This is a genomic window from Rhodanobacter sp. OK091 (genome assembly GCF_900142825.1).
In the GTDB taxonomy this organism is placed as follows: domain Bacteria; phylum Pseudomonadota; class Gammaproteobacteria; order Xanthomonadales; family Rhodanobacteraceae; genus Rhodanobacter.
Map to the genome: position 1 here is coordinate 111,836 of NZ_FRCH01000005.1, position 57,395 is coordinate 169,230.

Annotated in this window: 54 protein-coding genes and 1 pseudogene (1 of these 55 cut by a window edge); 13 read left to right on the forward strand and 42 right to left on the reverse strand. The window is 63.0% G+C overall.

Annotation, left to right across the window (positions count from 1 at the left end; all coding sequences use genetic code 11):
• Window positions 1–47: 47 nt before the first annotated feature.
• From BUA26_RS18470 to BUA26_RS18480, 3 genes are all read right to left on the reverse strand, one after another.
• The gene (locus BUA26_RS18470; protein WP_072762358.1) at window positions 48–761 is read right to left on the reverse strand and encodes an HAD family hydrolase; all 714 of its coding nucleotides are present in this window, start codon (window positions 759–761) and stop codon (window positions 48–50) included.
• A 67-nt stretch (window positions 762–828) separates the two neighbouring features.
• A complete protein-coding gene (locus BUA26_RS18475) occupies window positions 829–1,362 on the reverse strand; it encodes a DUF6630 family protein (protein ID WP_072762359.1) in 534 nt (177 codons plus the stop codon).
• 66 nt (window positions 1,363–1,428) lie between these two features.
• Complete coding sequence (locus BUA26_RS18480; protein WP_072762360.1) at window positions 1,429–1,803, reverse strand: YciI family protein; 375 nt, start codon at window positions 1,801–1,803, stop codon at window positions 1,429–1,431.
• An 86-nt stretch (window positions 1,804–1,889) separates the two neighbouring features.
• On the opposite strand from BUA26_RS18480, the gene tsaA reads away from it, so the two are divergent.
• The 3 genes from tsaA to BUA26_RS18495 all read left to right on the forward strand — a co-directional run bounded on the left by tsaA (window position 1,890) and on the right by BUA26_RS18495 (window position 4,702).
• Complete coding sequence (tsaA, locus tag BUA26_RS18485) at window positions 1,890–2,426, forward strand: tRNA (N6-threonylcarbamoyladenosine(37)-N6)-methyltransferase TrmO (RefSeq protein WP_072762361.1); 537 nt, start codon at window positions 1,890–1,892, stop codon at window positions 2,424–2,426.
• 278 nt (window positions 2,427–2,704) lie between these two features.
• A complete protein-coding gene (locus BUA26_RS18490; protein ID WP_072762362.1) occupies window positions 2,705–3,562 on the forward strand; it encodes an META and DUF4377 domain-containing protein in 858 nt (285 codons plus the stop codon).
• 165 nt (window positions 3,563–3,727) lie between these two features.
• Window positions 3,728–4,702, forward strand: coding sequence for a sulfotransferase family protein (locus BUA26_RS18495; protein WP_255368414.1), 975 nt, complete (start codon window positions 3,728–3,730; stop codon window positions 4,700–4,702).
• Window positions 4,703–4,746: 44 nt separating this feature from the next.
• Here the strand turns inward: BUA26_RS18495 and BUA26_RS18500 are convergent, their stop codons facing one another.
• On the reverse strand, window positions 4,747–5,847 hold the full coding sequence (locus BUA26_RS18500) for an acyltransferase family protein (RefSeq protein ID WP_072762431.1): 1,101 nt from the start codon (window positions 5,845–5,847) through the stop codon (window positions 4,747–4,749).
• Window positions 5,848–6,050: 203 nt separating this feature from the next.
• Between BUA26_RS18500 and BUA26_RS18505 the strand changes: the two genes are divergently transcribed.
• Window positions 6,051–7,487: an Hsp70 family protein gene (locus BUA26_RS18505; protein WP_072762364.1), complete on the forward strand. Its 1,437-nt coding sequence runs from the start codon at window positions 6,051–6,053 to the stop codon at window positions 7,485–7,487.
• A 122-nt stretch (window positions 7,488–7,609) separates the two neighbouring features.
• Here BUA26_RS18505 and BUA26_RS18510 read toward each other — a convergent pair whose 3' ends face one another.
• A complete protein-coding gene (locus BUA26_RS18510) occupies window positions 7,610–8,047 on the reverse strand; it encodes a DUF2846 domain-containing protein (protein ID WP_072762365.1) in 438 nt (145 codons plus the stop codon).
• A gap of 285 nt (window positions 8,048–8,332) precedes the next feature.
• Window positions 8,333–8,554: a TonB-dependent receptor gene (locus BUA26_RS18515; RefSeq protein ID WP_072762366.1), complete on the reverse strand. Its 222-nt coding sequence runs from the start codon at window positions 8,552–8,554 to the stop codon at window positions 8,333–8,335.
• A gap of 383 nt (window positions 8,555–8,937) precedes the next feature.
• Here BUA26_RS18515 and BUA26_RS18520 point away from each other — a divergent pair, with 383 nt between their 5' ends.
• Window positions 8,938–9,855, forward strand: coding sequence for a hypothetical protein (locus BUA26_RS18520; RefSeq protein ID WP_178368629.1), 918 nt, complete (start codon window positions 8,938–8,940; stop codon window positions 9,853–9,855).
• A 128-nt stretch (window positions 9,856–9,983) separates the two neighbouring features.
• Here BUA26_RS18520 and BUA26_RS18525 read toward each other — a convergent pair whose 3' ends face one another.
• Window positions 9,984–10,505: a GNAT family N-acetyltransferase gene (locus tag BUA26_RS18525; RefSeq protein ID WP_072762368.1), complete on the reverse strand. Its 522-nt coding sequence runs from the start codon at window positions 10,503–10,505 to the stop codon at window positions 9,984–9,986.
• Between the two features lie 182 nt (window positions 10,506–10,687).
• Between BUA26_RS18525 and BUA26_RS18530 the strand changes: the two genes are divergently transcribed.
• On the forward strand, window positions 10,688–12,340 hold the full coding sequence (locus BUA26_RS18530) for a trehalase family glycosidase (protein ID WP_072762369.1): 1,653 nt from the start codon (window positions 10,688–10,690) through the stop codon (window positions 12,338–12,340).
• A 184-nt stretch (window positions 12,341–12,524) separates the two neighbouring features.
• On the opposite strand, the gene BUA26_RS18535 is transcribed toward BUA26_RS18530, so the two are convergent.
• The 23 genes from BUA26_RS18535 to BUA26_RS18650 form a co-directional block, all read right to left on the reverse strand.
• A complete protein-coding gene (locus BUA26_RS18535; RefSeq protein WP_143154329.1) occupies window positions 12,525–12,983 on the reverse strand; it encodes a hypothetical protein in 459 nt (152 codons plus the stop codon).
• A 225-nt stretch (window positions 12,984–13,208) separates the two neighbouring features.
• Window positions 13,209–13,727 carry a GNAT family N-acetyltransferase gene (locus BUA26_RS18540; RefSeq protein WP_072762371.1) on the reverse strand — a complete coding sequence of 173 codons (519 nt, stop codon included), beginning with the start codon at window positions 13,725–13,727 and terminating at the stop codon, window positions 13,209–13,211.
• Window positions 13,728–13,789: 62 nt separating this feature from the next.
• A complete protein-coding gene (locus tag BUA26_RS18545; RefSeq protein WP_072762372.1) occupies window positions 13,790–14,716 on the reverse strand; it encodes an AraC family transcriptional regulator in 927 nt (308 codons plus the stop codon).
• 72 nt (window positions 14,717–14,788) lie between these two features.
• Window positions 14,789–15,232, reverse strand: coding sequence for a DUF302 domain-containing protein (locus tag BUA26_RS18550; RefSeq protein ID WP_072762373.1), 444 nt, complete (start codon window positions 15,230–15,232; stop codon window positions 14,789–14,791).
• Entirely contained in the window at window positions 15,229–15,588 is a 360-nt protein-coding gene (locus BUA26_RS18555) for a carboxymuconolactone decarboxylase family protein (RefSeq protein WP_072762374.1), read from the reverse strand. Before BUA26_RS18555 ends, BUA26_RS18550 begins: the two co-directional genes overlap by 4 nt.
• A gap of 243 nt (window positions 15,589–15,831) precedes the next feature.
• Window positions 15,832–16,785, reverse strand: a complete 954-nt coding sequence (locus tag BUA26_RS18560) for a M14 family metallopeptidase (RefSeq protein WP_072762375.1) — start codon at window positions 16,783–16,785, stop codon at window positions 15,832–15,834.
• Between the two features lie 68 nt (window positions 16,786–16,853).
• Window positions 16,854–17,594 (reverse strand): nuclear transport factor 2 family protein, encoded by a 741-nt coding sequence (locus tag BUA26_RS18565; protein WP_072762376.1) that lies wholly within the window; start codon window positions 17,592–17,594, stop codon window positions 16,854–16,856.
• 50 nt (window positions 17,595–17,644) lie between these two features.
• Window positions 17,645–18,091 (reverse strand): nuclear transport factor 2 family protein, encoded by a 447-nt coding sequence (locus BUA26_RS18570; RefSeq protein WP_072762377.1) that lies wholly within the window; start codon window positions 18,089–18,091, stop codon window positions 17,645–17,647.
• 44 nt (window positions 18,092–18,135) lie between these two features.
• On the reverse strand, window positions 18,136–18,435 hold the full coding sequence (locus tag BUA26_RS18575) for a hypothetical protein (RefSeq protein ID WP_072762378.1): 300 nt from the start codon (window positions 18,433–18,435) through the stop codon (window positions 18,136–18,138).
• Window positions 18,436–18,483: 48 nt separating this feature from the next.
• The gene (locus tag BUA26_RS18580; protein WP_178368630.1) at window positions 18,484–19,995 is read right to left on the reverse strand and encodes an alpha/beta fold hydrolase; all 1,512 of its coding nucleotides are present in this window, start codon (window positions 19,993–19,995) and stop codon (window positions 18,484–18,486) included.
• Between the two features lie 181 nt (window positions 19,996–20,176).
• The gene (locus BUA26_RS18590) at window positions 20,177–20,716 is read right to left on the reverse strand and encodes a DinB family protein (protein WP_072762381.1); all 540 of its coding nucleotides are present in this window, start codon (window positions 20,714–20,716) and stop codon (window positions 20,177–20,179) included.
• A 69-nt stretch (window positions 20,717–20,785) separates the two neighbouring features.
• Window positions 20,786–21,229 (reverse strand): SRPBCC family protein, encoded by a 444-nt coding sequence (locus BUA26_RS18595; RefSeq protein ID WP_072762382.1) that lies wholly within the window; start codon window positions 21,227–21,229, stop codon window positions 20,786–20,788.
• Window positions 21,230–21,244: 15 nt separating this feature from the next.
• Window positions 21,245–21,613, reverse strand: a complete 369-nt coding sequence (locus BUA26_RS18600) for a VOC family protein (protein ID WP_218587861.1) — start codon at window positions 21,611–21,613, stop codon at window positions 21,245–21,247.
• Window positions 21,586–22,377: a helix-turn-helix domain-containing protein gene (locus tag BUA26_RS18605; RefSeq protein ID WP_218587859.1), complete on the reverse strand. Its 792-nt coding sequence runs from the start codon at window positions 22,375–22,377 to the stop codon at window positions 21,586–21,588. Before BUA26_RS18605 ends, BUA26_RS18600 begins: the two co-directional genes overlap by 28 nt.
• A gap of 296 nt (window positions 22,378–22,673) precedes the next feature.
• Entirely contained in the window at window positions 22,674–23,180 is a 507-nt protein-coding gene (locus BUA26_RS18610) for a PH domain-containing protein (protein ID WP_178368631.1), read from the reverse strand.
• Between the two features lie 108 nt (window positions 23,181–23,288).
• Entirely contained in the window at window positions 23,289–24,050 is a 762-nt protein-coding gene (locus BUA26_RS18615) for a hypothetical protein (RefSeq protein WP_083573087.1), read from the reverse strand.
• A gap of 500 nt (window positions 24,051–24,550) precedes the next feature.
• Window positions 24,551–25,939: a sugar porter family MFS transporter gene (locus BUA26_RS18620; protein ID WP_072762386.1), complete on the reverse strand. Its 1,389-nt coding sequence runs from the start codon at window positions 25,937–25,939 to the stop codon at window positions 24,551–24,553.
• On the reverse strand, window positions 25,936–26,940 hold the full coding sequence (locus BUA26_RS18625) for an SMP-30/gluconolactonase/LRE family protein (protein WP_072762387.1): 1,005 nt from the start codon (window positions 26,938–26,940) through the stop codon (window positions 25,936–25,938). The genes BUA26_RS18620 and BUA26_RS18625 overlap by 4 nt, the downstream gene beginning before the upstream one ends.
• On the reverse strand, window positions 26,937–27,701 hold the full coding sequence (locus BUA26_RS18630; protein WP_083573088.1) for an SDR family NAD(P)-dependent oxidoreductase: 765 nt from the start codon (window positions 27,699–27,701) through the stop codon (window positions 26,937–26,939). The genes BUA26_RS18625 and BUA26_RS18630 overlap by 4 nt, the downstream gene beginning before the upstream one ends.
• Before the next feature lie 32 nt (window positions 27,702–27,733).
• Window positions 27,734–28,882, reverse strand: coding sequence for a galactonate dehydratase (gene dgoD / locus BUA26_RS18635; RefSeq protein ID WP_072762389.1), 1,149 nt, complete (start codon window positions 28,880–28,882; stop codon window positions 27,734–27,736).
• A gap of 19 nt (window positions 28,883–28,901) precedes the next feature.
• Entirely contained in the window at window positions 28,902–29,528 is a 627-nt protein-coding gene (locus tag BUA26_RS18640; RefSeq protein WP_072762390.1) for a 2-dehydro-3-deoxy-6-phosphogalactonate aldolase, read from the reverse strand.
• The gene (locus BUA26_RS18645; protein ID WP_072762391.1) at window positions 29,529–30,470 is read right to left on the reverse strand and encodes a 2-dehydro-3-deoxygalactonokinase; all 942 of its coding nucleotides are present in this window, start codon (window positions 30,468–30,470) and stop codon (window positions 29,529–29,531) included.
• A 4-nt stretch (window positions 30,471–30,474) separates the two neighbouring features.
• Window positions 30,475–31,275, reverse strand: a complete 801-nt coding sequence (locus tag BUA26_RS18650) for a FadR/GntR family transcriptional regulator (RefSeq protein WP_083573089.1) — start codon at window positions 31,273–31,275, stop codon at window positions 30,475–30,477.
• Between the two features lie 480 nt (window positions 31,276–31,755).
• Between BUA26_RS18650 and BUA26_RS18660 the strand changes: the two genes are divergently transcribed.
• The gene (locus tag BUA26_RS18660; RefSeq protein WP_072762393.1) at window positions 31,756–32,619 is read left to right on the forward strand and encodes an endonuclease/exonuclease/phosphatase family protein; all 864 of its coding nucleotides are present in this window, start codon (window positions 31,756–31,758) and stop codon (window positions 32,617–32,619) included.
• A gap of 137 nt (window positions 32,620–32,756) precedes the next feature.
• Complete coding sequence (locus BUA26_RS18665; protein WP_072762394.1) at window positions 32,757–33,203, forward strand: SRPBCC family protein; 447 nt, start codon at window positions 32,757–32,759, stop codon at window positions 33,201–33,203.
• Window positions 33,204–33,362: 159 nt separating this feature from the next.
• Here the strand turns inward: BUA26_RS18665 and BUA26_RS18670 are convergent, their stop codons facing one another.
• The 6 genes from BUA26_RS18670 to BUA26_RS18700 all read right to left on the reverse strand — a co-directional run bounded on the left by BUA26_RS18670 (window position 33,363) and on the right by BUA26_RS18700 (window position 42,353).
• Window positions 33,363–34,934: an oleate hydratase gene (locus BUA26_RS18670; protein WP_072762395.1), complete on the reverse strand. Its 1,572-nt coding sequence runs from the start codon at window positions 34,932–34,934 to the stop codon at window positions 33,363–33,365.
• Between the two features lie 432 nt (window positions 34,935–35,366).
• Window positions 35,367–35,696: a TfoX/Sxy family protein gene (locus tag BUA26_RS18680; protein ID WP_072762397.1), complete on the reverse strand. Its 330-nt coding sequence runs from the start codon at window positions 35,694–35,696 to the stop codon at window positions 35,367–35,369.
• A 28-nt stretch (window positions 35,697–35,724) separates the two neighbouring features.
• Window positions 35,725–37,089 carry an alkaline phosphatase family protein gene (locus BUA26_RS18685; RefSeq protein WP_072762434.1) on the reverse strand — a complete coding sequence of 455 codons (1,365 nt, stop codon included), beginning with the start codon at window positions 37,087–37,089 and terminating at the stop codon, window positions 35,725–35,727.
• 54 nt (window positions 37,090–37,143) lie between these two features.
• On the reverse strand, window positions 37,144–38,775 hold the full coding sequence (locus BUA26_RS18690; RefSeq protein WP_083573095.1) for a glycoside hydrolase family 30 protein: 1,632 nt from the start codon (window positions 38,773–38,775) through the stop codon (window positions 37,144–37,146).
• A 227-nt stretch (window positions 38,776–39,002) separates the two neighbouring features.
• The gene (locus tag BUA26_RS18695; RefSeq protein WP_072762398.1) at window positions 39,003–39,518 is read right to left on the reverse strand and encodes a DUF3016 domain-containing protein; all 516 of its coding nucleotides are present in this window, start codon (window positions 39,516–39,518) and stop codon (window positions 39,003–39,005) included.
• Between the two features lie 456 nt (window positions 39,519–39,974).
• Complete coding sequence (locus BUA26_RS18700) at window positions 39,975–42,353, reverse strand: glycosyl hydrolase family 95 catalytic domain-containing protein (protein ID WP_072762435.1); 2,379 nt, start codon at window positions 42,351–42,353, stop codon at window positions 39,975–39,977.
• Window positions 42,354–42,686: 333 nt separating this feature from the next.
• Between BUA26_RS18700 and BUA26_RS18705 the strand changes: the two genes are divergently transcribed.
• The 4 genes from BUA26_RS18705 to BUA26_RS18720 all read left to right on the forward strand — a co-directional run bounded on the left by BUA26_RS18705 (window position 42,687) and on the right by BUA26_RS18720 (window position 47,075).
• Window positions 42,687–42,944, forward strand: coding sequence for a hypothetical protein (locus BUA26_RS18705; RefSeq protein WP_143154331.1), 258 nt, complete (start codon window positions 42,687–42,689; stop codon window positions 42,942–42,944).
• A 199-nt stretch (window positions 42,945–43,143) separates the two neighbouring features.
• The gene (locus BUA26_RS18710) at window positions 43,144–45,330 is read left to right on the forward strand and encodes an alpha-galactosidase (RefSeq protein ID WP_255368415.1); all 2,187 of its coding nucleotides are present in this window, start codon (window positions 43,144–43,146) and stop codon (window positions 45,328–45,330) included.
• A 3-nt stretch (window positions 45,331–45,333) separates the two neighbouring features.
• Window positions 45,334–46,302, forward strand: coding sequence for an aldose 1-epimerase (locus BUA26_RS18715; RefSeq protein ID WP_072762401.1), 969 nt, complete (start codon window positions 45,334–45,336; stop codon window positions 46,300–46,302).
• Window positions 46,299–47,075: an SDR family oxidoreductase gene (locus tag BUA26_RS18720; protein WP_072762402.1), complete on the forward strand. Its 777-nt coding sequence runs from the start codon at window positions 46,299–46,301 to the stop codon at window positions 47,073–47,075. Before BUA26_RS18715 ends, BUA26_RS18720 begins: the two co-directional genes overlap by 4 nt.
• Window positions 47,076–47,101: 26 nt before the next feature.
• On the opposite strand, the gene BUA26_RS18725 is transcribed toward BUA26_RS18720, so the two are convergent.
• The gene (locus tag BUA26_RS18725; protein WP_218587860.1) at window positions 47,102–48,541 is read right to left on the reverse strand and encodes a sugar porter family MFS transporter; all 1,440 of its coding nucleotides are present in this window, start codon (window positions 48,539–48,541) and stop codon (window positions 47,102–47,104) included.
• A 585-nt stretch (window positions 48,542–49,126) separates the two neighbouring features.
• Here BUA26_RS18725 and BUA26_RS18730 point away from each other — a divergent pair.
• Window positions 49,127–49,846, forward strand: coding sequence for a FadR/GntR family transcriptional regulator (locus BUA26_RS18730; protein WP_072762403.1), 720 nt, complete (start codon window positions 49,127–49,129; stop codon window positions 49,844–49,846).
• A gap of 236 nt (window positions 49,847–50,082) precedes the next feature.
• Here BUA26_RS18730 and BUA26_RS18735 read toward each other — a convergent pair whose 3' ends face one another.
• The 5 genes and pseudogenes from BUA26_RS18735 to BUA26_RS18755 all read right to left on the reverse strand — a co-directional run.
• Window positions 50,083–51,288 carry an alpha-galactosidase gene (locus tag BUA26_RS18735; protein WP_072762437.1) on the reverse strand — a complete coding sequence of 402 codons (1,206 nt, stop codon included), beginning with the start codon at window positions 51,286–51,288 and terminating at the stop codon, window positions 50,083–50,085.
• A 59-nt stretch (window positions 51,289–51,347) separates the two neighbouring features.
• Complete coding sequence (locus tag BUA26_RS18740) at window positions 51,348–53,207, reverse strand: glycoside hydrolase family 35 protein (RefSeq protein WP_072762404.1); 1,860 nt, start codon at window positions 53,205–53,207, stop codon at window positions 51,348–51,350.
• Window positions 53,207–56,104: a TonB-dependent receptor gene (locus BUA26_RS18745; protein WP_083573091.1), complete on the reverse strand. Its 2,898-nt coding sequence runs from the start codon at window positions 56,102–56,104 to the stop codon at window positions 53,207–53,209. The genes BUA26_RS18740 and BUA26_RS18745 overlap by 1 nt, the downstream gene beginning before the upstream one ends.
• Before the next feature lie 696 nt (window positions 56,105–56,800).
• Window positions 56,801–56,926: pseudogene (locus BUA26_RS20645) on the reverse strand (NrdJb); the annotation flags it as partial.
• 112 nt (window positions 56,927–57,038) lie between these two features.
• Window positions 57,039–57,395, reverse strand: the 3' portion of a protein-coding gene (locus tag BUA26_RS18755; RefSeq protein WP_072762407.1) for a hypothetical protein. It continues 21 nt past the right edge of the window; the window shows 357 of its 378 coding nt (coding positions 22–378); the start codon falls outside the window, past its right edge — the gene reads right to left on this strand; its stop codon occupies window positions 57,039–57,041.

Consider the following 57,395-nt stretch of genomic DNA (forward strand, 5'->3'; position numbering starts at 1 on the left):
TCGGGTGAACCTGCTGATGGCAACTAGGATCGCGTGCTACCCGCGATTCAAGCCGCCAGCTCGCGCAACTGCGCTACCGCCGAGGGAATCGCCGAAGGCGTCTGCACCGTGAGCACATGCGGATCGTTGTCGTCGAGGCCGTTTTCCAGTTCGTGCGCCCAGGTCACGTGATACGGGATATGGATACCCCAACCACCCAGGCGCACCACCGGTTCGATATCCGAGCGCAGCGAATTGCCCACCATCGCGAACTGCGCCGGCTGCAGCTTGAACTCGGCCAGCACACGCCGATAGGTGTCGGCGTTCTTCTCCGAGACGATCTCGATGCGGCGGAACAGGTCGGCCAGACCCGACTGCGCAACCTTCTTTTCCTGGTGGAACAGGTCGCCTTTGGTGATCAGCACTACCGCGTGATGCTGCGCCACCGCCTCGACCGCCTCGCGGATGCCGGGCAGCAGTTCCACCGGGTGCTGCAGCACGTCCTTGCCCAGCTCGATCAGCCGATGGATATCGGCCGCCGTGATGCGGCCGGCGCTGACCGCGATCGCGGTCTCCACCATCGACAGCGCCATGCCTTTCGCGCCATAGCCGAACAGCTTGAGGTTGCGCTGCTCGGTCACCAGCATGCTGTCGTGCACCTGCTGGTCGCCCAGATCCACGTAGCGCCCGACGATCGAGGCGAACTCCTCGTTCGCCTGACGGTAATAGCCCTCGCTATGCCACAGCGTGTCGTCGCCATCGAAACCGATCAATTGCAGCATGGAAACCTGTCCTGCCTGTGTTCTCGTCGCCGACGGCGCCATGCCGCCCCTCGTTCGTTATCGCCGCTCAGCTCACTTCGCTGCCCAGCCGCAGGTTGATGCCCAACGCTGTCGCCAGTTCGCGCAGCGGTTCGCCGTCGCGGGTCAGCGTCATCCAGCCGGCGTAGGTGTCGCCGTCGGTTTCCCATGCCCACAGCGTGTAGCCGAACTCGGCCAGGCGGTCGTAGGCAATCGAGAACAGCTCGGCCGCATCCATGTCGTCGAAGAATTCGTCGTCGTCCGGGTCGCCGTTCCAGTCGACCGACAGATTCCAGCGCGAGGACAATTCGTTGACCGCCTGCACCAGCGAGCGCAGGTCGTGCGCATCGACGATGAAGCCGGAGCGCCAGTCGATCACCCGGCCGATGACCTCGATCGGTTCGACCTCCTCGGCATCGACGTCGGCCATCGCCTCGCGGTAGTCGTTGAACTGCAGCAGCGCCGTTTCCTCGTCGCCGGGATTGATCAGCAGCAGCAGTTGCCAGACCTTCGCCTCGACCGAGTCTTCGTCGACATCGTCGAATTCACGCTCGGCATCGTAATCGTCGTCGGATGAATTCATGGGTGGATCACCGCGGGCAGGAGTTGCATGGTGGCGCGTCCGCCGCCGCGGGGGAAGCGCCAGCCATCACGCACCCACCCGGCGCCGTACCGCGGCCATGTCGCGCACCGGGCGGATTTCGATCGCGCCGGTACGCGACCAGGGAAATTCCGCGGCGATCCGTACCGCCTCGTCCATGCTGTCGGCTTCGATCAGGTTGAAACCGCCCAGGTATTCCTTGGTCTCGGCGAACGGCCCGTCGACGACGGTCATGCGGTCGTTGCGCACGCGTAGCGTCTTCGCCGTGGTCGGCGCTTCCAGTTGCTGTGAATAGTGCAGATGGCCTTGTTCCTGCAATTCATCGGCATGCTTGAAACAGCCGTGCATCAGCGTGTCGAACTCGCCCTCGGGCAGCGCGCCAAGCAGGGCGTCGTCGGTGTAGATCATGACCAGGTATTGCATGGCGTCCTCGACAGGGGAAGATGGATAAGGCCATGGGAAGGCGTACGAAAGATGGATAATGCCGCCATCCCGCCACGCTGACCACCATGCACGATATCTCCCGCGCGTTTTCCTGCCATCCGATCGCCTTCGTACGCTCGCCGTATGCACGGCGCATCGACGCGCCGCATCAACCTACGGTAGTGGAAGGCACCGAAACCGGCGAGGTGGCCGAAGCCATCATCGAATTCGCAGAGGACTTCCCGACGGCGGCGTTTCGCGACCTGGCCGGCTTCGAACGGATCTGGCTGGTGTTCGTGTTCCACCGCAGCGAAGGCTGGAAGCCCGAGGTACGGCCGCCCCGCGGCGGCGGCAAGCGCAGCGTGCTGGCGACCCGCTCGCCGCACCGGCCGAACGCGATCGGCCTGTCCGCGGTCGAACTGGTCGAGGTCGGCGAACGCGCGCTGCGCGTACGCGGGCTGGACCTGCTCGACGGCACTCCGATCCTCGACATCAAGCCGTACGTGCCTTACGCCGATGCATTTCCGACCTCGCGCGCGGGCTGGATCGACGAGATCGACGCGGCGCAGGGGCGGCAATCCGCGCCGGGGCCGCGCCGGCCACGTTCCTCGCCTGCGGGTTGAGAGCAGGCAATCGCCTTGCATACGGCTGAATGGCGGCATCGCCACACGCCATCCCAGTCCGTGAGACGGGCGACCGCTAACTTGGCTCGGGCCAATCGGAACCTTCCGCTGGCGACCCGATGCACTGGCAGTGGTCGGTTCAAACATTTGCCGCGTCCGGCGCAGGCCTGACGCGGCTTTTTTTTGCGGGCAGGCATCGCCACACCCATGCCATCGTCAAGCCATGTTCACGTGCGAGATTGTTGAATCGATCAAGGCGTCCTTAAGGAGAATTCGCCATGAAAGCCCGCCTACTGCTGCTCCCGCTCGCGCTCACCGTCTGCGTGTCCGCATGCGAAGCGGCCCGGCACGAAGCCACGCCGGCTCCTGCCAGCGCCGGTGTGCCGACATCCACCATCACCCTCGCCCGCTATCACTGGCAATTGCACGACGCCGTCGACGGCAACAACCGCCGCCTCGATGCACTGTTCGGCAAACCGCAGCCGCTGCAGCTCGACTTCAGCGCAGACCGGATCAGTGTGAGCAACGCCTGCAACAACATCCACGGCAACTACACCCTCGTCGAGGGCCATCTCGTCACCGCGCCGCTGCTGCATACCATGATGGCCTGCGCCGAGCCGACCCTGATGCAGCGCGAATCCACCATCGAGGCCATGCTGCAAGGGCGGCCCACGCTGATCCTGAGCACGGCTGGCGACACGCCACTGCTCACGCTGGCAGCCGACAACGGCTTGTCGCTGACGTTCTCCGGCAAGCAGACAGCGGAGGCACGTTACGGTGGGCCCGGGGAAACGGTGTACCTGGAAGTGGCGCCCAACACGACGCCCTGCCATCACCCGCTGATCCCGGACAAGTCGTGCCTGCTGGTGCGTGAACGTCACTATGACGCGCAGGGACTTCATAGCGGCCAGCCCGGCCCATGGCAGCCGCTGCAGCAGGACATCGACGGCTATGTGCATCAGCCCGGCATGCGCAACGTGTTGCGCGTGAAGCGCTACACGCTGAAACAGCCGCCCGCCGACGCGCCGCCCACCGCGTACGTGCTCGACATGATCGTCGAAAGCGAGATCGTGAAATCGCCAGACGTGAAGTCGTCAAACCCGACGGACGCGCCGCACCAGCCATCGCATCCATGACCTGCGCTGCGAGGACACCGCCTGCGCATCCGGCGCATTGTCGCTAGCTGTTCTTCATCATAAGGAGCGATCCGACTCGCAGCATTTTGCGACAGGGATCACGCGCTCCGGTTTTTCACAGGTCAACCACCCGGATGGAGCAACGTTTGAATGCGGAGGCCGGGCTTGTCGCTTCCGGCGCAAGTCGGTGGAGACCCGCAAACCGTGCAACGGACTTTTATCGTTGGTTGTCCGCGATCAGGCACGACGCTCGTGCAGGCCATGCTGGCCAGGCATCCGGATGTGTACACGCTGCCCGAGACGGCGTTCTTTGAACTCCTTTACGCCGATCTGCAATGGCGCTGGGGCGATCATCGCGCGCAACCGCGCCGACGCCGATGGCGCCAGCGCCTCGGGTTGATGCGAAAGGAAGTAAGGCCATCGATCGTCCCGCTGCTGCGCTCGTTGGGTGGTAATCGCCCACAGGTCAGGCGCGTACCGTTCCACTCCAACGTCTGTGCCGTCAGGTTCATCGACTTGCTCGACGCGCTTGCGCTGCAGGCCGGCTGTTCGCTGTGGGTGGAGAAGACGCCGAACCATCTTCTGTACATGCCGGAAATCGAAGCTTGCGCATCCGATGCCCGCTTCATCCACGTCATACGCCCGGGCGCGGACGTGCTGGCCTCGCTGATGGATGCCTACCTTCGCTTCGAAGACGACGATGCCTTCGGCGGCGGCGCGGTGCACTGGGTGCGTCGCTGGAATCGCGCCATGCAGATTCATGAAACCTGCCTCGGTCGGGCCAATCACACCTTCGTATTTCTGGAAGACCTGGTCCATGAGCCCGACAGCGAATGGGCCCGGATCTGTCAGTTCCTGGGCCTGCCGCACGATCTCCGGCTTGCGGATACCTGCAGCCAGGCCATCGCGGATCTGGAACACGAACCCTGGAAACGTGGCGCCGTCAGCGGCCTTCCGCGACCATCGAAAAACAAGGCGGACGACTTGTTCACCGCGAAGTTCAAGCTGTGGCTCGACGATCATCTGGAGTCGTACGACAACCTGCGCATGAAATGCCTTCTTTTCCGCAACAGGACGGCCCGCACCGACCATGGTCAGGCTCTCCGCAAACACTCGGCGTCCAGTCCGCGCTTGGCATGAGATATCGACGTCAGGCGCGGCGACAGCTCAACCAGGCCCCGTCATCACGTCGCCGGCACCGAAGTCTGCCTGATGGCGCGACGCTCGCGCAGACGCAGGCAAGGACGCTCAACCAGATAATGCAGCGCCGCGCCCAGCATCAGCACGGCCACCGCGTACGTCATGAAGGCGATCATGCCGTGTCCTTGCAGTTGCGCACCGAATGTCGTCGACACGACATGGAAGGCGATCTTGTGACTGAGATACAGGCTGTAGGAAATGCCCGCGAGCCAGCCGGCACCCGGCAGCCGCCAGCGGCCGAGCAGGCTCTGGCGATCCGCGCCGGCGAACACCAGCAGCCCGAAGCCGAATGACAGCAACGGCCAACCGAGCGCATTGGCAAGCAGGCCGGTGCGATCGCGGAACAGCCATAACGCGAAGCACGACACCCCGATACCGCCGAGTAGCACCATGTTTGAGCGCGCCTGCAATCGCGTCCACGCCTGGGGTCGATACACCCGCAGCGTGGCCAGCATGATGCCCATCAGCAAACCGTCCAGCCGCATCCAGGTCGGGTAGTAGATGTCTTCCAGAAACCAGTTGCGCGGCGGATCCATCGCCACATCGTGCAGCCACACCGTCGTGCGCAAGGCGACGCCGAGCATGACCACCGCCACGCATAGGCTGATGAAGCCCAACGTCGACGACCGCCGCGTGAGCCACCACGCCAGCAGCGGAAAGACCAGATAGAAATGTTCCTCCACGCACAGCGACCACGCATGCGAGAAAGCCTGGTTGTTGGTATCGGTCAGCAGGTTCAGCGTGAAGGTGGCGAACTGCCACCACGGCTGCAGTCCTGGCACTTCGCGCAGTCCCGGGAACCACACATACAGCGCCAGCACCACCGCAAACGCGGGCAGGATGCGCCACGCACGACGCCCATAAAACGCGCCGAACGACAGCGGCTCGCCACGCTTCAGCGGCCGCAACACCTGCGTGCCGATCAGAAATCCGCTGAGCACGAAGAAGATGTCCACGCCCGCCCAGCCATAGCGCGAAAGCCAGGCAAAGTCAGGGCCGAGCCCGCCGACGATGAACGAGTGGAACAGCATCACCCAGACGATGGCGATGGCACGCAGGAGATCGAGGCCGGGAAGGCGATGCATGGACATCCTGTCGCGACGGGTGAAGGGAATGGCCGGCATTGTGCGAGATTTTTCTGGCCTGCAAAGACGTATTCATGGCTTTTCGCGGGCAACTGTTTCGGAAGGTCCGCGCACCCGGTTCGGTGAGTGCGCGATACGTACACCAGACGCCAGCCCCTGTAGCCGTCATAATGCGGGGTTGCCCTACAGCGACAGCGCGACTCATGCACATCGGTATCGATTTCGGCACCAGCTACTCGGCTGCCGCAGCCATCATCGACGGCGAACTGACTTTGGTGCGTTTCGGCGACACCGAGCAGTTCCGCACGGCGGTGTTTTTCCCCGAACGGGTGCCGGACCCCAACGACTTCGCGCTGACTCCCACGCTGGAAGCGCAACTGGAGGCCGAACTTCGCCTGACCAGGACCCGTCAACGCCAGCAGGCCGCGGCGGCCGCCGCGCGCGGGCAGGCGCCGGCGTCGCGCGGCGAAGACGAGCTGCGCCGCGAAGCGCTGCGCGTGGTGCGTCGGCAGTGGATGGAAGAGCAGACCCGGACGGCCACAGCCTCGGTAGCCAGTTTCCAGCACGCGCTGTTCGGGGAGGAAGCGGTAGAAGGCTATCTGGAAAGCGGCGGTGGCAACCTGATCGAATCGCCCAAGTCGATGTTCGGCTATCGGCTGGACCCGCAAGTACGCAAAGTGATCGTGCACATCGCCACGCACATCCTCGAACACATCCGCCTCACCGCAAGCCGCCAGTTCGGCGTGCCGGTGCGCGGTGCGGTAATCGGGCGACCGGTGGAATTTCGCAGCTCGATGGGCGCGCAAGGCTCGGCACAGGCGATCGAGATACTGCGCGAGGCGGCTGCCGTGGCCGGCTTCGACCAAGTGACATTTCTGGAAGAACCGGCCGCCGCCGCGATGCACTACCACCAAAGCTTGCAGCAGCGGCAGTACGCGTTGATCGTCGACATCGGCGGTGGCACCACCGACGTGGCCCACGCCCGACTCGGCGGCGGCGAAGCCGCGCGGATCGCGCGCAGTTGGGGCCTGCCCAGGGGCGGCACCGACCTCGACGTCGGCGTCAGCCTGCACAGCTTCATGCCACAGCTGGGCAAGGATCAGATCAGCATGCCCGCGCATCGATTCGTGGATGCCGCCAGCGTGCACAACCTGCCCAAGCAGCGCGAGTTCCGCCAGCAAAACTATGGCCTCATCGACGAGCCGTACGGCGCGCGACTTCGCGCATTGCAGGAGCCCGGTGCTACCACCCGGCTCAACCAGACGGCCGAACGCAGCAAGATCGCCTTGAGCACGTCTCCGAGCCATCGTGCCGAGCTGGACTTCATCGAGCATGGCCTCGCGGTCGAACTCGACAGCGAAGATTTCCGCGACGCCATCGCCCCGTTTCTCGGCCAGATGGAGCGCACCCTCGCGACCGTGCGCAGCGACCTCGACGAACTCCCCGCCAGCGTCTTCCTCACCGGCGGCACGTCCCGCTCACCGCAGGTGAAGGCACGCGTACAAGCCTGCTTCCCGGAGATTCCGCTGGTGCAGGGCGATCCCTCGCTGGGCGTGGTGTCGGGGTTGGCGGTGGCCGCGAGCGAAGCGGATCGCCAGGCCGCGCCGAACTTTGCACCGAACTCATCCGGGCCAACATGAGCTGGTGCGGAATAAATGCCATTGATCCATGCTGACCCCAAGGGCGGCATCGCTGCCGCCCTTGGTGTATGAGTCAGTAGCCGGCGAGCATCATGTTCCCGCCTGTGGCCATACCGCTGCGCTTACTCGATCAATGTCGATTCCTGCACTCCGGCCCGCCCCTTCTTTTCATCGACGACATGCAACGCCGAACCGGCGGCGAACATACCCATCTTCACCTCTTGCCATACGTAATACAGCTGTCCGGCCACCATATCGATGGTGACCGATGAGTCCTTCTCCGTCTTCGACGTGATGGTGTGCGATCCCGGTGGAAGCTGTTTCACGACATATGTCTTGGACGCGGTATCGCCTACCGACATATTGTCGATCAGCAAAGGCATCTTGATCGCCGAGCCAAAGACTTCGTTGCGGTAGATATAGACCGTTGCCTTGTCCGTAACCGGAGTGAACTGCTTCGCCTGGGTGTCAGCGCTCTTGCTGGCCATGGGCACGCTTGCGCAACCCGACATGACCAGTACGCCCGCCAACACCGTTGCCGCCAATAGTTTTCTAAACATGTTTCCCCCTGTTGAGTATGGATTCCCTTGCCCCGCACACCTTCACTCACACGGAAGGCATGCGACAGGCGCACAGCGTCCATGCGATGGAGATCCCAGCGGGGTACGACTCACCGTCCCAAGCCCCGGACGGTGACGTGATGTTTGCATGACTATCCGCGCAAAAGCGATGGCTCGCAGAGCGAAACATCTTACGGATTGATGGCAATCGGGAATCGACTCCTAGAGCGGATCGGACTCGTACGCCCGCGCTTTAATGACGGCCCTTTGTTGGCGACCAAACCGTCACGCGGCATCCGTCCATGTCGACTCGATATCGACTTTCACCGCCTCATCGACAGCCTCGGCGGGAATACCGAGCATGCCGTGGACGCAGCCGTGACGCATGCCGGCGTAGTCGCCTTTATGGCGAAAAGTCGCTGTCCAGTTGATGCGGCCTGCGCTCGCCGGCTGGTAGTCCGCTTCGTAGGTGAATCCATTGCTGGTCTTGCCGGAGACATTGCTCATGGCGGAAGCCTCTTGGCGTGATCGTTCCCACAGCATAGGCCTTTGTCGGCGCAAATAGCGCCTGCTGGCAAAACTGCGCGACAACCATAAGGGCGACCTCACTTTCCATGAGGCGATAAACCGAGGGTAACTTTTTCCTTATCCCGACGAATGAATGGAAGACCGACGCCATCCCGGTCAGCTGGAAGCACTGCAGGACGACTCCCTAGCGGGTCGTCATTCCGAATCGTTCAATCGAGGATACGCATATGAAAAAATCAGCCTGTGGCATGGGTTTGCTTTCGCTGTTCATCGCCGGCGCCGTGGCTGCGCAGAGCGCTTCGCCATCGAGCGACGGACAAGCGCTGATCGTGACCGCGTCGAATACGACGCACAACCAGCTCATGATCTACAACGCGACAGGGGCTCTGCTCGAACAGTTTGCTACGGGCGGAGCGGGAGGCGTCCGTGGCAACGCTGGCGGCATCGCCCAGAATCATGATCGACTGGCCGTAGTCAATTTCGGCTCGGGCAACGTGTCGATTTTCGACAAGGACTTCGATCACCCAGGCTTGCGCTATGAGAAGCTTGTTCCGGCCGTCGCAAATCCCGTAAGCGTCGCGTTCGGCAACGATCACCTGTACATCCTGACCACGTCCTATATCGAATCGCATCGGATCGATCGTTACGGTGTGGACCCGAGGGCGGATGGCGAGGCCAGGCTGGTCATCGGCGATGGCTCCGCCGCTCAAGTGGGAACGTTGCAGGGTCAGCTGATCATCAGCGAAAAGAGCAATGCGATTGAAACTGTCAACCTCGACGGTAACGGCGCGGTCACCGGCTCGACCACGCTTGTCGCCAACATTCCCGCCAACATCAATGCGCCGTTCGGCCTGGCTACGCGCGGCAACGACGCCTATGTGACGATCGCCCACGCAAACGAGATCAGCCTGGTTCGAAACAACACGGTGCTGGCTGTTACCGGTTCGGGCACCCAATCCGCACCCTGCTGGGTGACGCTGGATGGACCGTTCCTGTTTTCCGCCAATTCACCGAGCAAGTCGGTGTCGCGATATGCCGTTTACGGCGAAAAAATCATTCAGGACGCGGCGGTTGTCGCGAGCTTCCATGGCAGCCCGACCGACATCGCTTACCGCAGCAATCTGGCCGCGGTGATCGACGCCGACGGCAGCGTCTCGCATGTCTCCATTTTCGACGTCGACGAGGATGGCAATTTCAGCCTGAAGGGACTGGCGACCATCAACAACACCGCCACGAACGGCATCGCCATCGTGCGCGGGGACCGCGATGCGCATCGGTGATATTTGATGTTGCGGGAAAGAGTAGAACCCAAAAAAGCCGCTCGTCATCCCAGCTTCACTGATGTAAACCGCATCGCTGGGATGACGAGCAATAGCCAGTTTTTTGAGGCTCCCGTGGGAATGAAGCGTTACCCGGCATCGATCTTTCCCAGCGATGTATGGCCCGCCGCGACATCGAGCGCCTGCAGCGAGACGGTTTTTCTGCCGCTGTCGAGTTGCTGGCGGCCGATTTCGCGGAAGCCCAGCTTGGCGTGGAACCGCTCGGACGCCGGGTTGGGCGGTTCGATATCGAACTCGCAGGTGATCAACGGCACGTCATCGCGCGACGCCCGCGCGTACACGTCGCGATAGAGCCGGCTGCCCGCACCCCGCGCCTGCATGTCGCCAGCCACCACCACGCGATCCACGTACAGAAAGCGCGCATGGCGCTGCGAAAACCATTGGTAGTTCGGACTGTCGTAGTCCGCCCCTTCGCGGAACGCGAGCAGGAACGCAGCGATCCGACCGTCCTGTTCGATCACGCGGTGCAGCGCCGCCTGCGCATGCAACCTCGCGAGACGCTCGCCGTCGAGCGGACTGAGCACGGCCACGAAGGCCTCGTTGAGCGCGAGAATGGCGGCAAAATCGGCGGGTGTGGCGTCTCGAAGCATCAGGCGGCTTTCCTACATCGGACAAGGTGGGAGGAATACGCATTCTGACTCCCTGCTTTGAATTCGGCACCTGGTCGACATCGAGGCCTGCACGGAGGTGGGCGTCTCTGATCGTCGGGGGTAACATCGGTTAGTGTCGTTGCTTCCCCCATTGCCATTGTTCCGAAACGCAGGCCCGTCTCATGAAAACATTCCAGCGATTCGCACTGACCGCGCTTTCATTCCTGCTGGTAGCCACGACATCGGCGAGGACCCAGCCCGACCCGTCGAAGACACGCGCGTATATCGATCACGCCTGGGACACGCTCACGCGATCGATGGACGATTGCTCGTCGCTGAGCGACAGCAAGATAAAAACCCAGCCGGTGCTGTACCTGCCGGCAGATCTGCCGACGCCACCGGACCTGGCCGGGATCGCCAAACATTGCCGCGTCGACGTGCATGTGCTGCCACGCGCCATCGGCGAACTCGGCGATATCTCGCCCACCCAGTTGCCCAAGCAGGGGCTGCTCTATCTGCCGCATCCGTACGTGGTGCCCGGCGGGTTCTTCAACGAGATGTACGGCTGGGACAGTTATTTCATCGTGCTCGGTCTGGTGGCGGATCATCGCGAGACGCTGGCGCGCGGCATGGTCGACAACGCGCTGTTCGAGGTCAAGTATTACGGTGCGGTGCTCAACGCCAACCGCACGTACTACCTCACCCGATCGCAGCCGCCGTTCCTGAGCTCGATGATGCGTGCAGTGCTCGACGATCCGGACAGCTTCCACGACAAGGCCGAGGCGCGCGCATGGCTCAAGCGGGCGTATCCGCTGGCCGTGCGCGACTACTCGACCTGGACGCGCAAGGAGCATCTCGCGGGCGACACGGGCCTTTCGCGCTATTACGATTACGGCGGCACCAGCCCGGTGCTGGAGATGCACGACAGCAGTTATTTTCGCGGTGTGATCAAGTGGCTGATGGCGCATCCGACGAAGGATTCCGGCTATCTGGTCAAGGCCTCGGAGCACCCCGACGATGCGGAAGCCGCACGCCTGAAAACCACCAGTTGCGACGTACGCGCCTCGACGGTATGCGCGGGGGCGTGGACCGGCGGCTACCGCCTCAGCGCCGACTATTACCTGGGCGATCGCGCGATGCGCGAGTCGGGCTTCGACACCTCGTTCCGGGTCGGTCCGTTCGGCGGTTCCACCCATCAGTACGCCACGGTGGACCTGAACAGCCTGATGTACCGCTATGAACGCGACTTGCACGATTTCGCCGTGCAGCTTGGGCTCGATGCGGATGCCAGCCACTGGGCCAGCGCCGCCGAGGCGCGGCACCGGGCGATCGACAAGTACCTGTGGCGCCCCGACCAGGGCATGTACATGGATTACGACTTCGTCACCGGCAAGCCGTCCGACTATCACTTCGTCGCGACGTTCTACCCGCTGTGGGCCGGCCTGGCCTCGCCTCAGCAAGCCGCTTCACTGCGCGGCAAACTTGCCTTGTTCGAGCGAATGGGCGGCCTGCAGACCAGCGACCGCGAGAGCGGTGCGCAATGGGATGCGCCGTTCGGCTGGGCTCCGACCAACTGGCTGGCCATTTCCGGCCTGGATGCCTACGGCTTCCACCAGGAAGCGGGTCGCATCGCGCATGAATTCAACGGCACCATCGACCGCAGTCTCGCTGCCGACGGCACCATCCGCGAAAAATACAACATGGTCAGCGGCAACGCCGACGTCAAGATCAGCGCCGGTTACAAGGACAACGTGATCGGCTTCGGCTGGACCAATGGCGTGTATCTGAAACTGCAGCAATTGCTGGGCGACCCGAAGCCGCGGTCGACGCCATAGCTCGCCATCGAGCGAAACCACCCAGCATTGAGGACCAGCCACCCATCGACGCGCCATGCGTCGATGGGTGGCCGCTGCTTTTCCTGTGAACGGCTTGACCCTGCCGAAAGCACACCGTGCTCTTCGCCGTCATCCTTCAGCAACGCACAGACAGATCCGCGACGGCGAATGGCTATGCTTCGACCTAATTCCCCGCCGTGGTGTGAATCCTTTTCTTCTCGTAGTTGATCATCAGCAGATTGGCCAAGGCGTAATTCTTGGCGCTGAGAGCGGACTGGAGCATGGTTGCGATCTCCGCGTCGCTCTTGCCGGTCAGCGATGAGGCGCGATCGAGACTGTTATCGCTGACCCGATAGGCCGATGCAACCGTCGCAGCATCTTTCGCAGACATGCCGAAGTGCTGCCAAACTTCGGTCAAATGCGCCCGGACCTTGGGCAGATCGGACATCGCCTTGGCCGAGCGTCGGTCGTAGTCGTGCTCCCAATTATTGTCAGAAGCTTCGCTCCGGCTGTAAGCCTGTGCCTGCTGTTGCATCTGCATATCGTGAGACGGTGCTTCATCCGGCTGATGTTGCTGGGCCAGAGAAGTACCGGCATAAGCAAGAGCAAGCAGCGCCAAACAAACTAGTTTTCCACGAAGCATTGTGCACCTCCATTTATCGTGTCTCGCCTTGCTTCCAGGGCGTGTCGAAATCAAACGGCAAGCCCCGTTACCCAGCCACGGCCCTGCACTATTGCTCGCCTGCAGCGGGTCCCCTTCCCACCTTATTACACTCCCACTTTGCCGCGAAGACCAGTCACACAGCAGATCAAGGAGCCGAGTGATCTGATTTGGCAAAGATCCTGTTTCCTGTGAAGCACGCAGCAGTCAGCCGGCCGGATTCAGCCGAAGCACATAGCGCTCCTCGCCATAGAACACACCATCGATCTGCAACGCGTCCGGCTCCACCCCATAGCTTGCGAAACCGATCGACTGGTACAACGCCCGGGCTTCCTTGTTCGTCACGTTGACGCCGAGCCGGATCTGGCGGACGCCGGCGATGGATCGGACGTGCGCCACCGCCGCCATCAGCAGCGCGCGGCCGAATCCGCGACGGCGGAATGCCGGAGCGACATACATGCCGGCCAGCTCCACCCCATGGCGCAGCTTCTCCCGCTGCGGATGGACGACGGCAATGAATCCGGCCAGCTCATCCAGCTCGAAGATGCCCAACATGCGCATGGATCCGTCGGCAGCCGGAGTGATCCGGGCAGCCACCTCATCCATGGATCGGCCAGCTTCGTCCACATGGCTTGCACTGAAAGCCGTCGGGCTTTCCTCCAGCGCCAGTAGCCGGAGCCTTTGATAGGCCGGGGCATCAGCGGGTCCGAGCGACCTGACTTTCATTGGACTGACTCCTGATCAACCGGCATCGCAAATCGCCCTCTCTGGCTTCTTGGGTTTCATTTTCAATGAACCTGATCCCTTTGCTTGCGATAGACAGCAGGACTCACGCCCTTGTGTCGCTCGAAGGCGCGGATGAAGGCCGACTCGGACAGGAAACCTACCATCTCGGCGACCTTGGCGATGCCGTCGCTGTCGCGTCGCAGGCGCACAGCAGCGGTGTCCATGCGCAACTGCACCAGCATATTTGCTGGCGTGGCCTGTGTGGCGCGCTCGAACAGGCGCAGGAAACTGGAGCGCGACATGTGGCAGGCACCAGCCAGGGTCTCCACCGTCAGCGGCTCGTGCAGACGAAGCAGCATGGCGGTGCAGGCAGGACGCAGACGCGGCTCGCGCAGCAAGCCAAGCACACCGTGCAATTCGTCGCTGCGGCTCCACCAATGGCGCAGCGCCAACACAAACAGGGCGGACGACAACTGCCCGACCACGCTGCGCGCGCCGGGTGCGGCATCGTTGACTTCACGTCGCATCAACTCGATCAGCGGAGCCAACGAGGCCAGCGGCAAGCTGGCGTCGCCGGGCAGGTGCAACACACGCGGCAGCGACGCCAACAGAGTAGCGGCGCCGCCACCGAAGTCGATGCGGCCACAGAACATGTCCAAGGCGTGTTCGGCCTCGTCGCCCGCTTGCCACTTCAGCAGCGGATGGGTGCGCAGGCTGGCATTCGGGCGTGGCGCGTTCCACTCGTCCGGGCCGCCCGCCAGGATGTGGGCGTCGCCCGAAGGCAGCACGACGATGTCGCCCGCCGCCAGCTCGCGTGGTGTCTCGCCCGCCACGCGCAGATACGCTACTCCGCGCATGACCACATGGAAGCGTACGGTGCCCGGTGCTTCGGCGACATGCGGTACAGACCGGCGGCCGGACCATTGGCAACGCACATCGAGGTCGCCGCGAGCGGGGTGGCCGTCTAGTAGTTCGCTGAGCGTATCCATGGCGCCGGCATGATCGAATCGGGCGGCCAGCTTAGCGCACGCCCAACCCTGCCAAGCCGGGATGTGACGTGTTCACACTGGCGCTATCGGTGGCGCCACCGATGCCAGCAGGCGCGCGCTCATGGCGGCCAGTTCGTCGGCCAATGCATGCATGCCCGGATAACGATCGAGCTGGGCGCGCACGTCCGCATGACGAACAGTGACGCTGCCGTCAGGCATCTGCAGCACGACCAGCTTCAGGGGGATTTCCACCACCGCTGCGGGATCTGCCGCCAAAAGGCGCACCACATAGCGTGGATGGAAGAACAGCAACTGTCGCGCCGGCGCGATGAGGTAGCCACCACGTCGCAACAACATCTGCGGATCGATTTCCTGGATCAGCCACAGATCCGCCGCCTCGATGCCCTGTTTCAGGCGCGCCAGCGTGCCCTCGAAATCGAGCGCCGAGGTCACCACCGCCTGGAACGGCGGCGATGACGCGGTGGCACTGGACACGGCTTGCAGCATGTCGGTCATGGCGCTTGCACCGACGCCGATGAGCCATAGGCTCCGACGGCGTCCATGACGCGGGCGGAGTACACCATCGCCGCACCGGCATTGAGTGCTACGGCCACGCCCAGTGCCTCGGCGATCTCCTCGCGGCTGGCGCCGTGCTTGAGCGCCTCGGCGACGTGCACGGTGATACAGCCATCGCAGCGAGAGGTCACGGCCACCGCCAGCGCGATCAGTTCGCGGGTCTTCGCATCCAGATGCGCGGTCTTCTGTCCGGCCTTGGACAAGGTCTGGTAGCCAGCCAAGGTATCGGGACTCAGCTTGCCGATCTCACCGATGCGGCCCATCAATTCTTTGCGGTATTCCGGCCAATCCAACATGACAAATCTCCTCGGTCTGCTCCGGACGGATTGCCCGGGTCCATGCAGACATGCTGCGCCGATGAAGACCGCTACGGGATAGCTCATCCGCTCGATCTATTGCCCATTCGTTTCAACCATCGATGGGGTCGTGACTCAGTCGCCGGACATCGCGAGATGTCCGGGCCGGCTCTATCGCCACGTGAGTGCATCTGGACAGCAACAGCACCAGCTCTCTACGCCACATGGGCGTTGTCTTCCCGATCAGACCACCGACCTCGCCCCTGCTTTGATTGCACCGCTCGCCAATGCGAAATCGATCGCCGCACACACCGCCGCCACCTGGGCGGCGTTGCATTGCTCGGCGGTGGCCCGGGGACTGTCGGGATAGACCTCGGTGGTGGTCTTGTAAGGTGCATCGGTGATGCCTGCACAGAGGCCGAGCTGCTTGAGCGCATACTCTATGACGCCCGGGGCGACCACCGGCGAACCGATGATCTCGCCCTGGCCATCGGCCGGGGCGATGTGGGTGACCTTCGCCACCGCCGCGATCACCGCCTGCTGGAACGCGGGTTGCGGATGCTCGCTGTCGTCGACCAGATAGAAACCGTCGGGAACCTCGCCCGGCACATACGCCACGCCGTCGCGGGCGGCCAGCGCCGGACGAAACTCGGACTCGTCGCTATCGGTGGTCTCATGCAGATCCACATGCACCAGCACGCGATCGCGGAACGGCGCGACCAAGCGCATGAGGGCGGCCGATTCCTGCGCGGGGCTGTCGTCGCGGAACGAACGGTTGGGATCGATCGCGTCCGCGTTCCAGCGGTGAATCCGCTCGTAGGCCCAAGGGCTGACGCAAGGGGCAACGATGAGGTTGGCCTTGCCTTCATAGTGCGACGCATGCAGTTCCACGAATTGCAGAGCGCCGTGCACGCCACTGGTTTCATAGCCATGCACGCCACCCGTCACCAGCACGATCGGCAGTTCGTCACGCCAGTCGCGGCTCTTGATCGCGAACAGCGGGTAACTATCGGAACCGTACTTCAGGCGGCCGTACTCCGACACGTCGAAGCGTGCGCGAAGCGTCTCGATCGCGCCGAGCACATCGACTTCATAGCTGCGCTTGACGGTCTGCCGTGCCAGCCATGCAGCCACCTCCGCGTTGCCCCAGCGGGTGCCGGGCGTGCCGATCGGATAAGGTGCTTGAGTCGTCGTCATATCGCTCACTCTGCTGCGCCAATAGGTATGCCGCGCACTTTAGCACCGGCAAGAAACGCAGCCGACGCTCATCCCACTCGCTTGAACCGGATGTCATGCCCCTCGCGGCGGGCGAGGAAGCCGGTAATGCGACCTTGGCCATCGCGTTCGAAGATGCGGCGAATGCGCGGCTGACTGGGCGTGAACAGCACATCGCGCACTTCGACGGCTAGCGATGTCGGCGTGGCGTCGTTGGTGGAGCTGAGCAGCTGCTGTCCCTGGCGGGAGATTTTTACCATCGCATCGGCGCCCGCCGAATAAGTGCCCGCGTACTGGTCGAGCTCCGCCTCGGGCAACTGGATGGCCGGTGGCGCATCGGGTACGGCAAGCGTCTGGCTGGAGATCATGCGCCAGATGCCGGCCTCCTTCAGCCACACCTCGGTCGAGCGGAAGCGTGCGTGCCTGACCTGCTCATGGAAATGGAAGGTGGCGTTGTCGGTGAAGCTGGTGACCGCGACGTCGCCGTGCAATTGCAGGTTCCAGTCGGATTGCACCAGCACGGTGGCATTGGCCGCCGGCTTGGGCGCAGGCGCGGCAGGTGCCGTACCGACGATATCCTTCTTCGTTGCGATATCGCCGCTTTCGTTCATGAAGATCACGCGATCATCAAGCATGCGTGCCAGCGCCGCGTTGTCGCCCGAAGCCGAAGCATCGGAGAACGCCTGCGACAGTTGCTTGAGCTTCGCCGCATCGTTGTCGTCGGCGTGCGCGGGACACGCCGCCACGACCAGTGCGAACAGCAACAGAGCAGGTTTGAGCGTAGCGGGCATGTTGGGCGTTCCTGTACGGGTGGATGATGGATGAGCCGGAGTTGCCAGCGTCAAGGCGTGGGAACGCGCGTGGCTTGGGTGAAAATCACTTGCCATCGGCCATCGCGTTTGCGCCAGATGTCGGCGAAACGCAGCCTCACCTTGAACGGCTTGCCGCCGCTCAGGCCTTGCAGCGTCACCGCGCCGCCGAGGACCGCGCCACCGTTCCACTGGCGGATGGTTTCGTCCTCGACCACGTAGGGCATGAGCTTCCAGCCGGGTGCGGTGTAGTCGTTGATGAAATCGGCCTTGTTTTCGAGTTGCGCGCGGCTGTTCACCAGCACGTAGTCGTCGGCGAGCAGGCGCGCCAGTGCGTTGCCGTCGCCCTTCATCTGCGCGCGATCGAACTCGGCCACCGCCTGCGCGAGGTCAGCCGGAAGCTGCGCATGCGATGGTGGGGCGGCATGCAGCGATGTCGCACCAAATGCGAGGATGGCCATCAGAACCGTACCTTTCATATCGTCTTCCTTGCTCGGTGAGCGTGATCGGTGGGCGGTCGAGACTAATTCGCACCTATGGGGCGGACTATCAAATTCCTGCCCAGGCGCCGCAGCCGGGCCGAACACATCGACTCGCGGGCAACGCTCGGCGCCACCCCGACCCGATGGTCGTCGCCGCCATCGAACGGATGCGAGATCCGGTAGCTGCCGCCGGCGCGATACAGCAAAGCCATGGCTGGCTCGCCGATCACCACCGTACCGTCGACGTGATAGCCGGAACCGCCGCGCGGATGCCGGCAGGCGATGCCGCTGATCCGTATCAGCGGGCTGTCGAACAGCGTGGTGGTGGTAGGCGCGCTCATGCCGGACTCACGATGCCCGCCGCCGGCAACGCCGTCCAGCGCCGGAAGTCACGGAGTCGGCTTCTTGGTTTTCTCGTGGCCCCGACGTTGCCCTTCTTCCTTCGCACCGCCTGACGTTGTGAAAGCCGTTCCATGCATCTTCAGTACGCAATCCAGCGGCAACGATCCGCCTGGATCATGAAGAAAAGCAGTCGCGATCGCGGCCCCGCACGGATTGAAGCCGGCACCATGGCTCTGGCCGGGGAATGTCACCACTCTGGCGTTGGGAATGTGGGGGATCAACCCCCGTCCCCATTCGGGCGGTGTATCGGGATCGAATTCCCCCGCGAACACCAGCACGGGTACATCGCTGGTCACGGCCACGTTCTCCGATGGCGCGGCGGCTGCGACATTCCAGGCCCGGCATACGGCCGGCGAAGCCGTGCGTTCGTCGATACCGCCCAGTCCCCACGCCAGGGAAACCTGTTGTTCGACGCGGCTTGGGTTTTCAAAGGGAGCTTCCTCTGCGCACCACACGGACAGGCGCAAGCCCCAGGTGAACGATGATGGGCCCTGGTCGGCCTTGACCAACCCGGCCAGCTCGGTGGTCCTGCCATCAAGACTGTCTTCGATAACAGCGGGGATGCGGCCGATCGCGGACGGCGCATGCAGTGCGTCGTATAGCGCCGCGACCACCTGGGCACCGCGCACAGTCACCGAGCGTCCGTCCGAACCGCTCACGCCAGGCATCGCCAGAGGATGCCGGTCAGCCCGCGCGACCAATTCGGTGAAATCTGCGGCCAAATGCGGATACATGCTGCCGCACACTGTATCCACAGCGCAGCCGTTGAACACGGCGTCCAGTGCGCGCCTGAAGTTGGCCGTCGCGTGCTCGTCGAAGTTCGCCTCCGGCGGCAGAACCGAATCGAGTATCACGCTGCGTATGCCCTGCGGGTGATCCCGCAGCACGGTGAGAGCCAGCCGCGTGCCATAGGACAGGCCAAACAGATTCCACTGCCGATAGCCCAGTGCCTTGCGGAGATCTTCGACGTCCTGCGCTGTCTCCGCACTGGTATAGCCATCCAAATCGATACCTTTCGCGACCAGATCCGCGCGACAGGCCATGGCCGCCTTTACCCGCGCTGTATCCGCCGCCTTGCCCGACAGGTGCCCGGCCGCGATGACGCCGACTAGCGCGTTGATTTCCGGGCACCCGAGCGATGGCTGCGCCAGCTTGGCGCCACGCGGTTCGAGCAGGACGTAGTCGCGGGTCGCGAGAAAAGGATTGTTCTTGACGGACAAAGGTCGAGCCAGCGCGCTGCCGCCCGGACCACCCGGCAGGAAGACGACAGCATCCGGCGCCGGGGCGCTCGCATGGCTGCGGAAGATCACGACCGGCAGCCGTATCATCCGGCTGCCGGCCCTTTGCCGATTCTCGGGCACGGTCAGTACACCGCACTCGACGCCGTCTTCCGACTGAACGCTTGCCGGACATGGGGCACGGGCAAACAGTCCGCCTTCAGCCTGGGGTGGTGGAAGCGCCGCGAGAGGAACGGCAAGTACCAGCAGCAGGGCTGCCAAGCATACTTTCCGGATCATGAGCCACCCCTTTGACGATGCAACCATGTGCAGAACCGCGCATTTCGGCATCCGCGCGGATGATCAGCGTCGGCCCTGCAGCGCGACACCACTGAAGCCCGTTCTCCGCTCTTGGATGCCGTGGAAGGCGGCGGCGTTTAAGGGCGCAGCAAAAATCACCTCGTCACGCAGGGATTTCAGGAATCAGTGCGGACAGGTCGGTGACGCCCACGTCCACGCCGAGCTGGCTGAACAAGGTGGTGGCCTGGCCGCGGTGATGGGTTTGATGATTGAAGACGTGGCGCAGCACCAGCCCGGACGGCTTGGCGTACGACTCGCCGGCGCTATTCACCCAGCGCAACGGCTGGTCAAACAACGCATCGGTGGCTTCGCCGGTGAAATTCACGATCGCCGTATCCATCGCCTCGCGCCCGCTACGCAGCCGCGCGAAGTTGGGAAACGTGATGCCGCGAACCAGCTCGGGCAGCGGCAGCGTGCGCACGGCATCGAGCGAAGCCAGGTCGGGAAAAGCCGCCGCGAAGCGTTTCATCCAGTGCGTATCGGCGGCCAGGATGTGATCCAGCGTGGCCAGGATCGAGCCGAAGAACGCGCCCCGATCCGCGCGCAACTCCGCCTCATCCAGCTGCGCGGCGGCCGCATAGAGCCGCGCATTCATCCACTGGTTGTAGCGGGCCATCAGTTCGAAATCGAGCTTGAGCGACATGGAATGCCTGGTGCTTTGAGTCCACGCAGAGTACCGCGTTCTCCGTGACCGCTATGCGGCAGCACACTTTTACCCGGGCTCCGACGCCACCGAAGCGGACACCGCTTTCCCCGTCGCCGCGTCGTTTTCCATGGTCGCCTTGATGGTAGCCAGACCTTGCACCATCATCCCTCCGACATGATCGGCCAGTTCGTCGGGAAGCAGGTCGGCGATCCAGACGAAGCGGCATTGGTGCGGCTTTTCGCTGAATACCTGGGCTGCGGCGTTGTAGTGCTGGAACGGTTTGTCGACGATGGCCCAGACCAGGCGATGTTCGATGTCGTCCACATCCACGATCAGTTCCCGCGCCACCTGCCCGTTGCCAAACGTGACGATGCGCGCGCCAGATTCAAGCCGGGTGTCGATGACAAAACCGGGTACCAGCCGCGTATGCAGTGCGCCGACATCGCGCAGCGCCGCCCATACGGTTTCTGCGGGTGCATTGATGAGGACTTCCCTGCGGATGGATGCCATGGGAATCTCCTTCGGTCACTTCAGGCACACGGCTTCGACGTTGTTGCCGTCCGGGTCGAGCAGAAAGGCGGCGTAGTAGTGGTCGCCATAATCGCGGCGCAGGCCAGGTGCGCCATGGTCGCGGCCGCCCGCCTCGAGTCCCGCCTTGTGGAACGCATCGACGGCCGCCCGGTCCGCGGCGTAAAAGGCCAGATGCGTGCCTGCAGGGCTCGCCCCGCTCTGCGCATACAACCATAGTGAAGGCGCATCCTTGGGCCCCAGGCCTGCGCTCGTCTCATCGCGCGAGCAGAGTACGTGGCCCAGCTCCGCCAGGGTGGCCGTGTAGAAACGTACGCTGGCGTCGAGATCGCTGGCCTTCAGTCCGATGTGGTCGTACATGATGATTTTCTCCGGTGCATGGCGTCGGGTGGAACCCAAGCATCGGAGAAGCCGGCGAGCCTTTCTTGGAGAATCTTGCGATCGCCGCGGCCGGCCTGACGGAAACTTCTTGGCGGCATGCCGGCGCATCGATGAAAGGTACGCACGAAGTTGGAGAGGTCGCCAAAGCCAGCATCGAAGGCGATATCGGTGATCGGACGCTCGTCTTCGAGCAGAAGGCGGGCCGCGCGGCGCAGGCGGGAGCGCACCAGGTACTGATGCGGCGTGACACCCAGCACGCTGTTGAACACGCGCAGAAAGTGGAACGGGCTCAGGCCCGCCTCGCGTGCCGCCGACTCGAGATCGATCTGTTGCCGGGCGTGAGCATCGATCCACAAGGCCGCCGCGACGGCGCGCCGGCGATTCTGCGCCGTGGTTCGCAGCGGCGCGTTGCCGCGGCCGGACGCCACATTCATGAAACGGGTCGCGAGCAGCATGCCCACTTCATCCAGCCCGAGGTCGTTGCGGCCTTCGGCGGTGGCCTGCGCCAGCTCGCCCAGCACGATCAGTTCCGGCAGCGGCGCGATGCACCCCATGCGCCATGCCGCCGAATCGCCGCCGAGGGAATCCAGCAGTGCCGGCGTCAGCCGGAAGGACAGGCATTCGTCGCCGCCGTGATGGTGGTCGTGCGTGCAGATATATTCGTCGCCTGCGCGGCCGACCATGACCGAGCCCGCCACCAGTTCGAAAGCTCGCCCGCGCACGCGGCAGCCGAAACTGCCCTTGCGCACGTAGGAAACCGAATAGCGACGGTGAACCTCAGGATATGGCTCGTCGCCGGGCACCGCCGTACACCGATAGTCCAGCGCGAGGATCGAGCCATCTTGCAAGGTGGTTATGACAGGCATTTCGCGGGAGCAAACAGCCATGGATTGGCAAGCATAGAACAAGGACTGGTGGTTGAATCGTCCGCTTCCAAGTCAGCCCGGACCTTTGGCATGCCATTCGCGATTACGGCCGCGCTCTTGGTCCGAGGGTTTCAAGAGCAAGGGCCGTTTACCTCTGCTCCACTTACATATTCACCAACTTACATTTGCTCTATCGGAAGCACACGGCGGCGGGCGCGCTCACGCAGGGAGCAGTCGCGAAGCGTTTCGGCCATCGCCTCGAGTCCGGGGATGCCGTACAGGGACACCGAAGACATGTCCTGGTCGGACGAGTGCAGGTGCACTTCGCATTGGCCCAGCAGGCGCATGCCGAACGGCTTCAACACATCGAAATGGTCGACCCGGAACAGCTCGAGATTGTCCTTCACCTTGGAGAACAGCCCGCCCTCGATCTGCACGCGCTGCGTGGTGACGGTGAACGTGACGCTCAGGCTGCGGATCCAGTACACCAGCAAGGCGATGCCCAGCGTGCAGACTGCCAGTACAAATTGGCCGAAGGTATAGATCGCTTTCGGATGGCCCGAAAACAGTGTCTTCTCCACCGTCGCCTCGTGCGCCGCCACGTAGCTGTCGATGTCTGTGCCGCAGTACCGGCATTTGTGCGCATCCGCCTGGATTTCTTCCGCGCACGCCGGGCATCGCTTCATTGCCTGTTCCATGGTTGCCTCCGTCTGGAATATCGACCGGTCCCTAGACTAGCTGCGTTTCGGGCGCAGCGGATCGAACACGCGGTGAACGATCGCCGGACGCCCTACCTAGCCCGCCAGGCTTTCGAAGGCGCGCACGATATTCATCCACGTGGCCGTGGCCGCAAACGGCACGGTCAGCACTTGCTGCGCGAGCAATACCGCTCCTCCATAAACATACACGGGATGCGGCCGACCGATGATGCGCCAGTCGCGCACCATGGCGACCACCACGAACAAGTCCGCCATCAGTGCCGGCGGTATCGACACGAACGGCGGCGGCGGTCCTGCGGCGCCGGCGTGCGCAAACAAGGTGAGAAAGACGCGGGCGATCGCCGGCGTCATCATGGCGCTCATAAGCAGCGTCATCAGGCGCTTGTGCACTTCGGGGCGGCGCACGTTGGCAATGGACAGGGTAAACACGCTCACCATCAGCGGCCATGCGCACAGCGTCACCGCCGCGAAACGACGCGACGCCTCGCCCATGCCCAGCGCCTCGTCCCGTTTGAGCACCGCCATCTCGCCCACCAGGATCACGCAGGCGATAACGCTGAACAGGGCGATGCCCGCCAGGCCCCACGAGCGATGGTTCATCGTGTGGCCGGTCGCCACCAGCGTCGCCTGCACGAAGTAGAAACACGTCCACGTAAACATCAGCATGCCGTGAATGTGGATGATCGGTGGCGCGTGAAACGTTCGCGCGATCACCGGCGCCCAGTACGTCGGCAGGAAGCCGCCGAAAGCCACCAGCACAAACGCGCCGGCCATCCAGACGTAGAAATGCCGACCTGCAACCACATCCGCCGCGATGGCGGAATCCCGTGCATTCATGGGAATCACCCCGTCAGTCAATGCCGTAAGCGTGCTGCCGCGCGCAGCGGCACACGTCCCCGATCGCAAGCGGCCCGACCCGCGATCTTCGACACCCCCTTCCGGCCCCCGACAGCGACAGCAAACCTTCGTGGGCAAGCGTCGCCAAGACGAAGACCGGCGACCGGCCGGCCCTCTCCAACAAGCCAGAGTGTCCTCCTGCCTCGGCCGGCGCGAAAGTGCCCGTTCGCCCCCCGAACGGCTGGCACTCCGAAGCCTCACCAAGAGGCGGCATGAAGCTGGATCCCAAATGCCGGATCAGCCTGGCGGTACCGTCATCGGCATGCCCGCTTTCACCGGAAGGCCGCGCCACGTCGCACGTCTTCCGCAGGGCGATCTGTCGTCGTCGCTGTAGGAGCGCGCTGGCGGGCGATTTTGAATCTCTCCTAGCCGACGATCAGAGCAGGAGCATCGCCCGCTAGCGAGCTCCTACCTAAAGGCGGGTGTTCGCATCCAGATCTTTACTGCCCGATCTCACGCAGCGGTTTGCCCGACATCAGGTTGCGTTCGATCTGCTCCAGCGTGACGTTCTTCGTTTCGGGGATCAGCCAGAAGGTGATTACCAGGAACAACACGTTGAGCCCCGCATAGAGCCAGAACGTCGCCGCGTTGCCGATGCCGTTGAGCAGGCTCAGGAAGGTCACGCCGACGATCATGTTGGCGATCCAGTTGGTGAAGGTCGAACAGCCGATGCCGAAGTCGCGGCCCTTCAGCGGCTGCACTTCCGAGCACAGCGTCCAGATCAGCGGGCCGGCCGACATCGCGAAACCGACGATGAAGGTCAGCAGCATCACTACGGTGAACATCTGCTCGACATGCGTCCTGATGCCCAGATGCATCATCGTGCCGACCACACCCAGGCCCAGCGCCATCACGGTGAAACCGATATACAGAATCGGCTTGCGGCCGAGTCTGTCGACCAGCCCGATAGCGATGAAGGTGGCCAGTACGTTGGTCAGGCCCACGATCGCGGTGAACCACATCTGCGATTCAGTGTTGTAGCCCATCCCTTCGAAGATGCGCGGCGCGTAGTACATCACCACGTTCATGCCGGTGAATTGCTGCATCACCTGCAGCAGCACGCCCAGTCCTACCGAGCGGCGGAAGTTGCTGTTCTGCTGGAACAGGTGCCAACCGCGCTGCGGCGTCTTCAGCTGCTCCTCGATGTCGGCCACTTCGTGCGCCACGTGCACGGCATCGCCGCGCAGACGGGTCAATACATCGATCGCTTCGGCCTTGCGTCCGCGCATCATCAGCCAACGAGGGCTGTCCGGCAGCAGCAACACGCCCAGCAGGAACAGCGCGCCGGGAATCGCGATGATGCCCAGCATCCAGCGCCAGTTGCCGCTGTAGCTGAAGGCGGTGTCGGACAGGAACGCGACCAGGATGCCGACGGTGATCATCAGCTGGTAGGTGGAGATCATCGCGCCACGAATGCGCTCGGGCGCCACCTCGGCCAGATACAGCGGCGCGGTGAAGGTGGCCACGCCGATGGCCAGGCCAAGCACGAAGCGCGCGCCGATCAGGGTCGCCGGCGACCACGCCCAGCCGCTCAGCAACGAACCAGCCACGAACAATGTCGCGGCGAGTATCAACGAGCGTTTGCGGCCCAGCGCGGCGGACATCCAGCCGGCTGCCAGCGCACCGGCGGCGGCGCCCAGCATCATCATGCTGACGATCCATTCGATAGTCCGGTCATCGACCCGGAACTCGGCCTGGATGAAATGCGTGGCGCCGGAAATGACGCCGATGTCGAGGCCGAACATCAGTCCCGCCAGCGCCGCCAGCACACACGTGAAGATGGTCGCCGCCATCGGATGGGCTTTGATCGGTTCCGCAATGGTGTTCATGGATGGCTCCGAGTGGAAGTTGCACCGCGTCGCGGTGCCGGGGATTGCGATTCTTTGTGAGGATCGTCGGGTGAGTCGTCGTGGCGTTCGCACGCAGCCACGCTGCGGGGCACGCCGGCAAACCGCGGTTCCGGCAGGCCTTGCACCGGCGACGGAACGCGGAACAGATGGCCGGCCTGCGGGTCTTCGCGCTGAGCCTGCGCGGACAGACCATCGCGGGCGCTGGTGATGTACAGCGTGTCCAGCGCGGTACCGCCGAGTGCGGGCCGGGTCGGCTGCCGTGCAGGCACGGTCACCACCAGGTCCTGGACTCCGTCCGGCGTGTAGCGCACGACGCGGCCCATGCCCCATTGCGCGTTCCACAAGCCGCCGGCGGCATCCACCGTGGATCCGTCCGGCTCGCCGTCCATAGCGCGTAGATCCAGCCAGTCCTCGGCGAGGCCGACACTGCCGTCGACGGCATAGGTGCAGCGCTGGATGACCCGCCTGGGCGAGTCGCAGAAATACATCGTGCGTCCGTCGGGGCTGAACGCCAGGCTGTTGGAAATCGCCACGTGGCCGAGATCGAGCCGATGCAGCGAGAGATCCGCATCGAAGCGGTAGAAACTGCCGACGGGTTTTTTCGGGCCGCCATCGTGCGGCTCGTGCAAGGTACCGAACACAAACCGACCTTCGCGATCGCAGACACCATCGTTCAGACGTGTGGGCAGCTCCGCCTCGACCTCGCACAACGGCTCCAGCGCACCGCTGGGCAGGTGCAGAAAGGCGAGGCGGCTGGCCAGGCCCAGCAGCAGCCAATCGTCGCGCTCGCACAGCGCGAACGAGGCCAACCGCTCGGGCATCGGCCAGGTTTCGGTGCTGCCGGTCGCGGGGTGATGGCGCCACAACATGGACGCCTGGATATCGGTCCAGTACAGCGCCTGCGCACGCGGACACCACAGGATGCCTTCACCCAGCAGATTGCCCGCATCGAGTGCGCTGCTGGCGACGAGGCCGCTCACACCCAACCGCCGTCGACGATGAAGTCCTGGCCGGTGCACATGCTGCTGTCGTCGGCCGCGAGAAACAGCGCGGCGCGGGCCAGGTCGGGCGCCATCAGATGATCGGGCAGGCACTGCCGGCGGGCGATCTCCGCTTCGCCTTCCGCATCGAGCCACAGCTCGCGCTGCTTGTCGGTGATCACCCAGCCCGGCACCAGACAGTTGATGCGGATGCGGTCGCGACCGAGCGAACGCGCCAGACCGTTGACCAGTCCGCGCACGCCAGCCTTGGCCATGGCATACATCGGGTAACCGTCGTTCTTGATCATCCAGCCGGTCGAGCCCAGGCAGATCACCGAACCGCCGCCCAGCGCGCGCATGTCCTCGACCACCGCCTGGGTGGCGAAATACTGATGGCGCAGATTGACCGCGATACTGCGCTCGAAATCCGCCGCGGTGGTACCGCCCAGCGCATGGCGCACGTCGTTGGCCGCATTGTTGATCAGCACCCCGATCGGGCCGAGACGCGTGCGGGCTTCGGCTATCGCCGCATCCAACGCGTCAAGATCCGTGACATCGCAGCGCAAATACAACGGCGCGTGCGCCACGTCGCCCAGACCGCGCTGCAAGGCATCGGCGCCGGTATTGTCGATGTCGAGGAACGCCACCCGCGCGCCCTGCTGCGCAAAGGCCGCGACGAACGCGGCGCCGATGCCGGTGGCGCCACCGGTGATGAGTACCGTGCGATCGACGAGGCTGGGGTAACAGGCAAAAGCGGACATGGCGTGTGTTCCGGGATCGGTGTGTCGGGCGCTTACCATTCGGCGACACTGCCGTCGGCGTGGCGCCAGATCGGATTGCGCCAGCGATGACCGACTTTCGCGCGCTCGGCAACGTATTCCTCGTTGACGCTGATGCCCAGGCCGGGCCCGTTCGGAATGCTGACGAAGCCGTCGTCGTAGGCAAACACGCTACGGTCGCTGACATAGTCGAGCAGATCGTTGCTGGCGTTGTAGTGGATACCCAGGCTCTGCTCCTGGATGAAGGCGTTGTGGCATACGCCATCGAGTTGCAGGTTCGCCGCCAACGCGATCGGGCCCAACGGGCAATGCAATGCCAGCGCGACATCGTAGGCCTCGGCCATCGCCGCGATCTTGCGCGTTTCGGTGATGCCGCCGGCATGCGACGGATCGGGCTGGATGATGTCGACGCCGCCGATCGCCAGCACGCGTTTGAAGTCGTAGCGCGAATACAGCCGCTCACCCAGCGCGATCGGCGCCGGGGCGATCGCGGCCAGTTCGGGTATCGCCTCGAGATGGTCGGACAGCACCGGCTCCTCGATGAACATCAATTTGAACGGCGCCAGTTCGCGCATCAGCACCTTGGCCATCGGCTTGTGCACGCGGCCGTGGAAATCCAGCCCCAGGCCGATATGGGGCCCCACCGCGTCGCGCACGGCCTGCACGTTTTCCAGCACGCGCTCGACCTTGTCGTAGGTGTCGACAAACTGCAGTTCCTCGGTGGCGTTCATCTTCACCGCGGTGAAGCCGCGTGCGACCGCATCGACCGCGGCCTTGGCGGTATCGGACGGACGGTCGCCGCCGATCCACGAGTAGACGCGAATGCGCGAACGCACCGGGCCGCCCAGCAACACGTGGATCGGCTGGCCGAGATCCTTGCCCTTGATGTCCCACAGCGCCTGATCGATTCCGGCGATGGCGCTCATCAGCACCGGGCCGCCGCGGTAGAAGCCGCCGCGATACATCAGGCTCCACAGGTCTTCGACGTGGCGCGGGTCCTTGCCGACCAGGTAGTCGCCCAGTTCGTCGACGGCGGCCGCCACGGTATGCGCGCGCCCCTCGACCACCGGCTCGCCCCAACCGCTGATGCCTTCGTCGGTGTCGATGCGCACGAACAGCCAGCGCGGCGGAACCAGATAAGTGGTGAGACTGGTGATCTTCATGCGCGTTGCGTATCCCTGGTTATGGCTGATTGCATGACGTCCATGCGCTGGCGAAGGCGCGAGCCGCGTCGGCGACATCGGCGACGCTGCGCCCCGGTGCGTACAAGGCCGACCCGATGCCGAAGCCGGAAGCGCCGGCGCGGCGATAGCCGTCCATATTTTCCGGGCTGATTCCACCCACCGGCAGCAGTGCCAGCTCCGGCGGCAGGATCGCTCGCCAGGCTCGCAGCACGGACGGCGTGACGAGTTCCGCGGGAAACGCCTTCAGCGCATGGGCGCCGGCGCGCAGCGCGGCGAAGGCTTCGGTCGGCGTGGATACGCCGGGCACGCAGAACAGACCGGCACGGCACGCTGCCGCGATCACGGCGGTATCGGCATGCGGCATCACGATCAGCCGGCCGCCGGCCGCGGCGACCTCGGCCACCGCGTCGGCATGCAGGACGGTACCCGCGCCGATCAGGCAGCGATCGCCGAGGGCATCTGCCAGCAGGCGGATGCTTTCCAACGGCTGCGGCGAGTTCAGCGGCACTTCGAGCATGCGGAAGCCCGCGTCCGCGATGGCGCTGCCGACGGCCACCGCTTCCTGCGGGCGCAGTCCGCGCAGGATGGCAATCAGGGGCAGCGGTTCCAGCCACTGGCTAAACATTCAATATCCTCCGCGGGCAAAAGTGGACTGACCGACCAGCGCCGCCACGTGGGCGATGCGCCATAGACCGTGCGCCGATGCGTCGGCGACCGTATCGGGTTCGGCGAGCTGGAACACCGACGCCGCGCGCCGGTAACGCGCGCACAGCAATTCATCGCCGATCAGCAGCGGCGGTGTCTGTGCATTGATCCAGCCCAGCGCCAGGGCTGCACGCCATTCCTCGCCAATCAGCAGGCCGGAGAGATAGTCCGGCACGGCGGCCAGCGCCAGGCGGCCTTCGAGCACCAGCGCACGCGCGGAGAACAGCCGCGTCAACATGCCGGCGGTACCGCTGTTGCGGGCCTCGCGCACGCCGGCATCGAACGCATCGGTGCCGTCTGGCGAAGTACCCGCCTCGGCGATACCGGCGCCGAGAATCGAATGTTCGCGCAGTACCGCATAGAGCTCGCCCGTCATCATGGTGGCCAGACGCACGATGCGTCCGTCGCGCACTTCGATCCACTTGCTGTGCGTGCCGGGCAACAGCAAGCGCGCGTGACCGTGCAGTTCGGGACGCAACGCCAGTGCGCCGATCGCCTGGGTTTCCTCGCCGCGCATCATGTCGACGGCGGCGCCGTCGCGTACCCCGGGAACAATGCCGACCTCGCGGCCGTCCGCGCTGCGCACGCTGACGATGCCGGCGACCAGCGCGTCGACGTCGGCAGGTGTGTCGACGTAGGGCACTTCGCGCCAGCCCTGGCGGCTGCCGACCATGCCGGCCGCAAGCACCGGCACACGCGGCCAGCCGTCGCAGATCGATGCCAGCGCGGCGTCGAAACCACCTTGCGGAAGATGACGGATGCCCCAGGGCCGGCTGCGCGTCTCGTGCACGGCGCCATCGCTGTCGAACAGCATCGCGCGCAATCGCGAGGTTCCCCAGTCAAGACCGATCAACCAGTGCATGACGTCAAACCTTCGCGCCGCGGCGGCGCTTTTCAATGTTCGCGCGCGAATCGTCCACCATGCGCAGCATGGCCCGGCGCGCCGCGTCTGGCTGGCGCCGGCGGATCGCCTCCAGCACCTTCTGGTGATGCGGCAGGGAATATTTGAAATCCTTGGCGGTGCGTGCCGACAGCACGAAGAACGTACCCAGGGCAGTCTCGATCACCGAGAACAGCGAGGCCATCAATTCGTTGTTGGTGGCATTGAGCACCGCTTCGTGGAAGGCGAGATCCGCCTGGGCCCAGTCGTCCAGGTCCTTCGCCGCCGCCATGGCCGCATAGGCGGCATCCAACCGTTCGAGCTGCTCTACGCTGCAGCGCACGGCCGCCGCCGCGGCTGCGGCCGGCTCGATCACTTCGCGCATCTCCACCAGCTTGCGCACGAAATCCTCGGTGGGCATCAACGCGCAGCGCCACGCCAGCACATCCGCATCCAGTTGGTGCCAGAAACGCGGATCACGCACACGCGTGCCGACCTTCGGTCGCGACTCCACCAGACCCTTGGCCGAAAGCACCTTCATCGCTTCGCGCAAGGCGGTGCGGCTCACCTGCATCTGGTCGGCCAGGGCTTCCTCGCGCGGAAGCAGCTCGCCGGGGCGCAATTCGCCGCCGACGATGCGCTGGCCGAGCTCGTGCAACACATGACCGTGCAGATTGCGCGGCGGCGAGGAGCCGGGCACGCGGCGGCGCGGCGGCGCCGCACGGACGCCGGTCGCGGCTGCCTTCGGTGCCGGCGGGGTGAGATCCTTCGTTGGTTTATTTGTCATACAAGTGGTTTATATCAGACCATGGAGACAGCGTCATTGTTCGATGGATTCCCCAAGCGCCGTGCGGCATCGGCGAGTGATGGCCCGTGAGCCCCCAAAGACGAGGCTTAACCGCCATTCTGGCCACCCCAAGTTGCTGCAATGCGTCAACGCCTTTCGTTCCGTCACTGGTGCCGTGGCTGCGATGGCCGTCGTCGTTAGTTTGATGATTTTTATATTGTACTACAATATGACTGCATTCGATCACATCTCGTCTCGATGGCAGCTGAACACGAAGGTGGTCTCATAAAACGAGTGCACCTACCTCCGCGCCGCTGCGGATCGACCTCGCAGGTGGCGCACACGCGCTCGACATCGACTATCTCCAGGTGGCTGCTGGAACTACGCACGTGAACGATCCGGTCATCGCGCCTTGATGCAACCGTCATCCAGCTGGGGCATCCTGATGCGCCATGTGATCCCTTCCACTGGAGCAAACCCATGCGCCCTTCCCGCTTGTTGCTGAGCGCCATCGCGATCGCCCTTCTCGGCCTGTCCGGCGCCACGCTGGCGACGCAAGTATTGCGCGTGATGACCTTCAACGTGCGCTATCCCAACCCGGACGATGGCGCGAATCGCTGGGAGCTGCGCCGCGACCTGATGGTGCGCACCATTCGCGAACAACATCCGGACGTGCTCGGCACCCAGGAGCTGTACAAGCTGCAAGGCGATTACCTGGTCAGCAAGCTGCCGCAGTACACCTGGTTCGGACTCGGCCGCTACGGCGACGATCGCGACGAGCACATGGGCGTGTTCTACCGCACCGATCGGCTGCGGCTGGTGGAATCGGGCAACTTCTGGCTGTCCGACACGCCGGATAAACCGGGCAGCATTACCTGGGGGCACCCGCTGCCGCGCATGGTCACCTGGGCGTTGTTCGAAGAGAAGGACAGCGGCCGCCGCTTCTATTACTACAACACCCACTTCCCCTATCGCGAGCAGGACGAGCCGGCGCGCACCCGCGCCGCGCAGGAAATCGTCGGGCGTCTCAAGACCTTGCCGGGCAACCTTCCGTTCGTGCTCACCGGTGACTTCAACACCACACCCGACAGCCAGGCCCATGCGCTGCTCACACAGACGCTGCAGGATGCGCGGATCAGCGCCGGCACGCGCAGCGGTCCCGAGGCCACCTTCCACGACTTCACCGGCAAGCCGGACCATCGCATCGACTGGATTCTCTACCGCGGCTTCCATGCCACCGCCGTGCACACCCTCACCACCGGCCAGGATGGCCGCTATCCATCGGATCACTTTCCGGTAAGTACCGAGCTCACCTGGGACGCCGCGTCCTCACCAGCCAAGTGAGCCGTGGCCGTTTGTTGAACGTTCCGATGCAGATGCGCAGAGAAACAATGATCCGTTGAGACTTATGGCCGGTCGATTTTCGCCCCACCCGTTCGTCGTCAAGATGAGGGCTAGTCCTCTTCATCGGAAAAACCACCATGGCAACCAACAGCCTCCGTCTCCATCGCGTTCTGCGCGCGCCGCCCGAGCGGGTCTACCGCGCCTTTCTCGAGGCCGATGCCATCGCCAAATGGCTGCCGCCGAACGGCTTCACCTGCAAGGTCCATCAGCTGGACGCGCGGGTCGGCGGCAGCTACCGGATGTCGTTCACCAACTTCTCCACCGGCAAAGGCCACAGCTTCGGCGGCACCTACCGGGAGCTCGTGCCGGGCGAACGCATTCGCTACAACGACCGCTTCGACGATCCCAACCTGCCCGGCGAGATGACGACCACCATCACCTTCCGCGCCGTTTCCTGCGGCACCGAAATGGAAGTGGTGCAGGAAGGCCTGCCCGCCGTCATTCCGGTCGAGCAGTGCTACATGGGCTGGCAGGAATCGCTGGTACTGTTGGGCAAGCTCGTGGAGCCGGAAATTCCGGATTGATTCTGCGCGGGACAAAACCTGGCCCTCAAAAACCCACGATTTTGACCGTCATCCCAGCGAAAGCTGGGATGACGAACAAGGGAAAGGTTTTCTAGGCTCCTCAGCAGGAAAAGCTCCGCCGGCTGGCCCGCACGCACGCCGTTTTGCACCGGAAAAACCTCACGCAAACGCCTTGACCAGCGCCTCGAACTGCGTGTGCAGCGATTTGTCGTGCGGGGTGATGGGCGGAACCTCGCGATCGATGCCCATCAGCTGGTAGACCGCGATCTGCGCTGCCCGAATCGAGTACTCCACCGTAAACACGACGTCATCCGCAATTTCCACAAACTGGCTGATGAACGCGAAATTCTTCGAGCCCTCAGGTACCGGCAGCGGTCGATCGCTACGCAGGCGCGGCATGAACATGCTGGTGATGTAAGGCATCCGGCACGGTATGCAGGTTGCCGATGCGACGGTCTCCTGGTCGAAGCGCAGATGCCCGCACAGCTCCTGCAGGATTTCCGCTCCGTTGCACTCGGCCATCGGCTTCGCCACGAAATTGCCGACCCGGTCCGGGAACAGCGAGTAGCCCCAGAACACCTGGGTGTCGGCAGGCTGGTTGGCGAAATGAGGTTGATGCGCCAGCACGATGGACATCAACCAATGCGAGTCCTTGAACGTCACCAGTCCGCCGGTACCTGGCTCGTTGCCGCTGAAGCGGGTCATCTTTTCGAAGAAGTCGGGATCCTTCAGCGTGACGGTGAACGACTCCCAGCACGACTGGGCCATGCAGCTGTTGAAGGCGGCAGGGTTGCCAAATGCCGGCCGACCCCGCGCCAACTTTTCCCATAGCAACCAACCGCCGCTATCCACCTTGGTCAGCCTGGCCGGTGCGCTCGTCATCGAGCCGAGGCTGGACGCATCGGTCATGGAGCCGTTCTGCATGAAAACCAGGTCGCCTTCATTCACGGCAAGTACTTCGGCGTTGCCTTGGCGCACACAATGGATCGCGGTCACCGCGAAATGGCCGTCGCCGGTGGTGTGATCGAGGTCGATCACTTTGCAATCCGTGATCAGCTTGACGCCTTTTTCGCGCAGCCACGCCGTCAGGGGCAAAACCAGGGAGTCGTACTGGTTGTAGATGGTGCGCTTGACGCCACCCAGGGTCTCGATCCGGGAAAACTCGAGCATGAATCGGTGCAGATACCGCTTGAACTCGATGGCGCTGTGCCACGGCTGAAAAGCGAATGTCGTCGCCCACATGTACCAGAATTCGGACTCGAAGAAGCCGGGCGAAAGCCAGTCAGTGATGGCGCTTGTACCCATCTCGCTCTCGTCTGCCTTGCTCAGTTTGAGCAACTCGACGCGGTCCTGCATGGAGAACCCCATCGACGTTACCGGCACCTTCGCACGACGGCTGTCGACCAGTCGCGCCAGCGAATGGGCCTTGTGCATCTCGTTGAAGGCCAGGGTTTCGTCGAACACTGTCTGACCCGGGTGGGTCAACGAGGGAATCGATTTGTAGAGATCCCAGGTGCATTCGTAGTTGTCGGTGGTCAGCATGCGGCCGCCACGCAGCGAATAGGTACCGGGCTGGATTTCCGCCCCGTCCAGGCTTCCTCCCAGAACGGGCATCGCCTCCAGGATCGAGATGTTCTCGCCCGGTACGCCGCCGTCGCGAATCATGAAGGCCGCGGCAGCCAGGGATCCTATGCCGCCGCCTACAAGATAAGCCTTTGGTTTCGTGCTCATGGATCGGGTTCCTCAAAAGTGCGATGGCGCAGTACATGCAGGCGCAGCAGAGTCGGAGGCCATCGCGAAGTTACGGGCTACCGGCGGCCTTCATGGTCTGCTCGCGCATGGGGGCCTCGAATAACTCGTCATTCCTGCGCAAGCAGGAACCCAGTGACTTTCAAGCTTTTGAAGAGCTGGAGACACTGGGTCCCAGCTTGCGCTGGGATGACGGGCGAGAGCGGGTTCTTCGGACGTCCCCACATGCGATGCCCGCCGTACCGCGCTGGGTGCCGGCAGTTTCGCAAGGAGTGAGCACGGCCAACTTGATCGTGGTCAAGCCGGGCAAGTGCCAACGTCGGCTGCGGCAACACGCCGTACCGGTGGTGAGCCCGCCATAGGCCCAAGACTTGTTTCGTTGAACGGTGGCCCGCGCGTGATGCGCAGTCCCGGTTACTTCGCCGGCAGCGAACGGTTGAAGTCGAGCGCGGCATCCACCAGTTTCTGGCGCAGCGCATCGTCGCCGTAGGCCTCCGGCGCCGCCCGCACCCAGCCTTGCATGTGCCGCCCCCGCGACAGCATCGGCACGATGCCCGGGAGATCCAGCGCCCAGCCGTCGTTGCCCTTGCCCAACCGCACCAGCATGCCGTCGTCGCGGGCGGCGCAAAGCAGGTTGCCATTCAAGAGCCACGCCCAACCGCCGAACATGGGCTTCCGGGCAAGCCTCCGTACGGTTTCCAACTGCTCGTTCAGCAGTTCCTCCAGACCTGGGTCGCGAGCCATGCGCGTTCTCCGGAAAAGGCCGAGTTCGTTACGGCTGATTGACCGCCAGAATTCCCGTCAGCGGCTTGCCTTGGATAGTGCCGAGAGAAACGTGCAGAAGACGCGCGATCGTGGGCGCGATGTCGACGTTGGGAAATGCCGGGATTTCACCCTTGGGCTGAATGCCGAAGCCCGCAGCAATAAAGATGCCCTGCATGAGGGGGTTCGAGTTGGGATAGCCGTGCTCTCCGATTTCCACAGTCGGTGTCACGAAGTCTCCCGTGTCGCCCTTGCTGAAGACATAGTCGTCTGCGGCGTAGAGCAGCAGATCGGGCGCTTGATTGCTCTGTGCCGGCGTAGGCCAGCCTTCCTTCGCCGCTTCTTGAGGAGTCAGTGCAGAGCGGATGCCGGGCTGGCCCACGTAGAGCGACTTCAATGCCTTGATCGAAGCATCCGTGGCGCGCTGCTGAAAGACCAGGGCGAACCCTCCGTCGGTCAGGCAGAAGGCGGGGCGCGCCGCAGAGTCTGCCTGCAGCCCCGCTTGCTTGAGCAGCACGTTGGGGTGCAATTGCTGGTGGACGCTTTGCTGACCGTGGTCGGAGACGATGATGAACGTGGTGCGGTCGAACTCACCGGCAGCGCGCACCGCGTCGACAACCTCTTTGACGCGGTCATCGAGAAACGCGATGGTATTGCGCCCCGCGTTGTTGCCGAAGCCCGTCTCGTGCTCGATGCTGTCCAGCGCCAGCAAGTGCAGCAACAGCAGGTCGGGATGATGCTTCTGGATGATGTCGACAGCCGCGCGGGTATACATGCGATCGCGCCACGCCTGGGATGGCACGCCGAAATGCGCGAGTTGATCGTGCGTGATGACGTCCTGCCGCACGAGGTCCTGCTCGATCGCGCCGTCGGGATCGGGGTGCTCGGCAAACTGCCAGTCGATGTTTTGTGAGCCTTCGATGGCGACCCAGTCCACCTGCGCCGTCGTGAGACCCGCCTGGTGCGCGGCATCGTAGACGGTGGGAACGGCGACCAGCTGGGACTTTGGCGCGCCCATGTCGATGCCGGGCAGCGTCGTGCTGCGCTGGTTGACGATGAGCCCGTTGACCAGCACGTGATGCAGGCTCGCGTTGACGCCGGTGACCATGGCCGTATGGTTCGGCCAGGTGACAGTGGGGTTGATCGGCTGCATGGAAACCGCATAGGCGCCGCGCTGCATCAGCGCATGCAGCGTCGGCGCCGGTAGCTGCGGCTCATGCAGGCTGGCCGCGCCGAAGGCGTCCAGACTGATGACGATGATCTTCGGACGCTGCGCCGCAGGCGCTGCCTGCGCGCGAGATGGAAGCGAGACCCCGCTCGCAAAGAGCATCGCCGTGGCCACGATGGTTCGAAACAAAGAGGAGGCTGAGCACATCATGCGATTCCGTCGGTGGAGAAAAAGCGCCTTTCACAACATTGCATCACTCGATCACTTTGCGTCATCCACTGTCCCGCTCGTGGCAGGTGTGCCGGGCGTCTTTTTGAGCAGCCATGAATTGATCAGCGGCGATTTGAGCAGCAGCGATTTGATCAGGGATGAGCTCGCCGTATCCACGGGTTTGCCTACCTGCTCCGGGTCCCATACGAAAGTCGCCACACTCTGCGGTGGCATCGTGTACTGGAAGCGGGTTTCCCCCTGCATCACCGAGACGCTGCGGGCCTCCGCTTTGCTGTTCACCATCACCAGCACGACCGATCCGTCGGAAGCATTCTGGAACGCCACATTGGCGAGTCCCTTGTCGGGATCGCCGGAGCCCACCCGGAAAGCGCCGGGCAGGACGAAACGACTGAAGTGGGCGAACGCGTAGTACTCATCGTTACGGCTCACCTCGCCCGTGTGCGAGTCGATCGTGACCACACCCTTGCAGGCGTCGCACCCACCGAAGTGCGGACCGTGTTGCTCGTCGAGCGCCAGGTTCCAGTACACCACGCCGCGTGCCCAATGCCTGATCCCGGCGAGCAGCAGGTCTCGCGCAAACCACAGCAGTTCACCGTTCTTGGTGGCCTCCCAGTCGCCTCCGGAACACTCGGTGATGTAGGCGTCCTTCTTGGGAAACGCACGATGCACTTCGCTTTGCGCAGACGCGATGCCTCGATAGCAGTGCCAGGCAATGCCATCGACATAACGCGAAGCATCGGGATCGGCCAACACGCTCAGGGGTTGCTCAGGCTCGTCCCAGTTGTGGTCCCATCCGAGAATAAGCGTCTTTGGCTTGCGGTTTGCCAACGCCGGGCCGAGATATTGGGTGATGATGCGCGCCCGGGTTGCCGCAGGCAATTCCGTACTCGGGTAAGTCAGCGGTACAAAGCCCGGTTCGTTCTGCAAGGTCAATGCAAAGATGGGGATGCCGTAGCCACGGAAGGTATCGAGGTACTTGACGAGATAGGTCGCGTACGTGCTTTCGAACTGCGGCAGCAACTCGCCGCCGATCAGGTTTGCGCTGGCCTTCATCCACGCCGGCGCGCTCCATGGCGACGCGATGATGCGCAGCTGCGGATTGACAGTCAGCGCCTCGCGCACCGTAGGTATGACGTCGCGCAGATTGGATGCGACATTGAAATGCAGCAACTGCGGATCGGTCTGGCCGAAAGGAACATCATCCAGGGTGTATTGCTGCAGCGAGAAATCCGAGGCGCCGATGGTGAGGCGCGTCATGTTCAGATTGAGGTTGGGCGGTGGGCCGAACAGCTCGTGCAGCAGTGCGCTGCGCTGCCGATAATTCAGCTTGTTCTGCAGCAGCCACGCCGACGAATCCGTCAGCGCTGCGCCGAAGCCCACGATGGATTGATATTTCTTGCCGATGTCGATGACCACGTCGGCGGGCGACGACTCGTGGGCGCTCAGCGCGATGTCAGGCTGCTGCACCAGACGCAGCCGACGATCCGCCGTACTCAGCCACAATTTGACCCCGGCTGTCACCGGAAGCGGCGTCACGGTAACTTCGGCCCGTACCCCGAAATGCTCGCGACGCGGCACGTAAAGAGCAGCCAGTGCGAACAGGGAAAGCAAAACGATGGACGAGACCGCCATCCGGCGAGAAATATATTCGCCCTCATCCATGGCGCGCACGAAGCCCATCGTCCACGTTGCAGTTCACTTGCGACAACTCCACGATGACGAAGCTTCCGGGCGAAGGGATTACCGGACCATTTTGAATCCGAAACTCGGCAGATGTCACTCTACCGGGGCTGCGAAACAGTGAACGGGGTCGGCTTTCCCAAGGTACATGCCGAGCCGCACCCTTTTCTCAAGCCGACTTTCGAAAAAAATGCACACAGATCCTGGTCTCAGAGCTTCCCGGCTCCCTTGCGCAGCCAGGAATCGATCAGGGATTTCTCGTAGCGCAGCGGATCCTGATCCGATCCAAAGCCGTGGCTGAGAAAGGCCGGGTCTCGCAGCTTGCGTTGGCCCTCGCGCAGCACCTTGCCGTCGGCACTGTACAAAGTGAAGTTCAGGTCGATGCGCGGCGGGTACAAGTCCTTGATGACGCGCACGTCGTCGAAGCGAGGCCCGCGCCAGGGCTCGTATTCGCCGGCACGGTCCACATCGGTCACCTCGATGTCCAGCCGCTGGCCCGGCGCCAGCATGCGCGAGGCGCGCTGGACGATGTAGGCCCTGAGCGGCTCCAGGTATTCGTCGGCCTTGATCAGGTGCACCCCGGAACTACGCTTCGCCTCGGTGAAGTGCTGGGGATCCTTGTAGTGCACGTCGACGTTGTCCTGCGGTGCCGCCGCCCACCCCGCGGCGGAAGCAAAGGCCAGGCAGGCAACACACAGCAGGCGGAACAGCGAGGAAGATTTCATGGCAGGCCTCCCGGAACGGACTTCAGTATACGTCCGGGTCGGAAGACGGGTCTGAAAAACCGCCCACCCGATTCACCTTCTCCATCGCCATCAGCTTGGCGCTCACTCCCACGGGGTCCGACAAGCCATTTGTACCCGGCATCCGTTTGATCGACTCCCGTACACAAGGTGTCGGTGCAGCGATGCGCCAGGCGCAGCGCCTCTTTGGCGTTACAAGCCGTCATTGCATGGACGTCGATGTATGGCGAAACCTGACTCCCCGGGAATTGATCGCGCGACACATTTCGCCAAGCGATGTGGATCAAACCGACGAGAAATATCACTGCAATCAACCGCTGGGTTTGAGTTTTTAGTCGATGCTAATTAAAGAGCGAAGGGCGACCCTTGGCCTCCGGCAGCCTCTCAATACCTGCCATCCGATTCGACCCATCTGCCTGATCATAAGCCTGCAATGACTCAGGTGTTGTTGGGGTCGATCGTGACGGACGCGCCTGCATGAAGCGCGATCGGCTTCGTCCATGCACTGCATTTCACGCGCGTCTGTTCGCCGCCGATGCTTCGTACCGTGACCGACGCGATCTTGCCTTGTCGCCAGGAGAAGTCGACCTGAAAGCCGCCGCGCGCGCCCATGCCCGTCACGCTACCCGAGGCCGCCCAGGCCTTGGGGAGTGCCGGTAGCAGCTCGATCAAGCCAGGGCGCGAATACATCAACATTTCCAGCATCGCTGTCGGCGTGCCGTAATTGGCGTCGATCTGGAAGGCGTCGCTGTCGGCGCTTAGGTTGTACACATCGAAGAAATTCTGCGCGGTGCCATTGCTGTGGTTTTTCGATGGCAACAGATTGGTGAGCAACAGCTGATAGGCCTTTTCCGCCTTCTTCAGGCGTGCCCAGCAAATCGCACGCCAGGCGCAAGCCCAGCCATAGCCGCTCGTGCCCCGCGCCTCAAGCAGTTTGGTAACGCCTTCGATCAAGGCGGGCGGGCTGTCGTCGAGGCGAATGCGATCGCCGGGAAAGAAGCCCACCAGCGGCGACAAATGGCGGTGCCTCGTCTCACCGAGATTACCCGGCGTCATCCATTCCTCCAGCCAGCCGCTCTTGGGGCTCACCTGAGGCAGATACAGGCGTGCCTGCAGCTGCGCTATCGATGCGGCGTAGTCCGCGTCCTTGCTCAAAAGCGAACTGGCCTGACGATAGTTTTCGAACAGGTCCCACACCCATTCCTGTGCATAGGTGATGCCCTTGGCATCGAGCGGACCCTGCTCCGGCGACCAGTCGGCGTCATCGATCAGGACACCGCGCGCGACGCCAGTCTGCGGATCCGTCACAGTAATGGTAAGCAGGCGCGACTCCCAAAACTCGCAGGCGCCCTTGAGCAGGGGATAGATGCGCGCGAGGTGGTTGCGATCCTGGGTGTACTGATAGTGCTGCCAAAGATTGTTGCACAGCCATGCATTGCCGGCCGGGTGCCACCGCCAGCCTGCGCCGCCATAGATATTGGTGGAAATACCCATCGTCCAGCCGGCGATCTTGCCCGAACTATTGCGAAACACATTACGCGGATCGTTGAAGTACCGATGCGTCATGGCCGTCCAGGAGGCTACCTGGCTGAGGCAATAGTCGGTCAAGGCATCGAAGCACGAAGGCAGCCCGGCGCGATCCGGCAGCCAGTAATTCATCTGGATATTGACGTCGCTGTGATAGTCGGCCATCCAGGGAGGCGCGTTGTTGTTTATCCAGAGGCCTTGCAGACCGGTCGGCAAGCTGTCGCGCGAACCGGCGATCGTCAGATAACGCCCAAACTGCAGATAAGACGCTTCCAGCTCCGGGTCTGCTGGCGAACCGGTCGCGGCCCGTGCCTGAAGACGCGCCCACGTATCCATCTCGCGCTGCGCCTTCGTCGACGCGCCGAAGTCGACATTCATCGTGTCGAATAAGGAACGATAGTCGAGCACGTGCGTATGCAGCAGCATTGCCGGCGTATGTTTGGCGGCAGCTTCTGCTTTCTTCACCGAAAGCTTTAATGAATCGAGCGAGGCATCCATGAAGCTCATCGCCGGATCCGGGGTGTAGTTGGTGCCTCCGCAGAAGATGATCGTGAGCGCCTCGCAGTTCGCAAAGCGAAGCCCCTTGGCATCCGTCGTCACCGTACCGGACGCCGCCACGGCCTTGATGTTCGCCGCGTACTTGAGGCCGTTGTCCAGGACGCCTTCGAAATGGCTGCTCGCACTCTCGGCTTCATGGCGGGCGGCTTCGCCATGCATACCCTGCAACTCGATAGAGCCGTTATAGACGCCACCGCCGGTTTGAGACAGATGGACGGCAATCATGTCATCGGGGTGGCTGGCAAAGATTTCACACGCATAACCGACGCCATTTTTTTGATACGTCACGCGAATGCATCCCTGTCCCAAGTCCAGCTCGCGACGGTACCCGGTGATGTTCGCGGCCTCATGCCCTTCTATCGACATGTACAGCTTGGCCAGCATCACCAGGCTGCCGAAGTGCCCCGTCGTGTACTCGAACTGACCATCGTCACCTAGCAGCACATCGCCTTTTCCGAGCCACATCGAGGCATCGGTGAGGTAAAGAAAATTTCGCACCGGACTGCCACCGACCAGAGCACCAAGACGCCCGTTGCCGATGGGCAAGCCCTCGCGCAGTACGTTCGACTCCGGCGCCGGCGTGCCGTACCAAAGCGTATGCCTCGATGCCGCCACCGGCAGAGAGCCGACGGGGCGTTGTACGGCGCTGCCTTCGGCAAACCTGGGTAAACCAAGCCATGGCAGCATGGCCGCCGTGGCGCCGGTCATTTTCAAGAACCAGCGCCTGGCCATCAGATCGGTACGCGCCCGATCCAGTCGCACTGGCCGTTCTTCGTTACTCATCGGCATTCTCTTGGGATCTTATCGTCGGCATCTCGAGTAACCATTACTTGCCACTCGGGCAGGTTTGCGTGGCGGTACCAGCGAATGGCCAGGCCGAACCAACACCCATGCAGAGACATTCGTTGAAGAATTCGTCCTTTAGGTGTTTAACCGCCACAGGCGCAGCGCTCGGTGCGCATGCAAGCTGTAGCGCATCTGCCCAACACGAAGGGGCAACACCTTAACCCGTCTATTCATGACGCTCGTTTTTGAGCGCGTCCTGCTTTATTGATTGCCAACGGGGTGTTCGCGCAAAACCTCGCCATCCGTCGTGGCTGCGACGTGGGCATGCCGGTAGTGCGTGTCGGCGACCGTTGGCAGGTGGGCTATGAAATCCACGCACCCAACTTTTCCGCCGAACGGCTTACCGTCACCAAGTTCACCGTAGACGATGCACGCGACACGATCATCGAGCTTTCGCCTGATGGACCATGCCGCCATGGTTGGCATCGTCGCCTCTTGAAGGGAAAATGGATCGAAAGTTTATTTGTCGTACTATAGTATATCCTCTACTTGACTTGCATCACGCATCCTTGTCAAGAGTAGTTGGAGATGTGGGCGTGGCCGCCGCTGAGCATGCTCGGTCGCAACGGTCGCAAAGTGACCGGTGGCAGTTCGGCAAACGACAAAAGGGGTTCCTCGCTTGATGAAATTTTCAAGAACATGCGCCCGCCGTTATATGGCGATCCTTGGCGCGATGATGTTGATGGCATGTGGCGCGATGGTCGATGCACGAGCTGCGGCCAGCGACGGCGCAGCACACATCAATGTATCGGGCCATGTCTTCCGGCTGGATGCGGCCAAGGTGACCTACGCGCTTGGGGTCAACGAAAAAGGACAGCTTCAGTCGATCTATTGGGGACCGCGACTGGCACCGAGCGACCCTTTGCCGGCCCCCGTCGCGCCTCCCGGCCGCGACGCCATCGACGGCGTAGTCAATGTGATCCCACAGGAATATGCCGGTTGGGGCGAAGGCCTCTACTACGAGCCGGATCTCAAGGTGACGTTTCCAGACGGCAATCGCGACCTGGTCCTGCGCTACGTGTCGAACAGCGTGCATGACAACGTGCTGTCCGTCGTCTTGAAGGACATCGAGCGCCCGATCGTCGTCACCTTGCAGTACGAGATCGACCCAGGCACGGGCATCCTGCGGCGCAACGCGGTCATCGAGAACCGGGCGGCGACGCCGGTTATCGTTGAACAGGCGAGCGCGGGTACGTGGATCTTGCCGCGCAGCCGCGATTACACGCTGCGGTACCTTGCAGGCCGCTGGGCGGGCGAGAACGACATCTACGAGCGCCCGGTGCAGCCGGGCAAGACCGTGCTCGAAAGCCGCCGCGGCAGTACCGGCATGCAGAACGAGCCATGGTTCGCCATCCGCCGTAACGACGCAAACGAAACACATGGACAGGTCTGGTTTGGCGCCTTGGCTTGGAGCGGCTCCTGGCAGATGACGATCGAGCAGGACCAGGCCGAGCAGGTACGCGTCACAGGCGGCTTCAATCCGTTTGATTTCGGCTACAAGCTGGCGCCCGGTGCAAGTCTGCAGACACCCAGCTTCTATGCGGGCGTCACCAACGGCGGCATGGGCGAGGCTTCGCGACTGATGCACCGGCTGGAGCTCACTCGCATCCTGCCGCAGGCGCCACACCCGCGTGCGCGGCCCGTGCTCTACAACTCCTGGGAGGCGACGGGCTTCGACGTCAACGAAGCCGGGCAGACCGCGCTCGCGGAGAAGGCGGCAAGCATCGGCGTCGAACGTTTTGTGATGGATGACGGCTGGTTCGGCGCGCGCAACAACGACAAGGCCGGGCTGGGCGATTGGACCGTCAATCCACAGAAATTCCCGCACAGGCTGAAGCCTTTGATCGATCGCGTCCACGCGCTGGGCATGGACTTCGGCATCTGGGTCGAACCGGAGATGGTCAACCCGGACAGCGACCTGTACCGCGCGCATCCAGACTGGGTGCTCAACATGACCGGCCGCCCGCGCAGCCTGGGCCGCAACCAAATGGTGCTCAACCTCGCCCGGCCAGACGTCCGCGCCTACGTGTTCCATGCGCTGGACACATTGCTGAGCGAAAACCAGATCGCCTTCCTCAAGTGGGACTACAACCGCAGCTGGTCCGAACCAGGTTGGCCACAGCTGTCGCCCGACCAGCAGAAGAATGTCTACGTCGACTTCGTGCGCAATGTCTACGGCATTCTCGAAGAACTACGCCACAAGCATCCGAACGTGGAGATTGAATCGTGCTCCAGCGGCGGCGGTCGCGTGGACCTTGGCATCATGCATCTCACCGACGAAGTCTGGCCTTCCGACAACACGGATGCGTTCGACCGTCTGCGCATCCAGGACGGCTTTACCCAGGCGCATACGCCGGGGGTGATGATGGCCTGGGTTACCGACTCGCCCTCCTCCATGGATGGGCGCAGCATGTCGCTGGAATACCGTTTCCTGTCCGCCATGCAGGGCTCGCTCGGTATCGGCGCGAACCTGACGAAATGGACCGCGCAGGACGTGGCCACCGCACAACGCCTGGTCGCCGACTACAAGGTGATCCGCGAGACCGTGCAGCATGGCGACCTGTATCGCCTGGTTTCGCCCGATAACGGCAGCGAGCACTCGGCTACCGAGAGCGTATCGCCCGACAAGGCCCATGCCGTGCTGTTCGCATTCCTGCATTCCAGCGCCGAAGGCTATCCGTACCCCACGGTGCGGCTCCAGGGGCTCGATCCGAATGTGCGCTACCGCATGCGCGTACTCCAGGGAGCGTTGGCCGAGCGTACGCCGACCGTGGCGAGCGGCGCCTACTGGATGAACGCAGGTATCGACGTCGTGATGCGTGGCGATTTTCAAGGTGCCGCCATCGCCTTCGACCGCGAGTAGCGGATGCGCCGGCCGATGATCGAGGAAGAGGGTTGCTGGATCGAGAACACGCATTTGCGCGTGCAGGTGCTACCAATGCAGGGGGGCGGCTTAGGCCGCTTCGACTGGCTTGGACGAGACGTCGCCCTCCCCTTGCTGCGCCCGTACATACCGTCGCCTGCGGATGGCCGCGGGGTCTTCGATCCCAACCGCCTGGCCTGTTATCCCCTCGTGCCATGGAGCAATCGCATTTCGTGCGGAGGATTCGACTTTGCCGGCACCTCGGTGGCCTTGTCGCCCAACTGTCCCGGCGAGCCCTATCCCATCCACGGTAGCGGCTGGCGCCGCTCGTGGACAACGCAGTCGCATACCGCCGATGAAGTTCAGCTGGTGCTGGACGAGCAAGTGCCGGATGCCTACACCTACCGAGCCATGCTCACTTACGCACTGCGTGAGGACTCGCTGGAGATCGAACTGTGCGTGACCAATACGGGCGACGCGGCGCTGCCGTTCGGGCTTGGCTTGCATCCGTTCATCGCACTGCACGACGGCGTTACCTTGCACGCGCCCGCCGCCCGCGTATGGCAGAACGACGGCCTCTCGCCACTGCCATTGGAGAACGTATCAGTGCCCTCCGACTGGGACTTTCGGCAGCCGAAGGCATTGCCGGGCGAAGTGCTGAATCACTGCTTCCTGCCCTGGTCGGGCAAAGCCACAGTGCATTGGCCCCGGCAAAGACTGCGCTTGCACGTATTGGCGGATGTCGACGCCTTCCTGCTCTACACGCCGGACGAGGCGGATTTCTTCTGTTTCGAACCAGTCGACCATCCGATCGACGCCGTGCACTTGCCCGGCGGGCCACTGGCGCACGGCATGACGGCTCTGGCGCCAGGCGAGCGCCTGTGCCGGCATTTTTGCTTCCGCGTGGAGGACGATGATGCAGCTCCCGCCATGCCATCGGGCGCCGCAGCTTTCGGGAGGAGAACCACGTGAACCCACGCCTTGAGAACAGAGCCGCCTTGATCACGGGCGCCGCCAGCGGCATCGGCAGCGCCATCGCCAAGCTTTTCGCGCGCGAAGGTGCATCGCTGGCGCTGCTGGACGTGGACGCTGCCGCGGCCGAAGCGCTGGCGCGTCAGCTCGTAGACTCGGGCCACCCCGCCATCGCCGTGCAAGCAGACGTGTCGGATGCCGACGAGGTGCGGCACGCCGTGGCGCGGTCCCGGGAAGCGCTCGGTCGCATCGACATCCTGATCAACGGCGCCGGCGTCAACGTCTTTCGCGATCCGCTGACGTTGAGCGAAGCGGACTGGCAGTGCAACCTCGGCGTCAACCTGCAAGGTGCCTGGCACTGTGCCCGTGCGGTGCTGCCATCGATGCTCGAAGCAGGCTACGGGCATATCGTGAACATTGCATCCGTGCATGGGCACAAGATCATTCCGGGCAGTTTCCCCTACCCGGTCGCCAAACACGGCCTCATCGGACTCACTCGCGCGCTGGGGCTGGAATACGCTGACCGCGGCATTCGCGTGAACTCGATTTCGCCGGGACTGATCCTGACGCCGGCGACCGAACGCTATTTCCAGTCATGCCCGGACCCCGAAGCCGAGCGCCGCAGGCAGACTGACCTTCTGCCCTGCAAACGCATCGGCGAGCCCGAAGAGGTCGCGTATGCCGCGCTATTCCTGGCCAGCGACGAGGCGCGCTTTATCAACGCGACGGACTTGCTGATCGACGGCGGCCGCAGCCAGCTCTATCACGCTTGACGTTCGGGTTGATCGTAGACAGGCTCTCAGCGCCCATCGGTGCGGCGTTCGAGCCGAGCTTCCAGCACCTCGAGCGGTACGCCGGCAGTCTCCGGAACACGTCGCAGCACGAACAGGAAGCCGGCACCGCAGATCAGGCCGTACAACCAGAAACTGCCTGCCGGCCCAAGATGCGCGTTGAGCCACGGGAACGTATAGGTGAGTACGAAGCACGCGGTCCAGAGACAAAACACACTCATGGCGATCGCTTGTGCGCGGATTCGGTCGGGGAAGATTTCAGACAGCAGCACCCAGGTGACCGGCGCCAACGTCGTGGCGTAGATCGCGATAGCCGCGAGCACGAGCAGCAACACCGGCAGGCCGAGCAAGTGCAGCGCATAAGCGCCACCGATCAGCAGATAGACAGCAAACAGACCACCAGCGCCGATCAGCATGAGCTTGCGCCGCCCCCAGCGATCCACCAGCACCAGTGCCAGCAGCGTGAACAACAGATTGACTGAGCCGGTGGCGACAATCGACCTGAGCCCTTCATTGATGTCGAATCCCGCCGACGCGAAGATGTCCTGCGCATAGTTGAAGATAACGTTTATCCCGCACCATTGTTGGAACACCGCTAGCGTCACGCCGATCACGGCTACCGGGCGTACGCGCCGGTCGAGCAGATCACGCCAGGTCACGCCAGCGCCAGAGGTGGAGTCCTGCACCGTGCGGATGGCTGCCAGCGAAGCGCGCGCATAGGCGTCGCCGCCGATCTTCGCCAGCACCCGCTCCGCTGCATCGTGGCGGCCTCGCCGGCTCAACCATCGTGGCGACTCAGGTATGACCATCGCCAGCACGAAGAACAGCACTGCCGGCACGCCGCCGCTCAAGAACATCCAGCGCCACCCGTATTGCACGTTCCACGATTGCAGCAGCACGTGCGCATCAAGCCCCGGCGGCACCGGCCGGGCGATGCACAGGTTCACCAACTGCGCCAGCAGCACGCCGACGACGATGGTGAACTGGTTGATCGCGACGAAGCGTCCCCGATGTGCTGCAGGGCTGACTTCGGCGATGTACAGCGGCGAGATGCTGGACGCCAGGCCGATACCGAGTCCGCCGATGATGCGGAAAGCCGCAAAGCTGCCGGCACCGTCCGCCCATGCAGTGCCCAGCGCGCAGATCAAGAACACTGCCGCCGAGACGATGAGCACTGCGCGCCGGCCGAAACGGTCGGCAAGCTTGCCCGCCATAGCAGCTCCAGCGATGCAACCAACCAGGGCTGCGCTCATCAGCCAGCCGGACATCGCCGGGTCGTGGATGCCGAAATAGGTTTCGTAGAAAATCTTGGCGCCGCCAATGACGACCCAGTCGTAGCCGAAAAGCAGACCACCGAGCGCTGCGACCAGGCAAATCAGCCATATATAGAGGCCGCTATCGGCATTCACGGCATTGGCGTCGTCAGGCGCGCCATTCGCGATCTGCACAGGCAATTCCTCTGGATATTGTCAGTCTCGATTCGTCGCATGAACTATGCGGCGATAGCGTCTTCACGCCTGCCCCGAGTCCTGGACCATATTTGTCGTACAATTGTGCAGGAAGCGATAGTTGCACGCAACCGGAGCTGCCGCAGCGAAAACCGATCAGCTATCCATGCTCTTCAGCACTCAAATCACAAACTGGACCCGCCGCGATGGCGTACGGGTAATTCCCCTTTTAAAATTGCCGAAAAATCCGAGTAGAGTGGAATTAACTAAGGAGCCTGGGCGCGAGAAAATAACGCGCACGAATATGGTCGCAAATGGATCAGAACCGAACCTCCTGCGCTATTTTCCGAGACACTTTGGCATCGAACGATGCCACGCTGCTGCTCAGCCTCGGTCGCCATCGAGGAGCGCAGCGAGCACGATGTGCCACGGCTGCGCGAATAAACCTGGTGGCCTGATGAAGCCCGCGTCATTGCCGACGAGGCGCCTGCCAAGCAACTATTTTGTATTATAATTTCACTTGGTCAAGCCGAGGATGATTCTCGACTTTGGTTGTCGGTGAATCCATTTCGAGAGTGCCATGCCATGGTGGTGAAACCCATTACCGTGTACAACCTGCACAAACAGGTAGTCCATGAACTCGGGCGGCTGATCGTCGGCGGCGAACTCAAGCCCGGTGAAAACCTGCCGCGCGAAGAATTGCTCGCCGAGCAGATGAGCGTGAGTCGCAGCGCACTGCGCGAGGCGATCAAGGTGCTCTCCGCGAAGGGGTTGATCGAGTCGCGGCAGAAGACCGGTACCCGCGTGCGCGACGCGATCTACTGGAATCAGCTCGATGCCGATGTGCTGGGTTGGCGCTGTGCCTTGATGCCGACCGAGAGTTTCGTCGAAAAGTTGGTGGAGATGCGCGAGATCATCGAGCCGGCCGCTGCCGCCGCTGCCGCACGTCGGCGCACGTCGGCGCAGCTGGCCGCCCTGAAGGAGGCGTATGAGGCCATGGCCGCCGCAACCGACCTCGATGCCTGGGCCGTGGCCGACCTGAGCTTTCACGAACATCTGCTGCGGGCCGCCAACAACGAACTGATGTCTTCGCTGTTCTCGGTGATCGAAACGGCGCTGGGGACGTATTTTCGCCTGTCCGCGCGCAATGCCTCCAACTTCAACGTTGCCCTGCCGCAGCACCTGAAAGTCTACGAGGCGGTTCAGCGCAAGCAGCCGGAAGTGGCGCGGCAAGCGATGGTCAATTTGGTCCACGATTCGCGCAAGAACATCCGCCGTCGCGCTGGCAAACCGGCGCGTTCGTAACTGCGTTCGATCGGCTCGATCGTGTAACGAATCGAACACGCGGAAACGAACCGATCCGCAGCGTCGCCTGCGGCGGCGGAATCGGCTGGCCGCGTCAGCCTCACTCGAAGCCGGCCACGGCTGGTCCACCGCCGACTTCGGGCACGATGCATACACCGAGGATCGCGTTCCCTATCTCCAGCACGGACAACTGCTACCTCGTGTTGCCCGCGCTGGCGGGAACGGCCCTCCGCGCCTCAGCGGCGGCCGATGCGATACATCGCGGTGGCATGCGCCGCCAGCTCGATCTTGATCGAACCGTCGCCCTTGCTCTGGGCGTGCGCCCAGAGATCCCGCACGTTGTAGCTCTGGCCGGCCTTCAGGCCCAGCTCGCTGGCGGTAACGGTGACGTCATGCGCCGCATCGGTTTCATTGAACACGGCCACGGCGCGGCTGCCGTCCTTGAGCGGTTTGACGATGACATGGATGCCGCCTGTGTCGCGTATCTGATGGCCCTGGACGCCGAGTGGGTCCTGATCCACGGCAATGACTTCCTTGTTGAGCAGTATCTGCAATGCATCGGGCTTGATCGTACGCAAGTCCGTACCGATCAGCAGCGGCGCCGCCATGATCGACCACAGGCTGAAATGGCTGCGGTATTCGAGGTCGTTCATGCCGCCATTGCCCACCTCGAGCATGTCCGGATCGTTCCAGTGGCCGAGGCTTGCGTAGCTATCGAGCACCACGTTCTCCTTGAAGATCTTCAGCATCGAGGCGTAGTTGTCGCTGATATCACCGGTGGTACGCCACGAGCCGGCGTCGACCGGCGGCTTGCCGGCCCACAGCCATGGCTTGTTTTCGCCCCATTCGCACATGCTGAAGAAAATCGTCCGGCCGCTGTTGCGCAGTGCCTCGGCCATGGCCGTATAGCGCTTGTGAGCGTCGACTTTCTGGTTGTTGCAGTTGTCGTATTTGAGATAGTCCACGTCCCAGGAAGCGAAAGTCGCAGCATCGTCCTTCTCGTGACCGAGACCACCAGGAAAGCCGCGGTTTTCCTTCAATGGCTCACACGTGGAAACGCCGGCGCTCGAATACAGGCCAAACCTCAGGCCATGCTGATGGATATATTCGGCCAGCGCCTTGATGCCGCCCGGGAAACGCTTGGGATTGGGTTGCAGATGGCCGTCCTTGTCGCGCTGCCAGTTTGCCCAGCAGTCGTCGATATTGACGTAGCGGTAGCCCGCATCGCGCAAACCAAGGCTGATGAACTTGTCGGCGATGCCACGAATCATCGCCTCATCGAACTCATCGCGGCAGTGAGTGGAATTCCAGTTGTTGAAACCCATCTGCGGCAGCGCCGGCGTCGCCGCGCCCGCGCGCACTGGCGTGACGGTCGCCGCAATGGCGGCAGCGAACACGAATGAAACTGCCGCACGCAACAAGCTCGGAATGGAATCTTTCATCGGTGTTCCCCGTAGTTGTTTGAACGAAATCGGATACAGCGATCGCACCATGTCATGCGTCATGGCATCGGTACCGTGGGTGTGCCAAGCATGGGCTGTTTGCGCGTGGCGAGTACCGGCTGGCCTTCAACCAGCAAATCCATCACCACCAGCTGATTGCCGCTGGGCTTCAGCCAGACGCCAGGCACGTACAAGGTGCGTTGCGGGCCAATGCTCCAGGTCCGCCCCAACGGGTGTCCGTTGAGCCAGACGAAACCCTTGCCGAGACCCGCCGTGTCCAGGAAGGTGTCTGCGACGGCATTTCCGGAAACGGCGGCATCGAACGTGCCGCGATAGAAACACGGTGCATGCGTGCATGGGCCGCGGCTGTAGTTCAACGAGCTGCTGTCGGTGAACGGCAACGAATAGATTTGCCAATCCTGCAATGCCTTGCCCTGCAGACTGACGTACCCGATGATCCCCTTGCGTTCGGCCAGCAGCTTCTCACCGAAGTTGATGCGTCCGTCGTTCTGCACCAGCAGATCCAGCGTATCGCCCTTGACGAGCTTGAGCGACAGATGATCCTGCTTCAGCCGGCGATCGAGCGTGCCGACATGCTTACCGTTGACGTAGATCAACGCGTAGTCGTGCAGGCCATCGATGCGCAGTTCGCCGGAGGCGTCGGTCGCCATGCGCTTGCGATAAAGGATATCGCCGTACGCCTGGTCCAAGGCTTCCATGGTCTTGAGTTCATGCGATGCCATGGGTGTCGGCAATACATCCCATAGTGAGACCGCTTCATCCAGCTTGATGCCATCGATCGCCTGGGTGGCCGGCGTTGCCGGTACCGGCGGCAGCGTGGCGCCGGTTTCCTTGGCGATCGCCTGGCGCACTGCATAGTACTTGGGCGTGGGGCGTCCGCTTTCATCCAGAGGACTGTCGTAGTCGTAGCTGGTGACGTCGGGCTGGTAATTGTCGTCATCCCAGTTGGCGCCATTCATCCAGCCGAATGAGGTGCCCCCATGGAACATGTAGAAATTGACCGAATACCCTTGCTGCAGCATCCAGGTCAGTTCGCCCGCCACTTTCTTGGGATCGGCAACGTGATGCGGTGCGCCCCAATGATCGAACCAGCCCACCCAGTATTCGCCGGCCATGTAAGGGCCGGTGGATTGCCACGTATGCAGCTTGGCGAATTTCTCGCGCGCGTGACCGACGCCGAAGTTGATCACCTTGAGCAAGCCAGGCAGCGAGCCTGGCTGCTGGGCGCTGTCGGAGGTGAACAGCAGCGACGCGTCGAAGCCGCTGTCGACAATGTCGCGACGAATCTGTTGCAGGTAGGGGCTGTTGTCCTTGCCGAAGCTGCCGTATTCGTTCTCTACCTGCACCGCGATGATGTTGCCGCCATGCGTCAATTGCAGCGGCGCCAGCTCCTGGCCCAGCCGGTGCAACCAGCGCTGTGCCGGCTGCATGAACTTCGGATCGATGGTGCGCACCTTGGTGTCCGGATCCTTCAGCAGCCAGGCGGGCAGTCCGCCGAGCTCCCATTCGGAACACACGTAGGGACCCGGGCGAAGAATCACGTACAGGCCTTCCTGCTGCGCCTCGCGGATGAATTCAGCGACGTCGTTCTGGCCACTGAAATCGTAGTGGCCAGGTGTAGCCTCGTGCGCGTTCCAGAACACATAGGTGGTGATGGTATTCAGGCCCATCGCCTTGGCCATCTTCAGGCGATCATGCCAGTACTCGCGCGGGACGCGGGTGTAGTGCATCTCGCCGGAAATCACCCGGAACGGTTTGCCATCGAGCATGAAGCGGCCCTGCGCGATGGCGAGACTTCCCCCCGCCGCGGCGGGAGGAGTGGCGGGAGCCGCCGGCGCGTTGCTCGAAAGCAACGCGCCGAACAGCAAGCCCAATAGAGCGTTCCAAGAGGGTTTCATCAGAAGCTGCCTCGCACCCCCACGGTGTAGACCGTGCCATCCGCCTCGGCATACAGGAACCGGTTCCGATAGACCGAGTAGTCGTACAGGTGCTGGTGGGTCAGGTTGGTACCGGAGACGAACACCGACAGGAACCTGTTGACCGAATAGCTCGCGCTCAAGTCCACCTGGCCGTAGGCGCTGCGCGTGGCAGGATTTGCGCCGGAACCGTAGGCGATGCTTTCCAGGTATTTGCCGCGCCAGTTATAGGCCAGTCGTACCTGCACGGGACCCTTTTCGTAGTACCCGCTCAGGTTCGCCGAATCGCCGATGCCCGGCACGGCAAACTTGCCGCCCGCCGATATCTCGCTGGGCCCGAGCGATGTGCTGCTCTTCACGTGGGTGTAGTTCACGGCCATGCCCAGGCCGTCGAAGGGCGCCGGCAGGATGTTCTTGAACTGGTAGTTGAAGGTGAGCTCTTCGCCGTAGATGTTGGACGAATTCAGGTTCACCGGCTGCGTCAGCGACCAGATGAACGGCTGCCCGGTATTGGCGTTGGTCAGGAACGGGAACGGCGAGCTGATCAGCGTGCTGAAGTTGCTGACCTTTTTGTAGAACCCTTCCAGCGCCAGGTAGCTGGCATCGTTCATGTACCACTCCAGGCCCATGTCGTAGTTCCGCGAGGAATACGGCTGCAGCTGCGGGTTGCCCTGGGAAATGGTCAGCGAGTTCGGACGCGTGCCGTAGCTCTTGCTGTAGTACAGGTTGCTCAGCTCCGGCGGGGTCAAGGTCTTGGACGCCGAGAAGCGGTAGACCAGGTTGTCGAGCAGGTTCAACTTGAAGTTCAGCGACGGCAGCCATCTGTGGTAGCCACCGTTGGCCTGCTGCGGCGCCATCGGACCGTAGGTCACCTGGCCATTGCTGGTGTCGTTCGGGTCGATGGTGAGGGTCGCCGGCGGCCGGTTGATCGCGACGCTCTCGGAGGTGATGTTCAGGTAGCGCACGCCCAGGTCCAGCTGCCAGGGCATCGCGCCCAAGTTGCCGGCGAACAGGGCCTTGGCATAGAACGCCTTCTGGTTCTCCGTGACCTTGTTGAAGCTGCCGGGGTTCACCGCGGCCTTCAAGGTTCCGCCGTTTGCCGCCAGGCCCTGCAGCAGTGCCGCCCTCTTCTCCGGCGTCAGCTGGTTGTACGCCGCGGGCGACGCCAGCCATGCCAGGTACTTGTCACCGTCGTACTGGATCCACTGGCTCGGCACGCCCGGCGAGGACACGCCGTGGATCGGCGACGGCGGGGTGTAGATGTACGCGCCGATGGCGTCCGCCGGGACGGAAATCGAATAGCCGCAATAGGCATTGCAGAGGATGCCGTTGGGCGTGGTCACGTTCACCGACTTCACCGACTGGTCGGTCTTCTGGATGCCGAAGTCGAGCTCCGTAAGCATCTGCCCGTCGAAGGCTTTGCTCAGGTCCACCTTGTACTGCTTGACGTTGTTGGTGACGTTGTTCGACTGACCACCGTCGTTGCAGCAATGCGCCGTGAGGTTGCCCAGGTTATCCGGGGCCAGGATATTGCTGTAGGACGGCGGCTCGCTGTTGCCGTTGTTGGTCCAGGTGGGATTGGTACCGAAGTTCTTGGTACCGACCACGAAGAAATAGCCGTTGGGGCTCTGCTTGTTCCAGGCCTTGGAGTTGGACACGTCCACGCTGAGCTTGGTGGTCTCGTCGAAGTCGTACGCCGCGTTCAGGCCGTTCTGGAAACTTTTCTCGTAGCTGGGAATTCTCGACACGACGTAGTCGTTCGCCATCACGTTGGGGCCTTCGCCCTTGCGCACGAACTGCGTCACCGTGCCGTTGGCGTCGGTGGTAAGGGACTGGATGTCGCCCGTGTTGCCGTATTCGCCGAACTCGTGTTCCTGCTTGTCCACTTTGTAGCTGGAATACAGGGTATCGAGCTGGAGGGTCAGCTTGTCGGTCGGCTTCCAGTCGACCGCCGTGCTGAAGCCCTTGCGCGTCCGCGTCTCGTCCAGGATGTTGCTGGCGAGCGTCTCGGGAACGGCGACGTTCGTGTAGTTGGGATTGGCCAGACCCGACAGCTGGGAAATGTTCTGGTTGGTGTACCAGGAGTTGGCCTGGGTGTTGATCTGGGTGTCCTTGCGCTTGTAGTACATCGCCGAGGCGATGACGCCAAACGTGTGATCGCTGTTCGTCCAGCCGCCCAGCGCCGATGCCTTGGGCGTGGTTTTGCCTTGCCAGTCGCCGGTCAGGTTGCTGTTGACGCCGGCCGCGCTCCATGCACCGTGAAAACCGCTGAAATCCAGGGGCCGTGCGGTCTGGATGTCCACGACGCCGCCAATATCGACCTCAGGGATGTTGGCCGATGAGGTCTTGTTGACCTGGGCGACGTTGATGATCTCCGAAGGCAAGACGTCGAAGTTGAAGGCGCGCGAGCCGGATGCGGTGGCCATCTGCCGGCCGTTGACGGTGACGGCGACGAAGTCAGGGCCGAAGCCACGCACGGCAATCTGGCTGGACTCGCCACCACTGCGATCGACCGACACGCCCGGTACGCGCTGCAGGGCATCGGCGACATTCGGATCGGGAAATTTTCCTGCCTCTTCCGCGGAAACCGAATCCACCACATTGACGGCATCCCGCTTGATGGCCTGTGCCCGCTGGATCGCCGCCAGCTGGCCGGTCACCTGCACCTCATTCAGCAGGGTCGCGGTTTTGTGGTCGGCTTTTTTCTTGGCACTCTCGCCGGACTTGTCCTGATCCGACGGCGTCGATGCCGGAGCGCTGGCTGTCGGTGTGGCTGTGCTGGTCTGCGCGTGCCCTTGCGCGCTGTAACCGATCAGGCAGACGGCGCCTATTGCAGCCAGTGCCTGGTGCACCGAAATCGCCATTTTGGTTCGTTGCATGGATTGCTCCTTGAATGTGGAATGCCTTGAATGGAATGCTCGTCAACCCCCGGCACGATGGCTGCGGGACGTCATGCGACGCTTCGCCAGCCATTCATGCGATGTCACACCTGCTTCGTTGGCCCGATTCCTCAGGCGGCACGCAGCCGTTCCAAAGTTCTTCGCCCGTGACATCCCGAAGCGATCCGACAGGCCCTCGCTGTCGCGTTCTCATTCCATCCGTGAATTCGTATTGTCTTATTATTGGATAATACTATTCATGAGCGGGTCGGCAAGTTGCGCCGCAGCATCGACGCCGGGGCGGGCAGGATGGGCGTCTGCACAGCCTTCACGAGGCCTGAGGCCGATGGCGCGGCGCAGCCTACGGGAGTTACGGCGAACGGAAAGGACGCGAAGATTTTCAGGCTAAGCCGCAAGCTGAGCCGCACGAATTGACGAGCGCGGGCGCACTGATCGAACGGAGCGCCTGGACGCGGGCTCCTCGGCACTGAACACGAAGCCCTCGTCGAAGTGAGGATGGCTGACACGCTGGCCGAGTTTCAGCGGCAGCGATTCTTCTTCAGCGGCCGAGGCGCCGGCAAAGCGGCCGGCCTAGATAGGAAGGCTGACCTGCACGCGGGGCGTATTTCGTCGATCAATTCGGCAGGCATTTCGCCGAGGAAGTGCGAGGGGCGCACCAGCATTTCGGCGCTATGCATACGCAGCACGCTCCTCGGCGAGAAGCTGGCGCGCGGCATCGTCCATCTGCGGATCGTGGATCATCCCGATGTTCTTCGTGTGCTGCTCGATCACCACGCCGATCTCGGCGACGATGCTGGGCATACACCGAAACAGGGGTCAAAGTCGACCTTCTAAAAAGTGCACTCTGAGATGGCCCGGGTTTCGCCGCCGGAGCAAGCGATCAGAGCACGGACGGTGCCGCACTGCTGCAGCGTCAGATTAGGCTGGCTTTGGAGCACCAACGGCGAGCTAGCAACCCGCATGCGATGCCCACTGTGGCTATGACGAACGAGAACGCGGCGAGCATCGCGATCGAAGCATAGGTGTTCGGGTGAAGCGTGTCCGGTAGGCCGAGAAGCCGCTTCGCCAGGTGGGTCGCCGGTATACAAGCCCAGACCGCGAACGCCACGAGCCACCCCAGCCGCCCCCAGAAGAGACCGGCTGCGACCGCCGCGGCGAACAGCATGGCCACGATGACGATCGGGCTAACCTCGCCATCGGAGATAACGTTGTCCACTGCGGAGATGATCGCCCCCACGGCGAGACCGGCGATCAACCGCACCCGCCATGT

Coding starts and splice junctions, on each gene's coding strand:
- BUA26_RS18710 (WP_255368415.1), top strand. CDS start 43,144: ATGTTGATGGCATGTGGCGCGATGGTCGATGCACGAGCTGCGGCCAGC.
- BUA26_RS18535 (WP_143154329.1), bottom strand. CDS start 12,983: ATGCTTCGTGGAAAACTAGTTTGTTTGGCGCTGCTTGCTCTTGCTTAT.
- BUA26_RS18595 (WP_072762382.1), bottom strand. CDS start 21,229: ATGGCATCCATCCGCAGGGAAGTCCTCATCAATGCACCCGCAGAAACC.
- BUA26_RS18685 (WP_072762434.1), bottom strand. CDS start 37,089: ATGTGCTCAGCCTCCTCTTTGTTTCGAACCATCGTGGCCACGGCGATG.
- dgoD (WP_072762389.1), bottom strand. CDS start 28,882: ATGAAGATCACCAGTCTCACCACTTATCTGGTTCCGCCGCGCTGGCTG.
- BUA26_RS18530 (WP_072762369.1), top strand. CDS start 10,688: ATGAAAACATTCCAGCGATTCGCACTGACCGCGCTTTCATTCCTGCTG.
- BUA26_RS18695 (WP_072762398.1), bottom strand. CDS start 39,518: ATGAAATCTTCCTCGCTGTTCCGCCTGCTGTGTGTTGCCTGCCTGGCC.
- BUA26_RS18700 (WP_072762435.1), bottom strand. CDS start 42,353: ATGGCCAGGCGCTGGTTCTTGAAAATGACCGGCGCCACGGCGGCCATG.
- BUA26_RS18680 (WP_072762397.1), bottom strand. CDS start 35,696: ATGGCTCGCGACCCAGGTCTGGAGGAACTGCTGAACGAGCAGTTGGAA.
- BUA26_RS18715 (WP_072762401.1), top strand. CDS start 45,334: ATGCGCCGGCCGATGATCGAGGAAGAGGGTTGCTGGATCGAGAACACG.
- BUA26_RS18615 (WP_083573087.1), bottom strand. CDS start 24,050: ATGAATGCACGGGATTCCGCCATCGCGGCGGATGTGGTTGCAGGTCGG.
- BUA26_RS18505 (WP_072762364.1), top strand. CDS start 6,051: ATGCACATCGGTATCGATTTCGGCACCAGCTACTCGGCTGCCGCAGCC.
- BUA26_RS18480 (WP_072762360.1), bottom strand. CDS start 1,803: ATGCAATACCTGGTCATGATCTACACCGACGACGCCCTGCTTGGCGCG.
- BUA26_RS18540 (WP_072762371.1), bottom strand. CDS start 13,727: ATGAAAGTCAGGTCGCTCGGACCCGCTGATGCCCCGGCCTATCAAAGG.
- BUA26_RS18490 (WP_072762362.1), top strand. CDS start 2,705: ATGAAAGCCCGCCTACTGCTGCTCCCGCTCGCGCTCACCGTCTGCGTG.
- BUA26_RS18665 (WP_072762394.1), top strand. CDS start 32,757: ATGGCAACCAACAGCCTCCGTCTCCATCGCGTTCTGCGCGCGCCGCCC.
- BUA26_RS18590 (WP_072762381.1), bottom strand. CDS start 20,716: ATGTCGCTCAAGCTCGATTTCGAACTGATGGCCCGCTACAACCAGTGG.
- BUA26_RS18650 (WP_083573089.1), bottom strand. CDS start 31,275: ATGACAAATAAACCAACGAAGGATCTCACCCCGCCGGCACCGAAGGCA.
- BUA26_RS18470 (WP_072762358.1), bottom strand. CDS start 761: ATGCTGCAATTGATCGGTTTCGATGGCGACGACACGCTGTGGCATAGC.
- BUA26_RS18570 (WP_072762377.1), bottom strand. CDS start 18,091: ATGAAAGGTACGGTTCTGATGGCCATCCTCGCATTTGGTGCGACATCG.
- tsaA (WP_072762361.1), top strand. CDS start 1,890: ATGCACGATATCTCCCGCGCGTTTTCCTGCCATCCGATCGCCTTCGTA.
- BUA26_RS18610 (WP_178368631.1), bottom strand. CDS start 23,180: ATGAAGCGATGCCCGGCGTGCGCGGAAGAAATCCAGGCGGATGCGCAC.
- BUA26_RS18475 (WP_072762359.1), bottom strand. CDS start 1,362: ATGAATTCATCCGACGACGATTACGATGCCGAGCGTGAATTCGACGAT.
- BUA26_RS18555 (WP_072762374.1), bottom strand. CDS start 15,588: ATGTTGGATTGGCCGGAATACCGCAAAGAATTGATGGGCCGCATCGGT.
- BUA26_RS18545 (WP_072762372.1), bottom strand. CDS start 14,716: ATGGATACGCTCAGCGAACTACTAGACGGCCACCCCGCTCGCGGCGAC.
- BUA26_RS18740 (WP_072762404.1), bottom strand. CDS start 53,207: ATGAAACCCTCTTGGAACGCTCTATTGGGCTTGCTGTTCGGCGCGTTG.
- BUA26_RS18660 (WP_072762393.1), top strand. CDS start 31,756: ATGCGCCCTTCCCGCTTGTTGCTGAGCGCCATCGCGATCGCCCTTCTC.
- BUA26_RS18500 (WP_072762431.1), bottom strand. CDS start 5,847: ATGCATCGCCTTCCCGGCCTCGATCTCCTGCGTGCCATCGCCATCGTC.
- BUA26_RS18630 (WP_083573088.1), bottom strand. CDS start 27,701: ATGTCCGCTTTTGCCTGTTACCCCAGCCTCGTCGATCGCACGGTACTC.
- BUA26_RS18515 (WP_072762366.1), bottom strand. CDS start 8,554: ATGAGCAATGTCTCCGGCAAGACCAGCAATGGATTCACCTACGAAGCG.
- BUA26_RS18510 (WP_072762365.1), bottom strand. CDS start 8,047: ATGTTTAGAAAACTATTGGCGGCAACGGTGTTGGCGGGCGTACTGGTC.
- BUA26_RS18620 (WP_072762386.1), bottom strand. CDS start 25,939: ATGAACACCATTGCGGAACCGATCAAAGCCCATCCGATGGCGGCGACC.
- BUA26_RS18560 (WP_072762375.1), bottom strand. CDS start 16,785: ATGACGACGACTCAAGCACCTTATCCGATCGGCACGCCCGGCACCCGC.
- BUA26_RS18550 (WP_072762373.1), bottom strand. CDS start 15,232: ATGACCGACATGCTGCAAGCCGTGTCCAGTGCCACCGCGTCATCGCCG.
- BUA26_RS18575 (WP_072762378.1), bottom strand. CDS start 18,435: ATGAGCGCGCCTACCACCACCACGCTGTTCGACAGCCCGCTGATACGG.
- BUA26_RS18565 (WP_072762376.1), bottom strand. CDS start 17,594: ATGCCCGCTACGCTCAAACCTGCTCTGTTGCTGTTCGCACTGGTCGTG.
- BUA26_RS18645 (WP_072762391.1), bottom strand. CDS start 30,470: ATGCACTGGTTGATCGGTCTTGACTGGGGAACCTCGCGATTGCGCGCG.
- BUA26_RS18730 (WP_072762403.1), top strand. CDS start 49,127: ATGGTGGTGAAACCCATTACCGTGTACAACCTGCACAAACAGGTAGTC.
- BUA26_RS18670 (WP_072762395.1), bottom strand. CDS start 34,934: ATGAGCACGAAACCAAAGGCTTATCTTGTAGGCGGCGGCATAGGATCC.
- BUA26_RS18735 (WP_072762437.1), bottom strand. CDS start 51,288: ATGAAAGATTCCATTCCGAGCTTGTTGCGTGCGGCAGTTTCATTCGTG.
- BUA26_RS18745 (WP_083573091.1), bottom strand. CDS start 56,104: ATGCAACGAACCAAAATGGCGATTTCGGTGCACCAGGCACTGGCTGCA.
- BUA26_RS18640 (WP_072762390.1), bottom strand. CDS start 29,528: ATGTTTAGCCAGTGGCTGGAACCGCTGCCCCTGATTGCCATCCTGCGC.
- BUA26_RS18525 (WP_072762368.1), bottom strand. CDS start 10,505: ATGCTTCGAGACGCCACACCCGCCGATTTTGCCGCCATTCTCGCGCTC.
- BUA26_RS18520 (WP_178368629.1), top strand. CDS start 8,938: ATGATCTACAACGCGACAGGGGCTCTGCTCGAACAGTTTGCTACGGGC.
- BUA26_RS18690 (WP_083573095.1), bottom strand. CDS start 38,775: ATGGATGAGGGCGAATATATTTCTCGCCGGATGGCGGTCTCGTCCATC.